Source organism: Metasolibacillus meyeri (assembly GCF_003049505.1).
GTDB lineage: Bacteria > Bacillota > Bacilli > Bacillales_A > Planococcaceae > Metasolibacillus > Metasolibacillus meyeri.
In genome coordinates, this window is the sequence record NZ_PYWN01000023.1 from 1 (window position 1) to 57,671 (window position 57,671).

Annotated in this window: 59 protein-coding genes and 1 riboswitch (1 of these 60 running past the window's edge); of the genes, 42 read left to right on the forward strand and 17 right to left on the reverse strand. The window is 38.5% G+C overall.

Features of this window, described 5'->3' with window-relative positions; genetic code table 11:
• Positions 1–414 precede the first annotated feature (414 nt).
• Positions 415–595, forward strand: a riboswitch (Lysine riboswitch).
• 79 nt (positions 596–674) lie between these two features.
• Positions 675–2,138 carry an amino acid permease gene (locus C9J34_RS03170; RefSeq protein ID WP_107838410.1) on the forward strand — a complete coding sequence of 488 codons (1,464 nt, stop codon included), beginning with the start codon at positions 675–677 and terminating at the stop codon, positions 2,136–2,138.
• Between the two features lie 150 nt (positions 2,139–2,288).
• On the opposite strand, the gene C9J34_RS03175 is transcribed toward C9J34_RS03170, so the two are convergent.
• Positions 2,289–4,154 (reverse strand): tetratricopeptide repeat protein, encoded by a 1,866-nt coding sequence (locus C9J34_RS03175; RefSeq protein ID WP_107838411.1) that lies wholly within the window; start codon positions 4,152–4,154, stop codon positions 2,289–2,291.
• 158 nt (positions 4,155–4,312) lie between these two features.
• Between C9J34_RS03175 and C9J34_RS03180 the strand changes: the two genes are divergently transcribed.
• Positions 4,313–4,705, forward strand: coding sequence for a YkvA family protein (locus C9J34_RS03180; protein WP_107838412.1), 393 nt, complete (start codon positions 4,313–4,315; stop codon positions 4,703–4,705).
• Between the two features lie 25 nt (positions 4,706–4,730).
• Here the strand turns inward: C9J34_RS03180 and C9J34_RS03185 are convergent, their stop codons facing one another.
• Both C9J34_RS03185 and C9J34_RS03190 read right to left on the reverse strand, forming a co-directional pair.
• Positions 4,731–5,633, reverse strand: coding sequence for an EamA family transporter (locus tag C9J34_RS03185; RefSeq protein ID WP_107838413.1), 903 nt, complete (start codon positions 5,631–5,633; stop codon positions 4,731–4,733).
• The gene (locus C9J34_RS03190; RefSeq protein WP_107838414.1) at positions 5,630–6,190 is read right to left on the reverse strand and encodes a GNAT family N-acetyltransferase; all 561 of its coding nucleotides are present in this window, start codon (positions 6,188–6,190) and stop codon (positions 5,630–5,632) included. The genes C9J34_RS03185 and C9J34_RS03190 overlap by 4 nt, the downstream gene beginning before the upstream one ends.
• A gap of 139 nt (positions 6,191–6,329) precedes the next feature.
• On the opposite strand from C9J34_RS03190, the gene C9J34_RS03195 reads away from it, so the two are divergent.
• From C9J34_RS03195 to C9J34_RS03210, 3 genes are all read left to right on the forward strand, one after another.
• On the forward strand, positions 6,330–7,268 hold the full coding sequence (locus tag C9J34_RS03195; protein WP_420799112.1) for a carbohydrate kinase family protein: 939 nt from the start codon (positions 6,330–6,332) through the stop codon (positions 7,266–7,268).
• A 12-nt stretch (positions 7,269–7,280) separates the two neighbouring features.
• Positions 7,281–7,694, forward strand: a complete 414-nt coding sequence (locus C9J34_RS03200; RefSeq protein ID WP_238600547.1) for a protein-tyrosine phosphatase family protein — start codon at positions 7,281–7,283, stop codon at positions 7,692–7,694.
• Positions 7,695–8,697: 1,003 nt separating this feature from the next.
• Positions 8,698–9,396 (forward strand): CBS domain-containing protein, encoded by a 699-nt coding sequence (locus tag C9J34_RS03210; protein WP_107838418.1) that lies wholly within the window; start codon positions 8,698–8,700, stop codon positions 9,394–9,396.
• Here the strand turns inward: C9J34_RS03210 and C9J34_RS03215 are convergent.
• Positions 9,393–10,094 carry a YetF domain-containing protein gene (locus tag C9J34_RS03215; protein ID WP_238600548.1) on the reverse strand — a complete coding sequence of 234 codons (702 nt, stop codon included), beginning with the start codon at positions 10,092–10,094 and terminating at the stop codon, positions 9,393–9,395. The two genes, C9J34_RS03210 and C9J34_RS03215, sit on opposite strands and share 4 nt — an antisense overlap.
• A gap of 71 nt (positions 10,095–10,165) precedes the next feature.
• On the opposite strand from C9J34_RS03215, the gene C9J34_RS03220 reads away from it, so the two are divergent.
• Positions 10,166–11,371: an MFS transporter gene (locus C9J34_RS03220; protein ID WP_107838477.1), complete on the forward strand. Its 1,206-nt coding sequence runs from the start codon at positions 10,166–10,168 to the stop codon at positions 11,369–11,371.
• Positions 11,372–11,632: 261 nt separating this feature from the next.
• On the opposite strand, the gene C9J34_RS03225 is transcribed toward C9J34_RS03220, so the two are convergent.
• Positions 11,633–12,319: an adenine nucleotide alpha hydrolase family protein gene (locus C9J34_RS03225; protein WP_107838419.1), complete on the reverse strand. Its 687-nt coding sequence runs from the start codon at positions 12,317–12,319 to the stop codon at positions 11,633–11,635.
• 603 nt (positions 12,320–12,922) lie between these two features.
• Here C9J34_RS03225 and C9J34_RS03230 point away from each other — a divergent pair.
• The 11 genes from C9J34_RS03230 to C9J34_RS03280 all read left to right on the forward strand — a co-directional run bounded on the left by C9J34_RS03230 (position 12,923) and on the right by C9J34_RS03280 (position 21,883).
• Entirely contained in the window at positions 12,923–15,325 is a 2,403-nt protein-coding gene (locus tag C9J34_RS03230) for a Na+/H+ antiporter subunit A (protein ID WP_107838420.1), read from the forward strand.
• A complete protein-coding gene (locus tag C9J34_RS03235; RefSeq protein ID WP_107838421.1) occupies positions 15,315–15,737 on the forward strand; it encodes a Na(+)/H(+) antiporter subunit B in 423 nt (140 codons plus the stop codon). The genes C9J34_RS03230 and C9J34_RS03235 overlap by 11 nt, the downstream gene beginning before the upstream one ends.
• Before the next feature lies 1 nt (position 15,738).
• A complete protein-coding gene (locus tag C9J34_RS03240) occupies positions 15,739–16,077 on the forward strand; it encodes a Na(+)/H(+) antiporter subunit C (RefSeq protein WP_107838422.1) in 339 nt (112 codons plus the stop codon).
• Positions 16,070–17,551, forward strand: coding sequence for a Na+/H+ antiporter subunit D (locus C9J34_RS03245; protein WP_107838423.1), 1,482 nt, complete (start codon positions 16,070–16,072; stop codon positions 17,549–17,551). Before C9J34_RS03240 ends, C9J34_RS03245 begins: the two co-directional genes overlap by 8 nt.
• A 14-nt stretch (positions 17,552–17,565) precedes the next feature.
• Positions 17,566–18,048 carry a Na+/H+ antiporter subunit E gene (locus tag C9J34_RS03250; RefSeq protein WP_107838424.1) on the forward strand — a complete coding sequence of 161 codons (483 nt, stop codon included), beginning with the start codon at positions 17,566–17,568 and terminating at the stop codon, positions 18,046–18,048.
• The gene (locus C9J34_RS03255) at positions 18,048–18,332 is read left to right on the forward strand and encodes a Na(+)/H(+) antiporter subunit F1 (RefSeq protein ID WP_107838425.1); all 285 of its coding nucleotides are present in this window, start codon (positions 18,048–18,050) and stop codon (positions 18,330–18,332) included. The genes C9J34_RS03250 and C9J34_RS03255 overlap by 1 nt, the downstream gene beginning before the upstream one ends.
• On the forward strand, positions 18,310–18,720 hold the full coding sequence (locus C9J34_RS03260) for a Na+/H+ antiporter subunit G (RefSeq protein WP_107838426.1): 411 nt from the start codon (positions 18,310–18,312) through the stop codon (positions 18,718–18,720). Before C9J34_RS03255 ends, C9J34_RS03260 begins: the two co-directional genes overlap by 23 nt.
• Before the next feature lie 161 nt (positions 18,721–18,881).
• Positions 18,882–19,772, forward strand: coding sequence for a nuclease-related domain-containing protein (locus C9J34_RS03265; protein WP_107838427.1), 891 nt, complete (start codon positions 18,882–18,884; stop codon positions 19,770–19,772).
• A gap of 163 nt (positions 19,773–19,935) precedes the next feature.
• Positions 19,936–20,226 carry a hypothetical protein gene (locus C9J34_RS03270; protein ID WP_107838428.1) on the forward strand — a complete coding sequence of 97 codons (291 nt, stop codon included), beginning with the start codon at positions 19,936–19,938 and terminating at the stop codon, positions 20,224–20,226.
• An 80-nt stretch (positions 20,227–20,306) separates the two neighbouring features.
• Positions 20,307–21,122 (forward strand): metallophosphoesterase, encoded by an 816-nt coding sequence (locus C9J34_RS03275; protein ID WP_107838429.1) that lies wholly within the window; start codon positions 20,307–20,309, stop codon positions 21,120–21,122.
• Between the two features lie 197 nt (positions 21,123–21,319).
• Complete coding sequence (locus C9J34_RS03280) at positions 21,320–21,883, forward strand: hypothetical protein (protein WP_107838430.1); 564 nt, start codon at positions 21,320–21,322, stop codon at positions 21,881–21,883.
• A gap of 176 nt (positions 21,884–22,059) precedes the next feature.
• Here C9J34_RS03280 and C9J34_RS03285 read toward each other — a convergent pair whose 3' ends face one another.
• A complete protein-coding gene (locus tag C9J34_RS03285; protein WP_107838431.1) occupies positions 22,060–22,419 on the reverse strand; it encodes a rhodanese-like domain-containing protein in 360 nt (119 codons plus the stop codon).
• Positions 22,420–22,536: 117 nt separating this feature from the next.
• On the opposite strand from C9J34_RS03285, the gene C9J34_RS03290 reads away from it, so the two are divergent.
• The 9 genes from C9J34_RS03290 to C9J34_RS03330 all read left to right on the forward strand — a co-directional run bounded on the left by C9J34_RS03290 (position 22,537) and on the right by C9J34_RS03330 (position 27,887).
• Positions 22,537–22,776: a metal-sensitive transcriptional regulator gene (locus C9J34_RS03290; RefSeq protein WP_420799113.1), complete on the forward strand. Its 240-nt coding sequence runs from the start codon at positions 22,537–22,539 to the stop codon at positions 22,774–22,776.
• A gap of 54 nt (positions 22,777–22,830) precedes the next feature.
• Positions 22,831–23,313: a DsrE/DsrF/DrsH-like family protein gene (locus tag C9J34_RS03295; protein WP_193768875.1), complete on the forward strand. Its 483-nt coding sequence runs from the start codon at positions 22,831–22,833 to the stop codon at positions 23,311–23,313.
• 11 nt (positions 23,314–23,324) lie between these two features.
• The gene (locus C9J34_RS03300; protein ID WP_107838434.1) at positions 23,325–23,672 is read left to right on the forward strand and encodes a rhodanese-like domain-containing protein; all 348 of its coding nucleotides are present in this window, start codon (positions 23,325–23,327) and stop codon (positions 23,670–23,672) included.
• Positions 23,673–23,677: 5 nt separating this feature from the next.
• Positions 23,678–23,989: a rhodanese-like domain-containing protein gene (locus tag C9J34_RS03305; protein WP_107838435.1), complete on the forward strand. Its 312-nt coding sequence runs from the start codon at positions 23,678–23,680 to the stop codon at positions 23,987–23,989.
• Positions 23,986–24,543, forward strand: a complete 558-nt coding sequence (locus C9J34_RS03310) for a sulfurtransferase TusA family protein (RefSeq protein WP_107838436.1) — start codon at positions 23,986–23,988, stop codon at positions 24,541–24,543. The genes C9J34_RS03305 and C9J34_RS03310 overlap by 4 nt, the downstream gene beginning before the upstream one ends.
• Positions 24,544–24,570: 27 nt before the next feature.
• Positions 24,571–25,692 carry an MBL fold metallo-hydrolase gene (locus tag C9J34_RS03315; RefSeq protein ID WP_107838437.1) on the forward strand — a complete coding sequence of 374 codons (1,122 nt, stop codon included), beginning with the start codon at positions 24,571–24,573 and terminating at the stop codon, positions 25,690–25,692.
• A 133-nt stretch (positions 25,693–25,825) separates the two neighbouring features.
• Positions 25,826–26,053 carry a sulfurtransferase TusA family protein gene (locus C9J34_RS03320; protein WP_107838438.1) on the forward strand — a complete coding sequence of 76 codons (228 nt, stop codon included), beginning with the start codon at positions 25,826–25,828 and terminating at the stop codon, positions 26,051–26,053.
• Between the two features lie 85 nt (positions 26,054–26,138).
• Complete coding sequence (locus tag C9J34_RS03325) at positions 26,139–26,903, forward strand: sulfite exporter TauE/SafE family protein (protein ID WP_107838439.1); 765 nt, start codon at positions 26,139–26,141, stop codon at positions 26,901–26,903.
• A gap of 54 nt (positions 26,904–26,957) precedes the next feature.
• Entirely contained in the window at positions 26,958–27,887 is a 930-nt protein-coding gene (locus C9J34_RS03330) for a dipeptidase (protein WP_107838440.1), read from the forward strand.
• Positions 27,888–28,499: 612 nt separating this feature from the next.
• Here C9J34_RS03330 and C9J34_RS03335 read toward each other — a convergent pair.
• Positions 28,500–28,970, reverse strand: coding sequence for a PCYCGC motif-containing (lipo)protein (locus tag C9J34_RS03335; RefSeq protein WP_107838441.1), 471 nt, complete (start codon positions 28,968–28,970; stop codon positions 28,500–28,502).
• A 267-nt stretch (positions 28,971–29,237) separates the two neighbouring features.
• Here C9J34_RS03335 and nhaC point away from each other — a divergent pair, with 267 nt between their 5' ends.
• Positions 29,238–30,668, forward strand: a complete 1,431-nt coding sequence (nhaC, locus tag C9J34_RS03340; RefSeq protein WP_107838442.1) for a Na+/H+ antiporter NhaC — start codon at positions 29,238–29,240, stop codon at positions 30,666–30,668.
• A gap of 42 nt (positions 30,669–30,710) precedes the next feature.
• On the opposite strand, the gene C9J34_RS03345 is transcribed toward nhaC, so the two are convergent.
• From C9J34_RS03345 to C9J34_RS03370, 6 genes are all read right to left on the reverse strand, one after another.
• The gene (locus tag C9J34_RS03345) at positions 30,711–33,116 is read right to left on the reverse strand and encodes a heavy metal translocating P-type ATPase (RefSeq protein ID WP_107838443.1); all 2,406 of its coding nucleotides are present in this window, start codon (positions 33,114–33,116) and stop codon (positions 30,711–30,713) included.
• 79 nt (positions 33,117–33,195) lie between these two features.
• Positions 33,196–33,402 carry a copper chaperone CopZ gene (gene copZ, locus C9J34_RS03350; RefSeq protein ID WP_107838444.1) on the reverse strand — a complete coding sequence of 69 codons (207 nt, stop codon included), beginning with the start codon at positions 33,400–33,402 and terminating at the stop codon, positions 33,196–33,198.
• A 14-nt stretch (positions 33,403–33,416) separates the two neighbouring features.
• The gene (locus C9J34_RS03355) at positions 33,417–33,728 is read right to left on the reverse strand and encodes a metal-sensitive transcriptional regulator (RefSeq protein ID WP_107838445.1); all 312 of its coding nucleotides are present in this window, start codon (positions 33,726–33,728) and stop codon (positions 33,417–33,419) included.
• 367 nt (positions 33,729–34,095) lie between these two features.
• Positions 34,096–34,608 carry a redoxin domain-containing protein gene (locus C9J34_RS03360; RefSeq protein ID WP_107838446.1) on the reverse strand — a complete coding sequence of 171 codons (513 nt, stop codon included), beginning with the start codon at positions 34,606–34,608 and terminating at the stop codon, positions 34,096–34,098.
• Positions 34,601–35,149, reverse strand: a complete 549-nt coding sequence (locus C9J34_RS03365; protein WP_107838447.1) for a hypothetical protein — start codon at positions 35,147–35,149, stop codon at positions 34,601–34,603. The genes C9J34_RS03360 and C9J34_RS03365 overlap by 8 nt, the downstream gene beginning before the upstream one ends.
• The gene (locus tag C9J34_RS03370) at positions 35,146–36,324 is read right to left on the reverse strand and encodes an alanyl-tRNA editing protein (protein WP_107838448.1); all 1,179 of its coding nucleotides are present in this window, start codon (positions 36,322–36,324) and stop codon (positions 35,146–35,148) included. Before C9J34_RS03370 ends, C9J34_RS03365 begins: the two co-directional genes overlap by 4 nt.
• A 124-nt stretch (positions 36,325–36,448) precedes the next feature.
• On the opposite strand from C9J34_RS03370, the gene C9J34_RS03375 reads away from it, so the two are divergent.
• From C9J34_RS03375 to C9J34_RS03385, 3 genes are all read left to right on the forward strand, one after another.
• Positions 36,449–36,739: a DUF6509 family protein gene (locus C9J34_RS03375; RefSeq protein WP_107838449.1), complete on the forward strand. Its 291-nt coding sequence runs from the start codon at positions 36,449–36,451 to the stop codon at positions 36,737–36,739.
• A gap of 229 nt (positions 36,740–36,968) precedes the next feature.
• Entirely contained in the window at positions 36,969–38,012 is a 1,044-nt protein-coding gene (locus C9J34_RS03380; RefSeq protein WP_107838450.1) for a DUF418 domain-containing protein, read from the forward strand.
• A gap of 50 nt (positions 38,013–38,062) precedes the next feature.
• Complete coding sequence (locus C9J34_RS03385) at positions 38,063–39,373, forward strand: FAD-dependent oxidoreductase (protein ID WP_107838451.1); 1,311 nt, start codon at positions 38,063–38,065, stop codon at positions 39,371–39,373.
• 528 nt (positions 39,374–39,901) lie between these two features.
• On the opposite strand, the gene C9J34_RS03395 is transcribed toward C9J34_RS03385, so the two are convergent.
• Complete coding sequence (locus C9J34_RS03395) at positions 39,902–40,660, reverse strand: hypothetical protein (protein WP_107838453.1); 759 nt, start codon at positions 40,658–40,660, stop codon at positions 39,902–39,904.
• 507 nt (positions 40,661–41,167) lie between these two features.
• On the opposite strand from C9J34_RS03395, the gene C9J34_RS03400 reads away from it, so the two are divergent.
• The 12 genes from C9J34_RS03400 to C9J34_RS03455 all read left to right on the forward strand — a co-directional run bounded on the left by C9J34_RS03400 (position 41,168) and on the right by C9J34_RS03455 (position 55,183).
• Positions 41,168–42,244, forward strand: a complete 1,077-nt coding sequence (locus tag C9J34_RS03400) for a sugar ABC transporter substrate-binding protein (RefSeq protein WP_107838454.1) — start codon at positions 41,168–41,170, stop codon at positions 42,242–42,244.
• Between the two features lie 63 nt (positions 42,245–42,307).
• Positions 42,308–43,831 carry a sugar ABC transporter ATP-binding protein gene (locus C9J34_RS03405; RefSeq protein ID WP_107838455.1) on the forward strand — a complete coding sequence of 508 codons (1,524 nt, stop codon included), beginning with the start codon at positions 42,308–42,310 and terminating at the stop codon, positions 43,829–43,831.
• Entirely contained in the window at positions 43,818–44,792 is a 975-nt protein-coding gene (locus tag C9J34_RS03410) for an ABC transporter permease (protein WP_238600549.1), read from the forward strand. The genes C9J34_RS03405 and C9J34_RS03410 overlap by 14 nt, the downstream gene beginning before the upstream one ends.
• Positions 44,793–44,804: 12 nt before the next feature.
• On the forward strand, positions 44,805–45,998 hold the full coding sequence (mtnK, locus tag C9J34_RS03415; RefSeq protein ID WP_107838457.1) for an S-methyl-5-thioribose kinase: 1,194 nt from the start codon (positions 44,805–44,807) through the stop codon (positions 45,996–45,998).
• Positions 45,998–47,032, forward strand: a complete 1,035-nt coding sequence (gene mtnA, locus C9J34_RS03420) for an S-methyl-5-thioribose-1-phosphate isomerase (RefSeq protein WP_107838458.1) — start codon at positions 45,998–46,000, stop codon at positions 47,030–47,032. The genes mtnK and mtnA overlap by 1 nt, the downstream gene beginning before the upstream one ends.
• Before the next feature lie 26 nt (positions 47,033–47,058).
• Positions 47,059–47,850, forward strand: a complete 792-nt coding sequence (locus C9J34_RS03425; RefSeq protein ID WP_107838459.1) for a DeoR/GlpR family DNA-binding transcription regulator — start codon at positions 47,059–47,061, stop codon at positions 47,848–47,850.
• A gap of 12 nt (positions 47,851–47,862) precedes the next feature.
• Positions 47,863–48,507 carry an L-fuculose-phosphate aldolase gene (locus tag C9J34_RS03430; RefSeq protein ID WP_107838460.1) on the forward strand — a complete coding sequence of 215 codons (645 nt, stop codon included), beginning with the start codon at positions 47,863–47,865 and terminating at the stop codon, positions 48,505–48,507.
• A gap of 486 nt (positions 48,508–48,993) precedes the next feature.
• A complete protein-coding gene (locus C9J34_RS03435) occupies positions 48,994–49,971 on the forward strand; it encodes a BMP family lipoprotein (protein WP_107838461.1) in 978 nt (325 codons plus the stop codon).
• A 92-nt stretch (positions 49,972–50,063) separates the two neighbouring features.
• Positions 50,064–51,635 (forward strand): methyl-accepting chemotaxis protein, encoded by a 1,572-nt coding sequence (locus C9J34_RS03440; protein WP_238600550.1) that lies wholly within the window; start codon positions 50,064–50,066, stop codon positions 51,633–51,635.
• A gap of 572 nt (positions 51,636–52,207) precedes the next feature.
• Positions 52,208–52,975 (forward strand): ABC transporter ATP-binding protein, encoded by a 768-nt coding sequence (locus tag C9J34_RS03445; RefSeq protein WP_107838463.1) that lies wholly within the window; start codon positions 52,208–52,210, stop codon positions 52,973–52,975.
• Positions 52,962–54,818 carry an ABC transporter permease gene (locus tag C9J34_RS03450; RefSeq protein WP_107838464.1) on the forward strand — a complete coding sequence of 619 codons (1,857 nt, stop codon included), beginning with the start codon at positions 52,962–52,964 and terminating at the stop codon, positions 54,816–54,818. Before C9J34_RS03445 ends, C9J34_RS03450 begins: the two co-directional genes overlap by 14 nt.
• Positions 54,815–55,183 carry a YxeA family protein gene (locus C9J34_RS03455; RefSeq protein ID WP_107838465.1) on the forward strand — a complete coding sequence of 123 codons (369 nt, stop codon included), beginning with the start codon at positions 54,815–54,817 and terminating at the stop codon, positions 55,181–55,183. Before C9J34_RS03450 ends, C9J34_RS03455 begins: the two co-directional genes overlap by 4 nt.
• 92 nt (positions 55,184–55,275) lie before the next feature.
• Here the strand turns inward: C9J34_RS03455 and C9J34_RS03460 are convergent, their stop codons facing one another.
• The 3 genes in view from C9J34_RS03460 to C9J34_RS03470 are tightly spaced (at most 33 nt apart) and all read right to left on the reverse strand, a layout consistent with a single transcriptional unit that may run on beyond the window.
• Entirely contained in the window at positions 55,276–56,649 is a 1,374-nt protein-coding gene (locus C9J34_RS03460; protein ID WP_107838466.1) for a sensor histidine kinase, read from the reverse strand.
• Between the two features lie 11 nt (positions 56,650–56,660).
• A complete protein-coding gene (locus C9J34_RS03465) occupies positions 56,661–57,362 on the reverse strand; it encodes a response regulator transcription factor (protein ID WP_107838467.1) in 702 nt (233 codons plus the stop codon).
• Positions 57,363–57,395: 33 nt separating this feature from the next.
• On the reverse strand, positions 57,396–57,671 hold the 3' portion of the coding sequence (locus tag C9J34_RS03470) for a S8 family peptidase (protein ID WP_107838468.1). The gene runs 1,725 nt beyond the window's last position; the window shows 276 of its 2,001 coding nt (coding positions 1,726–2,001); the start codon falls outside the window, past its right edge; its stop codon occupies positions 57,396–57,398.

The following is a 57,671-nucleotide window of genomic DNA, read 5'->3' on the forward strand; positions in this document are numbered from 1 at the left end:
TGTATGGTAAAAAGGAAGCCCCAACTACCAAAGACCGAAGGTCAGCTCGGCGCGCCATCGCAGATGAACAATCATGAACGCTTTCAATCGAATGAAACATGAAGCAGCACAGCTGAGCAAGGAGGTCGAGGCGCCAAGGCGTGCGGAGCAGAATGTACGGAGTACATGAGCACCGTAAGCGATGTGGGCAACAAAGAGATTCGCCGCTCAACTGTGCTGCGTTGGAGCATCGATGGTAGTTGAGGGTGCCTCCTGTGAAAGTAGAACGTTGCTTGGCAACAACGAACCGCTGCAACTTACTGATATAAATGTCAAAGTTACTAATACATTCTCAAGGTATAATTGAAGTTGCAAATGAATAATTGTTATGTTAAGATAGTATGCGTTATAAATTTAATAATAAACCTCAAGTTTGATTGGGGTAGAGGTCGCGATATTTAAAAGTACACTAATGGAAATGGCAAGCATTGATGAAATTAGTGGAAAGGAAATATTGCCGAAGTGTGAAGGAACTTGTAACCTTCATACTGGGGCTGCATTCGAAAGGAGCAGAACTGTCACGTTTGTTGAGGCAACGTGTTGAGCTATCAAAGAAAAAACTAAGGATGAATGTAGCCATCACAGTGTCTTGTGATGGTATTTTTTTGTCTTAAAATTAGGAAGGAAGCTATACAGTGAGTAATATTAAAATTAATCAGCTCGGTAATAAGCCACCGAAGCTACAAAAAGCATTAAAAAGTCGTCATATTACAATGATTTCTTTAGGAGGAACAATTGGTACAGGACTGTTTTTAGCCAGTGGAGGTGCAATTGCACAGGCTGGTCCTGGAGGTGCGTTGTTGGCCTATGCCTTGATTGGAATTATGGTGTATTTTTTAATGACGAGTTTAGGAGAAATGGCTGCTTATATGCCAACATCAGGCTCTTTTAGTACGTATGCAAGTAAATTTGTTGATCCAGCATTAGGGTTTGCACTAGGGTGGAATTATTGGTATAACTGGGCAATTACAATTGCAGCAGAAATTGCTGCTGTATCCTTGATTATGAAATATTGGTTCCCTAATAGTTCATCAGCTATTTGGACAGTATTATTCATCGTGATTGTACTCAGCTTTAATCTTTTATCTGTGAAAAGCTATGGAGAAAGTGAGTACTGGTTTGCGATGATTAAAGTGGCAACGGTTATTGTCTTTATTATCATCAGCTTCTTAATGATTTTTGGTATTTTAGGAGGGCAGGCACCTGTTGGTTTTACTAATTTTTTTATTAATGATGGACCGTTTCATGGTGGTTTCCTTGCTACTTTTGGTATTTTTCTTGCAGCAGGGTTCTCGTTCCAAGGTACAGAGTTACTTGGTGTAACAGCAGGTGAGACGGATAATCCAGGGAAAAATATTCCGAGGGCTGTTAAATCTGTGTTTTGGCGAATTATATTATTCTATATTTTAGCGATAGCAGCGATTGGGTTGTTGATTCCCTTTACGGATGAACGTTTATTGTCTGAGGATATTGCGGTATCGCCATTTACTTTAGTGTTTGACCGTTTAGGGATTGCTGTAGCGGCGTCTTTGATGAATGCGATTATTTTGACAGCGATGTTATCAGCGGGTAATTCAGGGCTTTATGCGGCATCTCGTATGCTTTGGCAGCTAGCTGTAGAAGGAAAAGCGCCGAAGGTTTTCATGAAGCTAAGTCGCAGAGGGATTCCAATTTATGCATTGATTGCAACATTAGCTGTTGGTAGTTTAGCCTTTTTAGCTTCCTTCTTTGGTGATGGAGTCGTATATATTTGGTTATTGAATGCTTCAGGGATGTCAGGATTTATTGCTTGGTTGGGCATTGCTTATAGCCATTATCGCTTCCGACGTGCATTCGTTGTACAAGGTATGGATTTATCCATACTGCCTTATAAGGCAAATTGGTACCCATTTGGTCCATTATTTGCACTGACAGTTTGTTTAATTGTTGTGCTTGGCCAAAATTACACAGCATTTATGGGGAACGAAATCGATTGGTATGGCATTCTTGTATCATATATTGGGATTCCGTTGTTTGTGTTATTATGGGCAGGGTATAAAATTAAATATAAAACAAAGCTTCTTCGGTTGGATGAGTGTGATTTAAAGGTGGAGAAATAGAAATGCTGGGCACAGGCCCAGCATTTTTCATAGAATTATTTTGAAATAGCTTTAGAGGTATCTTGTGTTATATAAGTAGTCATCTTTTCTATGGAGAGTTATTTTATCTGTATCGAAAGCGGAGCTATATCAGGAAGCCCCCATAATGCTTTATTGGATTGATTTTTTCAACCAATATGTTGCTTCAGTATAGTCTTGTGCGACGCCAAGTCCTTTTTTGTAAAGCATGCCTAGTTGGAATTGAGCTTTTATGTGACCGTTTAAAGCAGCTCGTCGATACCATTTGGCTGCTTCAGCATAGTCGTGTGTGACGCCCTCACCTTTCATATACATTTGTGCTAGCTGGTATTGTGCTTTCGGGTAGCCTTTAGAGGCAGAGAGTACAATCCATTTAGCAGCTTCTGTATAATCAATGTCAACCCCTAAGCCTTTGTCGAAAATATTGCCTAATTTATATTGGGCTAGCATATGACCTTGTTCAGCAGCTAAGCGATAGCAATGACGGGCTTCGTCATAGTTTTTCTCGACACCAAGTCCTTGTTCATATAGTAATCCTAGCTCATATTCTGCTTGAATATGGTGTTGCTCGGCTGCGGCTTGTAGCCAATTAAGTGCCTCTGTATAGGATTGATTATGCAAATTACGAATGCCTATTTCAAATTGTGCGTCAGCATTTCCGCGTACTGCGGCACGTTTTAACCATTTCATAATAAGTGGGTTTTCGCTATCGATTTTTTGGTAGAGCATAGCTAAGTCATAACAGGCACTAACATGCTCGTTAGCTGCTGCTTTTGAGAGCCAGTCAATTGCTTGCTTGTCGTTGTTTTGTAGCTTGTACATCAGCCCAAGTGTATACTGAGCATTTGTATGATTTGCGTTCGCTGCAAGTAGTAGCCAATTAAGTGCCTCATCAATGTTTTTTTCGACACCATTGCCTGTTCGGTATAACAATGCGAGTTGGAACTGTGCATTTGTATGGCTTTGTAGGGCTGCACTTAAAAACCATTTGGCCGCCTCTTTAAAGTTAGTAGCAACACCACGACCCTTGCTGTACATATAGCCTAAATTGTATTGGGCGCTTGCATCGCCTGCCATAGCAGCTTTGGAAAATAGGTTGACTGCCTGTTGGAAATTTTGCTCTACACCTGTGCCATTATGATATAAGAAGCCTAAATTATTGAGCGCGCTTGTATTGTCTTGATTTACAGCTAGCTGATACCATCTAGCAGCCTCGATATAATTTTGTTCGACGCCTTTTCCATGATTATAAAGTGATCCTAAGTTGTATTGTGCATCGGCATTCCCATTTTGAGCGGCTAGCTCATAAAGTTCTGCAGCACGTTGATAATTTTGCTGTATGCCGAGCCCTAATTCGTACAGTACGCCTAACGCATATTGTGCATCAGCTTCATTTTGTGCAGCTGCTAAGGAATACCACTTTACAGCCTCTTCATAGTTTTGAGTCACGCCTTTTCCATGATTATAAAGAACGCCCAGGTTGTATTGAGCGCTGGCATCACCAGCAGTAGCAGCTACTAAAAACCATCGAGTCATTGCTTCAAAGTTCTCGTTAGAATCTTCGCTATTTTGTTTAAGATGAACAGCGGAGAAGGCTAACCCTTCTCCTTCCTTTAGTTCGCTTAAATACCATCCACAAATATCTATTATATAATCCAAAACAATTTGAGCTGTTTTTGCATCAATTTTTGAATTTGCTTGTGTCGTTGTCATCTGATGGGCGAGATTCATTAATAAATAAATACGGCTCGGCTGAATTTTGGATATAAACGTTTTATTTTTTAATAAAGTGCGTAGTGCAATATGTGCAACTGGCTGCCGCATCTTTTTTTCGTACACATCCTTTACAATGATACTTAGCGCTTCATTTGAATGCTGTAAAGAGCGCGGTGGGTAATCATTCACATTTGTAGCAGCTTGCTGCAACGCTAATATGAGGGGCTGATGTGTGCTTGGAATGGCACTTAAAGTAGATGAAAGCTCTTCAAATTTATACACGCTAATCACTCCTTCTTTTATTTTTTATCGGGCAGAAAGCACAATAGTGTTGAAACTTTTTTTCAGGCGATTCGTAGATATAGACAAGTACTACATTTGGGCTACAAACTTGCAGGGGCTTTGTAGTACTTTTTCTTTTAAATATGAGGAGGCTAGCTATGAGTAAATTCCAATTAGAAGAAATGATTGCTGGTAAGGACAAGTATTTTTCTAATGATAAATTTTTAACAAAGGTAAAGGCAACGGGTTTGAAGCTAGGTATGTCAACAATGCATGCCGCGAGCACATTATTTTTTGCTGTGAAAAGCCCTGATATGTCAAAGGCGAATAAATTGATTATTTTAGGGGCACTTGGCTATTTTATTTTACCTTTTGATGTAATTGCAGATATTTTACCATTCGTTGGTTTGACAGATGATGTTTTTGTAATTACAGCCGCTTTAGCAAAGGTCTATTCATCCATTACGGATGATACGAAGCAAGAGGCACACCAGTTTTTGAAAAAGACATTTGGTGAACATTATGACTATTCAGCGGATGAATTAAAATAAAAGGAGCTGCAGGAAGGTTCGTATTTTACACGACCTTCTGAGCAGCTCCTTTTCTCATTGATAGGTAGGAAGGTAAGACCATCCCAATTAATACGAGAGCAATACCAACAAATTGCAGGATGGATAGCGCTTCTTTCAGTACAAACATGGAGGCTAAAATAGCTACAGGTAACTCCATAGCGCTTAAAATAGAAGCAAGACCACCGCCTACTTTTGGTACGGCAATGGAAAATAATAAAATTGGCAAAATAATGCCGAATATACCGAGGGCTAAGCCAAATTTCCAAAGACCCGCTCCGAATAATTGACCATTCCATAAAATTTCAGGTGTTAATGCAAAAATGATTACAATAAGTGCCACAAGTGATACAAGGAAAGTACGTGAAATCATTGTGACTCCTTCAACTTGACGTGAGTTTACTTGAATAAATAGTGCGAAGCTTAAAGCGGATAGTAAACCAAGCACCCATCCTTGCCAAGCAATCGTTGATAAATCGACGTCAACAACACCAGCTGCCAAAATAGTTCCGATGATTAAAAAAATAAGTGAAATCGCTTCAGCGCGGCTTGGTAGTCGCTTTTTTAAGGCGCAATCAATAAACAAACCTATCCATGTAAATTGGAATAGCATAACGACAGCGAGTGACGCTGGCAAATAGTTCAAGGATTGTCCATAAATAGAGCCGGTTATAGCAGTCAATATCCCAGCGAGTGTTAAGAAAATAACACCCGATTTATTGAGCTTCGGCAAAGAACGTTGTGTAGCGATAAACAGCACAAGTGCAAGGAAAAAGCCAACCATATATTGTGCTGTAACCGCCTCGGCCGCAGTGAAGCCATGCTGCATAGCTACTTTAATAATTGTCGATAAAACACCATAGCTACTTGATGCAATGACAATCATTAAAGGAAAAATTAAATTTCTCATAGAGCCTTAACCATATGGTGGAAGGGCTCATCGATAATTGTCCATGGCTCTGTAATAGTGAAGCCAAGTCGTTCATATAAAGCGCGTGCTTTGTCTTTTTCCAGTTCCACATTGAGGGAGAGCTTTGTATAACCTTTTGCAATTGCTTGCTCCTTCGCAAATTGTAATAGCTTTGTACCAATGCCTAAACCGCGTGCATGTGGTGTGACGCATACCGTATCGATGTAAAACTCATCATCATGTGCCTCAGCATCAATAATTGTAGAGGCATTTTTCGCTTGCAACCAAGCTGCTAAATTGGCATCCAGCTCTTTTGCTGTTAATCCATCGTATAAAACTGCAATGCCAAGAAGTGTATCCTCTTGTTTTGCAACATATGTGTATAAGTAGCTGTGACGGTTGTCTGTACGTTTAATAAGCTCTGTTAGTGTAGCTAATACGGCTTGTTCCTCCGTTTCTCCAGTTAAACGATGTGCAATATCACCAATTGCATCATAAATTAATGGTGCGATATGTGCAGCATCTTTTACCTGTGCTTGTTGAATTAAAATTTCCATTGTATTCGCTTCCTTTCTCATCTATATAGAAGTATATCAAAGTTACCTGTGATTTCTAGTTATCGAAATACTTTAACACTTTATGATAGCTATGTTTTCATGGTAATCTAAAGTAAGCAAAATGTCGGAGGTTAGAAGGTTGGCAAATAAAGATTTTATTCTTATTTATGGGGATTCGTTTGTTGATTACATTGCAGATGATACAACGAATACAACATTCACAAAATATTTAGGTGGCGCAACGATTAATGTGGCAGCAGGAATTAGCCGTATCGGTGCACCGTCCGCGTTAATTACGATTACAGGTGATGATGAAACATCTGAATTCGTTCGCAATGAAATTATAAATGAGGGTGTTAATTTGGATTATGCCGTATATGTGCCAGAAAAGCGTGTGAGTGGCGTGTATGTGCATTTAACATCTAATGGCGAGCGTATTTTTAAGGATTATATAGATGAAACACCCGATTTGCAAGTAACGGGAGAGCAGCTACAGCTAGAAGCATTTAAGCGTGCCTCTATTTTTAATGTTTGCTCAGGTACGATGTTTCACCCAACAGCACTGGCGACGACTGTGGCGGCCGTAGAGCTAGCAAAGGAGCATGGTGCAATTATTGCAATCGATGCAAATATTCGTCCATTGCGCTGGCAAAGTGAAGCAATTTGTCGCGCTACAGTGACCCGCTTTTTTGAGGATGCGGATATTTTAAAGCTGACGGATGAGGAGCTATTTTTCTTAACGGAAACAGAAACGATTGAGGATGGTATTGAAGCACTTGATTCTTTACTTGTGCCAATTATTTTAATTACAGTTGGGGCAGAGGGTTCTTATGCCATATTAAATGGTGAAACGATTCATGTGCCCGCAGAAAAGGTGACAGCAGTTGATACAACAGGTGCTGGTGATGCGTTTATGGCAGGAGTATTGCGCTATGTGCATTATTATGGTTTGCCTACAACCCTAGAGGAAATCACTGAATGTGTTGCTTTTGGTAATAAATTAGGTGCATTAGCAGCAACCAAACCAGGTGCATTAACAGCGTTACCACAATATGAGGAAATCAAAAATTTACTATAGTGGAGGCTGACAATGAGCTACGATGAATTAGTGAAAGGGCGTATTTTCTTTGGTGGTGTAGCAGATGCCAAGGGTGCTGTTGAAGCAGAAAATATTGATATCGTCTATGATGTTCGTATGAATGCTGTACAGGACGGAGAAGTGCCAACATGTCCAATTATGTGTTCTCCAATTGTTGAACAGGATTTAGCTGGAAGCATTAAGGCGGGCGCAACAGGTATTAAAGAAACGTATGAGGCTGGAAAAAATATTTATATTCATTGCGGTAGTGGCAATGGCAGAGCAAGCGTGATGGCGACAGCCGTACTAGTAGAGCTTGGGCTAGCGAATGATTTGGAGAGTGCAGAGCAGCTTGTAAAGGAAATGCGACAAACTGTAAATATTCGTCCAAATATGCGCGAGGCATTGGAGAAGTTGTATAAATAGTAAGAGAGACATACGTATGTCAAATTGCTAACTAAAACTGATAACTACTGTTCTGTTGGAATTTTTTAGTTAATATTTTAGCTAAGACGGCTCCTTTTCTTCAGAGGTAACTATGTAACATGACATACGGTATATTGAGCCAGTTAACCTTTGTTTTTAGTCTCTCTTGTATTGTTGAAGGAGTGGCGGAAAATTTCTTCTGAATGGGTTTTGGCTGTTTTTCATGGTCAATTTTAGAGCGCTGTATTTAAAAGGCACACATTATTTTTAGGTCTATACATGAAGAGTGGATAAATGTGTTAAATGGAGGCCGAGATAGTTCAATTGCTATCTCGGTCTTTCCTGTTCAAAAATTACTTATGACGGATTATTTGATTTTAATAAAACAATTATATTATTGAAAGAAAATAATATAAAGTAGATTAATGCTATGTTTATAGAAAAATAAAGTATATTGAAATCTATTTGAGTAATATTGCTTGAGTTAAATAAGGAAAATGCTGTAGGTAACTCTTTATCGCCTATATATCTCACAAATTGAAAGGGCGCTCCAAAGTTATTAGATTGAAAAGATACTAGAAATATTGAGACAAGAGTAATAAGAATACTCGCCCATAATAATTTTTTCTTATTTGTAAAATGCATTTCTTAACCTCCAATTTTAAAATTATATATATCATACCAAAAAAATGAAAAAATGTATTTGTGCATTACAGGTTTCGATGTAGTGTTATTCCAATTAAAGTGAATGTATTGTATGATGAGTAACTCTAAAGTTGAAATAGAGGACAAAGGTTTTTAGGTTTTAGAAGTATCTATAAATGGATTTACTATTGATACAAAGCTACCATGAACTCATAAAATTTATTCTAATTAAAGTGGAATACCAGACATTCATGTAAACAAGGGTGTCTGGTATTTTTGTATTTTCAATCACGATATTTCAAAATCCGAAAATGAAGACTATAATATATCATAATTATATAGAGTAAGGAGGAACTAAATGTCTACGAACTCGGATCGTTTTATAACTGCATTTAATCGGATTGATCATACATTGCGTGAAATTGCTGATGTAAAAGAGTTTATGCCCTTTTATCGTCTGCTTGACAGAGCACGTAGAAAAAATCCACTTGTACAAAAATATGAAGATGATTTACGTGCATATGCAGATTTGCGCAATGCCATTGTGCATCATCGGACATCAATTGAATTTGTTATAGCCGAGCCACATATACAGGTTGTTGAAGAAATCGAGGCAATTGACACGGCATTGGCGAAGCCGAAGCTGGTTGGACAACTATTTCGTAAACGTGTAACCATGTTTCAGACAACAGATTCACTTACATATATGCTGAAAATTATTCGTAAGCGCAAATATACGCAATTTCCTGTATATACAGGACAACAATTTCAAGGGTTGATTACGACGGTTGGTATAACGAATTGGCTTGCTACATCTATGGGAAAAGAAAATTGGTCAAAACATGTGACTTTGCAGGATATTTTATTTCATGAAAAAAAGCTTAAAAATTATAAGTTTATTAGCAAGTCCATGACGATTTATGAGGCGGAGGAAATCTTCAAAGAAGGGGTGGAGCGCGGGCAACGTTATGAAGCGCTCCTGATTACAGAGCATGGTCGCCCGCACCAAAAGCTAATTGGTATGGTGACGCCTATTGATATTATGAAAGTAGATTAAGCATTTTCTTTTAAGCTTACATAAAGAGAGTGGTCTTCTAATACTTGTGCAAAAAGAACATGCTCGACCGCATCAATCTTTTTATTGCGAAGCTTTCTTAGTAACCATTCTTCCGTTAAATCGAGCTGACGTAAGTTATGATGGATAATATGTCCGTTGGAAATAACCCCTGTTGGCATACAGAGTGGAGGGGTTAAATTAGCCTGTGTATCCTTTTTAGTCGCACCAGTAAAGGATGGCTTTTTCATGACACTGAGCTCCCCATTTGTTTCAAAAATGGCGTAGGCAACTTCATTGATGGAAAAAATACTTTGTTCACGTAACAACATCATTAATTCATCTAAATGAAGTCGGGCTTTTTTTAATTCTTTTTCAGAAATCACACCATTTTGGATAAGGATAATAGGCTTATCATCAACAATTACACGTACCTTTGAGGATCTTAAAGCAATAGCGCTCAGTAAAATGGTTAAAATGGACCACCAAATAAGGGAAATCATACCGTCCCAAAAAGGAGTCTCTTTTTGAGAGGATATTTCACCTGCGATAGAGCCAAAGGTGATGCCTGTTGTATAGTGGAAAAACGTTAATTGGCTCAATTGCTTTTTGCCGATAATTCTAGCTAAAATGAGCAGGGCAATAAAAGTAACCGTTGTGCGGAACATCATTTCCCAAAAATTAATCTCGCCTAAGTCCATGTGTATCACTCCTTAGTACATAGCATGAGCGAAAAGTATGTATGCTATACAAGCATAGAAAGCGTGAATTTATGAATACAACTGAAAAATATAACCAACCTATTTATGCAATGATGGTTGCAATTGGTGTTTGCCATTTAATTAACGATACAATGCAGTCTGTTGTACCTGCGATGTTTCCACTTTTAGTGGATGGTTTAGGGTTAACGTTTACACAATTAGGGTTGATTTCCTTTGTGTTGAATATGTTTGCTTCCGTTTTACAGCCTGTTGTCGGGTTTATTACAGATAAAAAGCCGATGCCATACGCTTTACCAATCGGTATGATTAGCTCCTTTATCGGTGTAGCGATGCTTATTTTAGCGCATAGCTACTGGGTGATTTTAGTAGCTGTTTTGTTTTTAGGACTTGGTTCAGCCATCTTCCACCCTGAAGGTTCACGTGTGTCTTATATGACTGCTGGAACGAAGCGCGGCTTGGCACAGTCAATTTATCAAGTAGGAGGCAACTCTGGGCAAGCATTAGCACCATTGATTAGCGCTTTTATTCTGTTACCATTTGGTATGAAGGGGGCTTCCATTGTGTTAGCCTTATCTGCAATTGGTATTGCGATGCTGACAAAAATTGCAGGCTGGTATAAGGCACAGCTAGAGGAAGAGAAGTTATCAAAGGTCAAGCGTCAGTTGATTTCATCTCTACCACCATTGACGAAGAAGCAAGTCACAATGGCGTTGGCATTATTGCTTATTATTATTTTTGCGCGCTCCTTTTATACGACAAATATGACGAGCTTTTATATATTTTACTTAGTGGAAGAGTATGGATTAACGATTCCAGTTGGACAAGTTTTTATTTTTATCTTTATGGCTTGCGGTGTTGTCGGGACATTTTTAGGAGGTCCTTTGTCCGATCGAATTGGACGTAAAAATGTGATTGTGCTATCAGTTGTCGTACCAATACCATTTTGCTTAGTGCTACCATATGTACCATTATGGCTTGTGCTTGTGTTGTTAATCGTGATTGGTACGCTGCTTATGATTAGCTTCTCTGTAATGGTTGTTTATGCACAGGAGCTTGTGCCAACTAAAATTGGCACGATGGCAGGACTAACGGTAGGTCTATCATTTGGCATGGGGGCAATTGGTGCGGTTGCAACAGGTAAGCTAATGGATTTATACGGCATTGCACCGACAATTATAGCTGTCTCTTGCTTATCTGTCTTGTTGCTTGTGGCGTTTTTCTTGCCGAAGGATAAAGCGATGAATGTTGCTATATAAATCGTTTTCAATATAGGAAAAATACTGTTCGTTAATGCGGGGATAAATAGAGGAGATATTAATATATTGGATAAACATCTTCAAAGTGTTAAGGAGAAAGAAAACACTAAGAGGCTACCTAAAAAGTTAAAATCACTTCTGAACAATAAGGAATTGAGTTTGAAAATTGAAACGAAGGCTTTAAAGTACTTAATAACAAAACAACAAATGGCTGTCTGAAAAGAGGCGCGCTAGCCTGCTTTTTAGACAGCCCTATTGTGTTTAACGAGTTAATGATGGTCTGCATTCTAATGGAATGACATGAGGGTTTGTTACTACCCCTTCGACGATGTCCAATTCATTCATTTTGCGCTCATAAGTGAATTTGAAAATGCCATTGTCGAAATCAGTGCCAATCTCCTTGAAGAAAATTCCTTCAATAGAGGCGAATTTTGGACAAGTGAAGGCTACTTTATATTCTTCGTTGTCACGAATTAAGTAAGCGCGAACACCCTTTTCGTAAATATCAAATGATTCATCCTCTGTTGGACGTTTTACAGCGACGATATGGAAATCAACAAATGGAATCTCACGCAATAAGACGTTTAAGAAGGAACCTTTTGTGATTTCCTCCCAGCGGCTTTGCGCGCTTTGCCCTACAATAATTTGTGTAATATTGTGTTGCATAGCTACTTCGGTAATAACTTTGTGGATTGGTAGTCTTTCGTTATCACGGATAATAAATTCTTCAACTTCTAATTCATTCGTCAATTGCTGCCAATGCTCAATGTAACCTGATTTTTCTGCATCGAAGGCGTCGATTGGCTTGGCATCAACTGTTAAAACATATAGAGGACAGTCAAGTAATGTCGCGAGCTTATGTCCTCGACGGATTAGACGTTCACCATTAAGTCCGTAATACACACAAACTAAAATACTTTCGTCCATTCTGCTTTTAACATGCTTCATGATGATTTTGCACCTCTTTATTATATTTGTAAACACGACACTCAAGTCATCCATTTTGAAAAACCTAGTATCCATTACGCCCTGGCTAACTTTAGTCAAGATTTTTTCGGATTCACGATTTCAAAATATGTGACATCCGCTAGAGGCTTTGAGCCAAAACGGTGTGGGTCACTCAGTCGTCGTACTCTTAAACTGAGTACCGCTTTATCAGCAAGTGGCTAAGCACCTGCTGAATGAAATACTAATTTAGCATTTATATTGCCACTTAATTTTCTACTGAATCTAGATAAATGAGCGAATATCGAAGCCATTACAGTGCATTCTGTCATATTCTATTGTATACTTTTCTTATATGATGCATTTTTGACTTGTTAAGGGCACTGTGTATTAAAATATCATTTTGACTGAAATAATTGTGTTCTTTATGACACACTATTATGCTATGAGTTGTACCGTTAGTCAAGTGAATTGGTAACAAATTGCTTTAAGTTATAATTGTCAAAATATTAATGGATAAAAAATATGTTTTTTAGCAAAGCTTTTGTTAAAGATTATGTAGCCATTATTATAGTGCATTAGTTTGAATTTGGGAGGTTTTGGCGTATGATTGTTGAACTTGCAATACTTTTACCGTTTATAATGGCGGCTGCTATTCCGTTTATATATAAGCATCTAAAAAAAGTACATATCGGCTGGCTTGTACTAACTATACCAGTCGTTTTATTTAGTATATTAACTACATATATCCCTCGTATAGCGGATGGACAAACATTTACAAAAACTTATGAGTGGATCCCCTCTTTTAACATAAGCTTTACAACCTATTTAGATGGGCTAAGCATGATTTTAAGCTTGCTTATTACTGGTGTTGGTAGCTTAGTCATTTTGTACTCAATTTTTTATTTATCAACGAAGGAATCACTTCACCACTTTTATTGCTATTTATTGCTTTTCATGGGAGCAATGTTAGGCGTTGTTTTTTCAGATCATTTAATGGTGCTCTATGCATTTTGGGAGCTGACAAGCGTATCGTCATTTTTACTTATTGCCTTCTGGCACCATCGTAAAGCTTCACGTGCTGGTGCACGCAAAGCGATGACGATTACTGTAACAGGTGGCGTTGCCATGCTTGCAGGCTTTTTAACTTTATATACGATTGCAGGAACATTTAGCATACGCGAATTAATTGCTAATGTAGACATGATTCAAGAGCATGCGTTATTTATTCCAGCCATGCTATTAGTCCTTTTAGGCGCTTTTACAAAATCAGCGCAATTCCCATTCCATATTTGGCTGCCAGATGCAATGGAAGCACCAACACCTGTTAGTGCTTATTTGCACTCAGCTACGATGGTAAAGGCAGGTATTTATTTAGTTGCCCGTATGTCACCTGTTTTTGGCGGGCATGAAGTGTGGTTTTGGACGGTGGCTGGCGTTGGTATCATCACACTGTTCTGGGGCTCATTTAATGCGGTACGTCAATTCGATTTAAAGGCACTTCTAGCGTACTCTACAGTTAGTCAGCTTGGTTTGATTATGTCGCTGTTTGGTCTTGGCTCTGCTGCACATGCACTTGGCTACAGCCAAGAATCATTAATTTATACGCAGGCAACTTTTGCTGCGCTCTTCCACTTAATTAATCATTCAACATTTAAAGGAGCGCTCTTTATGATGGTCGGTATTGTTGACCATGAGGTAGGGACGCGCGATATTCGCCGACTTGGTGGACTGATGGCCTTAATGCCGTTTACATTTACAATTGCTGTTATCGGAAGTATGTCGATGGCAGGTTTACCACCGTTCAATGGTTTCTTAAGTAAAGAGATGTTCTTTAAAGCAACAGTGGATATTTTGCAGTTAAATATTTTTTCTGTTGAGAGCTTTGGCTTTATATTCCCAGTTGTTGCATGGACGGCAAGTGTCTTCACGTTCGTTTATTGTGTCATTATCGTGGGTCGAACATTTTTCGGCAAGCTTCAACCAGATCGCTTGGAAAAGCCACCACATGAAGCACCAATCGGCATGTTGATTTCGCCGTTTGTGTTAGTGGCTTTTGTTATTGGAATTTTCTTCTTCCCAAATATTTTAGGGCACTATATTTTAGCGCCAGCAATGCAAAGTATTTACCCTACCTTCCCAGCAGATGAGCTGACGATGAAGATTAGCGCGTTACACGGTTTGAGTACGGAGCTATTGATGACAATCGGTGTCATCATTATTGGCGTTTTGTTATATCGCTCATTACCAAAATGGCGTGCGGTGTATCAGCTATTCTCGCAAAAGTATACATTAAATGCTTACTATGAGCGCATCATTGGCTTTAGTGAGTCGAAATCTGGCTGGTTTACTCGTTTATATATGAATGGCAATTTAACATACTATTTCATTTATATTTACGTTATATTCGTTTCCATTGTGGCAGGCTATTTTGTATTGAGTGATGCATTTGTTTGGAGTCCAGCAAATGATTCCGCTGTGGAGTATTATGAGCTTATTTTACTGTTCATTATGGTGTTTGCTGCTGTCGCGCTGTTATTTGCAAAAGGACGTATTACCACTGTGCTATTAAACGGTGTACTTGGTTACTCTGTTGCCTTTTTCTTTGTTGTCTTTCGTGCACCAGATTTAGCGTTGACACAGCTTGTTGTAGAGTCTGTAACAACAGCATTATTCCTATTGTGCTTTAAGTTTTTACCTGATTTAACGAAGGAAAATGTGTCGCGTGCAGTGAAATTTTCGAAAGCTACGATTTCGATTTTTGTCGGAGCAACAGTGACACTTGTCGGACTAACTGTTTTACATTACGAAAAATTTGAGCCAATTTCGGCTTATTTTGAGGATTCCTACAATTTGGCTGGCGGGAAAAATATCGTCAATACGATTTTAGGTGATTTTCGAGCATTCGATACGATGCTTGAGGTTGTTGTGTTATTTATCGCTGGTTTAGGTATTTATTCGTTGATTAAGTTAAAAGCCAAGAAGGGAGAGTCGGACATTGAAAATTAATGATGTTATTTTGCGCACCGTCGTGAAAGCGGTCGTGTTCATTATTTTAACGCTCGGTGTGTATCTCTTCTTTGCAGGGCATAATGCGCCGGGTGGAGGCTTTATTGGTGGCCTTGTACTCGGCTCGGCTGTCGTTTTACTTTATTTAACATATGATATTGAAACGGTGCATAAGGGTATGCCGTTTGATTTTAAAAAAGTGGCGGCATTTGGTGTCTTGTTAGCCACAGGAACTGCGGTTGTTTCAATTTTTTTCGATGTACCATTTTTAACGCAAGCGGACCGTTACTTCAACTTTCCACTGTTAGGTGAAACGCATTTATCTACAGTGATGATTTTTGAAGCTGGTGTGGCATTAACAGTTATTGGTACGCTTGTGACGATTATTTTAAGTATAAGTGAGGATGAATAGTATGGAGTCTTTAATTGTTATATTAGTAGGAATTCTCGTTGCAGTAGCGACCTATTTAATCCTCTCACGTACTGTTATTCGAGTTATTTTAGGCACTGCTGTTTTATCCCATGCAGTTCATTTGCTTATTTTGTCAGTAGGTGGCTTGAAAAAGGGAGCCGTGCCGCTGTTAAGTCAATCAGATGGACCATATACAGATGCGCTTCCACAAGCTTTAATTTTAACAGCCATTGTTATTAGCTTTGCTGTTACAGCGTTTGTATTAGTCTTGGCATACCGTATGTACAGCACGAATGGAACAGATGATTTCAGCAAGCTAGGGGGATCATCTGATGAATAATATTATTGTATTACCACTTATTATCCCTATCGTTACAGCGATTTTCCTTGTTTTTTTACGGCATCATATTCGTTTACAGCGCATTGTTAGCTTAGTAACAGTTATTGCGATTAGTATAATAGCATTTATTTTGCTTCTTGAAGTACAGGCAAATGGCATTATGAAAATCGACTTCAGTGGATGGCTGCCACCATTTGGTATTTTATTCGTAGCAGATTCATTTTCCATAATTCTTGTTTTGACAGCGAATATTATTACAGCAATTTGTTTAATTTATGCCTTTTCAACAATTGGTGAACGTCATGAACGAATGTATTTTTATCCATTCGTATTGTTCCTTATCGCAGGGGTAAACGGCTCGTTTTTAACAGGTGATATTTTCAATTTATTCGTCTGCTTTGAAGTAATGCTGTTAGCCTCTTATGTGCTGGTTGCGTTAGGTGGGGAGAAGTTTCAACTGCGTGAATCATTGAAATATGTACTGATTAATGTAGTGGCTTCATGGATGTTCTTAGTGGCCTTAGCTTATTTATACGGTACCTTAAAAACATTAAACATGGCACATATTGCCGTGCGTGTTGCAGAAGTAGGGCAAGATCCTGTCTTAACGACGGTTGCGATTTTATTTTTAATCGTCTTTAGTTTAAAAGCTGGTTTGCTCCTATTTTTCTGGCTACCAGGCTCTTACAGTGCGCCGCCAACAGTTGTCCAAGCTTTGTTTGCAGCACTTTTAACAAAAGTCGGGATTTACGCATTGTTCCGCACATTCACGCTAATGTTCCCATTGAATACAGATGTAACGCATACGTTAATCGGTGTGATGGCAGGTATTACAATTGTGCTTGGCTGTTTAGGTGCATTATCAGGTCACGATGTGCGTACAATAGCTGCTTATAATGTCATTATCGGTGTTGGTTTTATTATGATTGGACTAGCCGTTGGGACAGAGCAAGCTTTTGCAGGGGCAATTTATTATTTAATTCATGATATGTTTGCCAAAGCATTACTGTTTTTAATTGTCGGAACGATGGTTTATTTAACGGGCGAAATTATTATAAAAAATATGAATGGGTTAATTCGAAACTATCCTTTATTCGGTTGGATTTACTTTATTGTGATGTGTGCATTAGCAGGAATTCCACCGCTTAGTGGCTTTATCGGGAAAGTATTAATTGGTCAGCAGGCAGTGGAAGGTGGCTTTTATGTTTTATTAGCAATAGGGTTTGGTTCAAGTGTGATTGTACTATACTCTTTACTTCGTATTTTCCTAGCAGCATTTTTCGGGGAAACGTCTGTCAGTGAAGAAGACAAAAAGCCTATTCCAAAAGCAGCGATGGCATCGTTTGTGATGTTGGCGCTTTGTATTGTAGCACTTGGCTTAGGGGCAGAGGGAATTGCGATATATGTAGAGGATGCGGCACGTACTTTAGCAAATCCAGCTATTTATATTGAAGCAATTCTAGGAGCTAAGTAGAAGGAGGGCGTACTATGTTCGGTCAGTTTATTTTAAATTTATTTATCGCAACGCTATGGTTTTTATTAAAGGACGATCCTACTGCAGGCTTTCCTACATTTGTAGCTGGTTTTCTAGTCGGAATCTTTATTCTATATGCGATGCATCGCTTTTTCGGTACACAGTTTTATTTGCGTCGTGTCATTAAAGTATTTAAGCTAATGATGCTGTTTATTCGTGAGCTTACTTTATCGAGCTTCGCCGTTATTCATCAAGTGATGACACCGAAATTAAAAATTACCCCTGGTATTATTACATATCGCACAGAGCTTCGCGGAGATTGGGAAATTACAGTGCTAGCAATACTATTAACGCTAACCCCTGGCTCTGTTGTGATGGAAGTGACAGAAAATGGCGATATGTTTTACATCCATGCAATGGATATAGAGGAATCAAAAGAAACATTACTGCGCTCAATTGGTAAATTTGAGAGGGCAATTATGGAGGTGACACGTTAATGATTGAGAAAATTTTACTTATTTCGCTCGTTTTATTTATGATTGCGATAGCACTTCTCCTTTACCGTGTAATTGTAGGACCATCTATGCCAGACCGTGCGATTGGGCTTGATACAATAGGTGTCAATTTGGTTTCCTCTATCGCCATTGTTTCAATTTTATTGAATACGAAAGCTTTTTTAGAGGCGATTTTAATTTTGGGTATTTTAGCATTTATCGGTACGATAGCATTTTCTAAATATATTGAGAGGGGTGTTATCGTTGAACGTAAGTCAAATCGTTGAGTGGGTGGCGGTGTTGATGATTTTGTTTGGTGCTATTATTAGCGTCGTCAGTGCATTTGGGATGATTCGTTTGCCAGACGTCTATACACGCTCACATGCCGCAACGAAAAGCGCCACTTTATCAGTATTAGCCTGCCTTTCAGGAGCCTTTATTTACTTTTGGAGCCATGATGGCTATGTCAGTATTCGTTTGATTTTAGGAATTATTTTCGTGTTCATTACAGCGCCAGTTGCAGGGCATCTTGTTTGTCGTGCCGCATACCGTTCACGTGTGCCACTCGCTGAAGGATCTGGTGAAGATTTATTGAAGCCTGTGCTTTTCGGCGATGAGACGACTGTATCTGAACATAGCGAGGAACTATCGATCAAACTTGAGAAAAAAGAATAGTTATCCACAATCAAGCGCCTACTTTTTTGCGAAGTAGGTGTTTTTTTGTAGAATGATGTCGTAAAATTTTAATTGTGGATAATTATTTATGAATCTACTATTTTTTATGTGAATAACTTTTGTATTTGAGGATAACTTTGTGGAAAAGAGGAGGAGAATATATGTTAAATCGTTTCATTGTGGATAACTTAGAATTTGTAGAAATGAAATGGAGGGCAATTCAAGCTGGACATGCAGGAGAAGCGCGACTTCGGCGGTTATTCGACAATTACCGCTTAGCGAAGGATATATTATTTGATATTTCACTACAGGCAGTTAGCAAATTTCAAATAGATTGCCTCATTGTGACAGAACGTTTTCTATTCATACTTGAAAGCAAAAATATTACGGGTGAATTATCCTTCGAAGAAAATCCCGCGAGGCTAGTGCGAGTGCGTGATGGCATAACGTCTACTTTCGAAAGCCCCGAAGTGCAGCTCGAACGCAATATGTATCTACTCAAGCAGTGGCTTATGCAGTACGGTATTGAAATACCTATAATCGGTGCGGTCGTCTGGACAACATCAAGTTACCCTTTAATTGTGAAATCCCCAAAGCGTTTACCTCTATTATTTTTATCAATGGTCCCTACATTTTATGCGCAACAACAGGCGCGTTTTCCTAAAATTTTAACGAAAGATGATTGTGAAAGGCTTGTGGCGTTGCTCCAAGCTGAAAGCGAGCGCTATAAGTTTGTACGTTACCCATTATTTCCAAGATGGCAAGTGAAAGTACACGAAGTAAAGTCAGGCGTACGCTGTGTTTGCGGATCCTTTGCGATGCGGTATCAAAGGGCTAGCTGGCACTGTTCGAGATGTGGGCATCAGGATAAGCAAGCACATATTGCCACATTGAAGGAGTGGTTTATGTTTGTAAAGGAAACCATCTCTAATCGTGAGGCGTGTGAGTTGATTAGGGTGAAAGATCGGCATATAGCGAAGCGGTTGTTGCAATCAGCGAATTTGGTTGCAGTAGGTACAAAGCGAGCAACTGTTTATAAATGGCGCTGGTGAAAATGGAAGATTGCTCATAATAGGCAAAAAAGTGATCATAACTAGAAGGAAAGTGATCATAAACAGTCGAAAATCGCTCATAACTCTCAGAAAGCTAGAAATCGTTAGCTAAAGATGAGGAATTATTAGCACTCATTCAAAAGATGCAGAGGGGGGAATAGCTTTGATTCAATGTGAAAACATCATGAAAAAATATAGAGGCAAAGAAGTGTTAAAAGATATTTCATGTCAAATTAGCTTTGCAAATAATGTACTATCGATTGTTGAAATAGAAAATAGAGTGACTTATAACCTTGTCATGTTAGACATATGGCAATTAGAAGAGTATTATGAAAGCAGTCGAGGATCCTATAGCCGAAATGACGGACCACAAATATTATATTTAAATATACCAAAACATATAAATATCATTAATAAAAGTGGTATGATTTATCTGGATTCAGCGATTTATTGAATCCAGATAGAGTCCTCAGCGAACGGACAAGTTTTGAAAGTGAGCTGTTGCATAATTAATAATGAATTGAGCGGTGAAGGTTGAAAAAGTTAGCAAAATTAATCGTATTAATTGTTGTCGTTTATATTTTTTTGCAGGTGAATAACAAATGGCTTGTTGTGACAGAGCACGTTTATGAATCAGAGCGTGTGCCAGCAAGTTTTGATGGCTACCGTATTACGCAGGTAACGGATTTGCATGATGCGATTTTTGGTAAGGGACAAGAGCGACTGATTGAAAAAGTACGGGCTACCAATCCAGATGCTATTTTCATTACTGGAGATTTAATTGATAGCAATCGCTATCATTTAGAAAATAGTTTGGATGCTGTAAGAGGTTTTGTGGAAATTGCGGATGTGTATTATGTGTTAGGCAATCATGAAGTAGCAACGAGGAAGATGCAGGAAATTTATACGGTGTTGACAGAGCTAGGGGTACAAGTGTTGCCGAACAGCGCTGTGATGCTAGAGCGAAGCGGAGAGCAAATCATCATTGCAGGAATTGAAGACCCACTGATGGGCTATACAACGCAGGAGATGTTGGATGAAGCCCTTACTAATATGCCAGAGGATTTGCTGACATTACTGTTATCACATCGTCCAGAGCGTTTTGACACATATGTCAACAATGCTATTGATCTTGTTTTTACGGGGCATGCACATGGTGGACAAATTCGTCTACCGTTTATTGGCGGCCTAGTTGCTCCAGGGCAGGGGTATTTCCCTAAATATACGGCTGGAACGTATGAGAGTGAAGAGACAACAATGGTTGTTGGCCGCGGGTTGGGGAATAGTATTGTGCCGTATCGTATTTTTAATTTGCCAGAGATTGTAACAGTAGAGCTAAAGGAACTGTAGGGAGGGTTTTCCCTACGGTTTTTTTACTGTTTGGGGCCATATATATGTTTAAGTAATGCTTGGCAAATAGTTAGACAGCAATTGTTCTACATTAGTCCATAATTTTTCCTTTCACTCCATATATTTTAATATTCTGAAACTTTTGTGTCTTTAATTCGTATATGAACTATACAATGAATTGAGATGGAGTGATTAGGATGGTACACCGAGAAAAAAGAACAATTTATGTAATATTTGCGATTGCACTTGCATTGATTGCGCCAATTATTGTAATTTTTACACCACTTGTTATTGCAATAACATTTTATGATAATGTACATAAAATTGTTTTTGTGCCACTACCAGGGAGCTTAACTGTATATGCTTCGGCATTTGCGGTTGTTGTTGCGAGCTTAGTAGCAATGTATTTTTTGAAAAAACGAGCTTTTAAAATAGGCTTAGGCGTTTTTGCTATTATTGCGTTTTTATTTTTATTTATTAGTGGAACAAAACATTATATTTATATCGAAACAGATATGATTGAAAGCTCGCATTGGCTAAAAGGGAAAAAGCAATATGAATGGAATGAAATTGTCCAAGTTGATTATACAAAAAAAACAACTGATCGTGAGCGTGAGGACACGATTATGCTCATCTTTAATGATGAATCTACCATAACGCTTTTACAAGCAGGGTTAGTAGATTATCCGACTGTGCAAGAAATCGTTAATCGAGCGCAGAAGCATGGTGCGCTAGTGAATGAAATCATTGTGAATGAATAATATATCTTGTACAAATGTTGCAGACGTCTTTTTAGGTATTTGCTTGTATGAAGCAGCGAGAGCCGATTGTGACAGCGTATAACTTTAAGTAGAGGGTCAAAAAGATTTTAATCATGAGTAAAATAGTGAAAGCTGTATGAGAAGTAGTATTTTTTACTTTTCATACAGCTTTTTCTTCAGTATTCTACTTCACCTGTCCAAGAAGACATTCCTTCAGATACATTGACGATGGAATATCCTGCTTCATGTAAAATATCACTTGCAACCTGTGAACGATTGCCACTACGACAAATAATAATATATTTTTGTCCCTGCTCCAATGGGGAAAGCTGACCTTGCTGTAATGAAGATAGTGGCAGGTTGATCGCATTAGGAATATGCCCCTCCCCGTATTCAATAGGCTCACGAACATCTACAACCTCATAACCTTGCTCTATATAGGAAGCAATAGCATCCAATGAAATCGTTTCATAGCTAGCACTAGAACAAGCGCTTAAAATCAATAATAGAACAAGCCCTAGCAAAAATTTTTTCATCAAAATCCTCCTCTTAAGTTTTTTGTTGACAATATACCTTATGGGGTATATTATAGGTGACATCAACAATAAGTCAATGGCTGGAGGTGCTGTATAGTGACATATGATCAAAAAGTAATGAATCGCATCAAACGCATGGAGGGACAGTTGCGTGGTATTCTACGTATGATGGAGGAAGGGAAAGATTGCCGAGATGTCATTACACAGTTGTCAGCGGTACGCTCTGGTGTAGATCGGGCAATCGGTGTCATAGTGAGTGAAAACCTCGTTGAATGTGTGCAAAAGGCTGGCGATAATACAGAGGAAGTCAATGCATCCATTCAAGAGGCAGTTAGTTTATTAGTAAAAAGCCGTTAGTTTCACGCGGCTTTCTATTTTATAAAAAATAATACCTATAGGGGTATGTGGAGGGTGACAATGGAAAAGAAAAGGACGACGATTGTCTTGTTTAGTGGAGATTATGATAAGGCGATGGCGGCGTATATTATTGCCAATGGGGCAGCTGCCTATGACCATGAAGTAACGATTTTTCATACGTTTTGGGGTATTAATGCCTTGCGTAAGCAACAGTCTGTCGAAGTGCAGAAAGGCTTTTTAGAAAAAATGTTTGGACGTATGATGCCCCGTGGTGCTGAAAAGCTTGGTTTATCGAAAATGCAAATGCTCGGCATGGGGCCAAAAATGATTAAGCATGTAATGAAAAAGCATAATGCTTTAACATTGACCCAGCTTATTGATATGGCGCAGGAGCAGGATATTAAGCTTGTATCTTGTACGATGACGATGGATTTATTAGGGCTTCAAAAAGAGGAGCTTTTAGATGGTGTGCACTATGCAGGTGTAGCTGCTTATTTGGCGGATGCTGAGCAAGGGCATGTCAATTTGTTTATATAGGGGGTATCAACATGACGGGTTTTATTATTTTCGCAGTGATTGTCGCCTTTTTAGTATGGCGGATGATGCCTGCAAAAGGTGTAAAAACGATTTCTACAGAAGAGCTTGCGACAATTGTCAACGACCGTGACAAATTATTTATTGATGTGCGTACACCTGCTGAATATAAAGGGCGACATATTCAGCAATTTAAAAATATGCCGCTCGGTACAGATTTTTCTAAGTTGCCAAAGGATCAGAGGATTTTCGTTATTTGTCAAAGTGGTATGCGTAGTGCCCAGGCATGTAAGCAATTAAAAAAATTAGGCTATCAAGATATTACAAATATTCGTGGTGGCATGAATGTGTGGAGAGGGTGATTAAAATGAAGAGAATTTTAGCAGAGCAAGTAGAGCAACGTATGGAGGCTGGTGAAGCATTGCATTTGCTTGATGTAAGAGAGGTTACTGAAGTGCATGAGGGACATATTCCAGGAATACACCATATTCCATTAGGATTGTTAGAGTTCCGTATGCAGGAGCTAAATAAAAATACGCCCTATATTGTAGTGTGTCGCTCTGGTGGACGTAGTGGGCAGGCTACAGCATTTTTACAAGAACAAGGCTACGATGTAACGAATATGGCAGATGGGATGCAAGCATGGCAAGGAATTGTTAAGAGGGGGCAGACAATATGACGATAAAGGCAGATGTACAAATTGATGCAAAGGGATTGGCATGCCCTATGCCGATTGTACGCACGAAAAAAGCGATGGTGGATTTAGTCGATGGGCAAATTTTAGAGGTGCAGGCAACGGATCGAGGTTCAATAGCTGATTTAGCAGCATGGGCACAATCGATTGGACACCAATATATTGGAACGATAGAGCAAGAAGATGTTCTCTATCATTATTTACGCAAATGCTCCAATGAGGAAATTGCTGAAACGCCATTTGCACAAACGATTACAAATGAACAATTGCTTAGCTTAACAGAGGGCATTGTTTTAGATGTGCGTGAGGAAGTGGAGTATGCATTTGGACATATTGTAGGAGCAAAAACAATTCCATTAGGCGAGTTAGATACACGTATGCATGAGCTAAAGAAGGAACAGCCGATTTATGTTATTTGTCGTACAGGGAAACGTAGTGATTTAGCAGCCAAAAAATTAGCAAGTGCAGGATTCGACAAGGTTTACAATGTGTTACCCGGGATGGTGGAGTGGCAAGGCGAGTTAGAGAAAAAATTTTAATAAAAATAATACCTGTGGGGGTAATTGATGATGGTAAAAGCATGGACAGCGGCGCAAGTTGCACGAAAGGTTATTGATAATGAGAACGTATTTATTTTAGATGTACGCAACAAAGAGGCATTTGAGGATTGGAAAATTGAAGGCAAGCAAATTGCTTATTTAAATAGGCCTTATTTTGAGCTGCTAGATGGAGTGGAGGAGATCTTACCACAGATTCCAACAGACCGAGAGCTCTTAGTCGTATGTGCGAAGGAAGGCTCATCAATTATGATTGCTCAAATGCTAGAGGAAGCGGGACATGAAGTTGCTTATTTAGAAGGCGGGATGAAATCTTGGAGCATGCATATTGAGCCAATCAAAGTAGGAGATTTAACAGGTGGTGGCGAGCTTTATCAATTTGTGCGTTTAGGCAAAGGCTGCTTATCTTATATGATGCTAGCGGATGGAGAGGCTGCTGTGATTGATGCAGTACGCTTTACAGATATATTTGTGGATTTTGCTAAGGAGAAAAATGTGAAAATTACGCATGTCTTTGATACGCATTTGCATGCTGACCATATTTCAGGTGGACGACAAATTGCCATGATGACAGGGGCTACGTATTATTTACCTCCAAAGGATGCTGAGGAAGTGGTTTTTGATTTTGAGGATTTGATGGATGGGCTGAAGGTACAAATTGGCTCAGTAGCTATTGAGGCATTATACTCGCCAGGGCATACGATTGGTTCCACATCATTTGTTATAGATGATGGCTACTTATTAACAGGCGATATTTTATTTATTGATTCGATTGGTCGTCCTGATTTGGCAGGATTGGCAGAGGATTGGGTGGGTGATTTGCGCACGACATTGTATGAGCGTTATCGAGAGCTGCTTGATGAGCTAGTCGTATTACCTGCACATTTTATGATTGTAGATGAGTTAAATGTAGATGGCTCTGTAGCGAAGCGTTTAGGGGATTTATTTGCAGAAAATCACGGTTTGAATATTGAAGATACAGCTGAATTCCGTACCACGGTGACGGATAACTTACCGCCACAGCCGAATGCGTATAAGCAAATCCGTCAAGTGAATATGGGCAAATTGAAGCCTAATGCTGATGAGCAAACGGAGATGGAAATTGGGCCAAACCGCTGTGCGGTGAGATAAAGGTGTCTAGGTCGAAGGTAATGATTCGCCCGCAAGATACCCGAATTCGCTCATTAAACAGTGAAATTCGCCCGCAAGACACTCAAATTCGCCCACAAGAAACGTGGATGCCCAAATAAAGGAGGAAATAAGGATGGAAAATATAAAGATTTTAGATGCAAAGGGTTTAGCTTGCCCGATGCCGATTGTGCGCACAAAAAAAGCGATGGATGCACTCACAGCAGGAGATATTTTAGAGGTACATGTAACGGATAAAGGAGCATTAGCAGATATCCCAGCGTGGACAAGTGCTGGAGGGCATGAAATAGTCGAGCAAACAGAAGAGGCTGATGTGCTGATATTCCGTATAAAAAAGGTGTAGAAAATAGTGGAGGCAGTTTCTAAGATGACATAGTAGTCATGAGAAATAACCGCCTCCTTTTTTCAAACAGAAGGAAGGAATCCTCATGTTTATTATCGTATTGTTTGCGATAGGATTTATCGGTTCATTTATTTCTGGTATGCTTGGCGTTGGTGGTTCGATTATTAAATATCCGATGCTCCTGTACATACCGTCATTATTTGGCTTGGCAACTTTTACAGCACATGAAGTATCGGGTATTAGTGCGGTACAAGTGTTTTTTGCTTCCATTGCGGGGGTGTGGGCATATCGCAAAGGCGGTTATTTAAATAAATCGCTGATTATAACGATGGGGAGTGCGATTTTAGTAGGAAGCTTCGTTGGTAGTTTTGGCTCATCTAGTTTGTCTGAGGGAAGTGTAAATATCGTTTATGGTATACTGGCGACAATTGCAGCTGCTATGATGTTTGTACCGAAAAGACAGTTAGATGATAAGCCGTTAGAGCAAGTAACTTTTCATAAACCGCTGGCTGCCATACTTGCATTCATTGTAGGGATAGGATCAGGCATTGTTGGTGCTGCGGGCGGATTTTTACTTGTGCCAATTTTGCTCGTTGTACTAAAGATTCCAACGCGCATGACCATTGCAACAAGTCTCGCGATTACATTTATTTCATCGATTGGAGGCAGTATCGGCAAGCTCATCACAGGACAAGTGGATTATGCGGCAGCTACGATTATGGTTATCGCCAGTATTATTGCAGCTCCTTTAGGTGCAAAAGTAGGCAAAACATTGAATACGAAGGCTTTACAAATGATATTGGCACTGCTGATTTTAACAACAGCGATTAAAATTTGGATAGATATGTGAAAATAGCAATCCTCTTTCATGTACGGCATAATGTATATGAAGGGGGATTGTTTGATGTTATTACCGATTATTGATTTACATTGCGATGTGCTTTATAAATATGAGAAGAAGGAATTTGATTTCTTAAATGCGCCGTTCGATGTGAATTTACAAAACCTAAGACAAGGCAATGTAAAAGTGCAGGCATTTGCGATTTTTATTCATCCTACTGTACCAAAAGCAGAAAAAATAAAATCTGCATTGCACCAAATTTATTATTTTAAAACGCATGTTGTACGACCAGAAAATAAAGTAGTACATATTAAAAATTGGTCAGATATTGAGCAACTTCAGGATGATGAAATTGGGGCAATCCTTACGATTGAAGGCGTCGATTTCTTTGAAGGTGATATTAAAATGTGGCATTTATTCAGAGAGTTTGGCGTGTTGAGCATTGGGCTAACGTGGAATAATGCCAATGAAGCAGCCGATGGTGTGCAGGAGGATACGAAGCAAGGTGTCAAGGCATTCGGTCGTGAAATTATTCAGCTGAATAATGCACATCAAATATTTACGGACGTTTCACATTTAAGTGAGAAGAGTTTTTGGGATACGCTTGAGCTTGCGGATTATGTGATTGCCTCACATTCCAATGCGAAGACACTATGCGCACATCCTAGAAATTTAAGCGATGCGCAAATAAAAGCAATGGTAGAAAAAAATGCACCGATTCATATCGTATATTGTCCTATGTTTATTGTTGAGCAAGGAGAGGCGATAATTGCAGATTTAATTAAGCATATTGATCATATTTGTGCACTAGGTGGTCAACACTTGATTGGCTTAGGTTCTGATTTTGATGGCATTGATCAAAAGGTTCAGCAGTTAGAAAACGCTAGCCAGCACTCCAATTTATTGAATGAGTTATTAAAGTATTATTCAGAGGATGCAGTGCGTGGCTTTGCAGGACAAAACTTTTTAAATCACTTACCAAAGCAGTTGTAAAAGTTATCTGAATGGTAGTCTAGCGCAGAGGGTACTAAAAAAATCAATGTATAGCAAAAATCTTAGTATAAATCGGCTTTTTATATCTATCAGAGTAGATAAATCACAAATAATTATGGTGTTTTTCTGCTGCGATAGATACCCTCTCTATCGTAGCATTTTTCAGACTACTGTTGGCCGTTTTATGCCATATTAACACCCCGCGTCAAAATAGTGAGTGAAAACGAAAGGGGAATCAACAGCCTGTAAAAAACCGATTGATAGTTTCACTTTATTGACATGTGGTTGCTGCTGCTACGCTTTCGCACAAATCTATTTAGAAAATTGCTTGTATTCATTGAAAAATTGAAAATGCTGGATTCAACGTTTTTGTTCAAAATTTAAGGTGAGTAAGTGAAGTAACTTTCATTAGGTTCTAAAGCTTTATAGGATATAAGCGCCCACTTTGGTTTACCATCAACAATGATATATTTCTTTCTCTAGTTGAAATAAGGGAACGTGTACATCTATATTGCCAGTTGGTAATATTTTGATATGTAATTCATTCGAATTTCCCGTTTTTTAATATAGTAAAAAAGCTTTTCGAGTTTGTTCGAAAAGCTGTAAGTGTCATTATGCTGGAAATGGTGTGTCTGTTGGCTTTGCATAGCCTTCCTTATACATTTCGTCAATCGTTTCGCGAATTTCTTTTAGCTCCATCCCGTCTTTATACATTTTGGCTGATTGTAAGGCGATTTCTAAGCATGCAATACAGCGTGTGCCATGGTCATCCCAAACGACAGCTCCATCCTCTTTGACTTCTTGTATAAAGCAATTTAAATTGTTGCGATGTCCTGCAGATTCGCCACAGCCACAATAACAAGGAATCCATTCTAATAGCTCTGTTGCTTGCCCTGCAATTTGATAGGTTAAACGAATATTCTCAGGTTGTTCATCTAAAAAAGATGGCAGTATTTCAGCACTTGCTGTTTCCTCTTGAATATCTCCATTACTATGTGCATGACCATCATGTGCCTCTTCTTTCGAGCTGCATGCAGCCAAAAGTAAAACAATGGCTACTAAACTAAGTCGTAGTTTTTTCATATCGATTGCCTCCTTATTTTAATAAAATTATAGCATAGGGGGGTATGGTATTTATTGAATAATTCATGACAATCTCATAATGAATCATTCAACCTAGCGAATTATAATAATTTTTTTAAATAGTGAGCCCTATAGAAGCTACTTGAAAACGCTTTTTCACTGCTAAAATAAGGAGAAGTTCTTAGAGGTGTAAAAATTTTTTGCGTTGATTTTCGTTTTTTTAAACATTAAGCTGAGAAATAGCTTAGATGTAAAGGGGTTATTTTGATGAAAAAGGAAATAAACGCATGGTGGGCAGTGCTTACTTTTGTGATTATGATTACTGCGATGGTTATTACGATTGTAAAGCTTGACCAAGGACCACATGTACCATTAATTATCGGAACAATTACAGCTGCAATTGTAGCTAAAATGCATGGCTTCAAATGGAATGAAATTGAGGGGATGATGTATAAAGGGATACGCCTTGCATTACCAGCAATTGTCATCATTATATTAGTAGGGTTAGTTATTGGCGCATGGATCGGTGGCGGTGTAGTTGCGACGATGATTTATTACGGTTTAAAGCTTATTTCGCCTGCATGGTTTTTAGTAACGATTATGCTATTATGTGCAATCGTATCGTTAGCAATTGGTAGTTCTTGGTCAACGATGGCAACGATTGGTGTTGCAGGCATGGGGATTGGCTTGAGCATGGGGATTCCAGCAGCAATGATTGCTGGTGCAGTTATTTCAGGTTCTTATTTTGGTGATAAGATGTCGCCATTATCAGATACGACAAACTTAGCAGCTGGCTTAACAGGAACAGATTTATTTGAGCATATTAAACATATGCTTTATACAACGATTCCAGCTTTAACTATTGCATTCATCGTATTTGGTATTATGGGACGTAGCTTTGCGGATATTTCGATGAAGTCAGAGGAAATTTTGACAACGCTTACAGTGATAGAAGAAAGCTTTGTTATTTCTCCCTGGTTGCTTCTTGTGCCAATAGGAGTTATCGTGCTTGTCGCAGTTAAAGTACCTGCGATTCCGGCGTTAGTTGCAGGGATTATATCAGGCTTCTTATTGCAAATTTTTGTGCAAGGTGGAACAACAGCAGAGGCAGTTGCGGCATTGCAAGAAGGATTTGTTATTGCAACAGGTAATGAAATGGTGGACGAGCTGTTTAATCGTGGTGGTTTAGATTCTATGATGTATACGGTTTCAATGACGATTGTAGCGATGACATTCGGTGGGGTTTTAGAGTATTCAGGTATGTTAAAAGCCTTGATGAATGTCATTATAAAAATGGCGAAATCTACAGGTAGCTTAATTGCATCGACGATTGCGGCGTGTATTACGACAAATGCGACATGTTCAGAGCAATATATTTCAATTGTTGTACCTTCACGTATGTTCGCAGAAGCGTACGAAAAGCGCGGCTTGCATTCTAAAAACCTGTCACGTGCTTTAGAGGATGGAGGGACATTAACATCTGTGTTCTTCCCATGGAATACTTGTGGTGTATTCATTTTAGCAACATTAGGTGTAGGCGCAATGGAATACGCACCATACGCTATTTTAAACTTCCTTGTCCCAATTATTTCGATTATTTATGCTTATGTAGGCTTCGCGATTGTTAAAATGACGCCTGAAGAAATAGCTGCGGCAGAGCAACGCAGAAAGAAAGAGGAGCAGGAAGTCACGGTTTAAAATAAAAAATCTGCCCGGCATTTGAATGCTAGGCAGATTTTTTTAATGCAATTTCACACGCTGTAATCTGAGTGCATTGAGCACAACAGACACAGAGCTAAATGCCATGGCAGCACCAGCCACCCAAGGCGCTAAAAGACCGATTGCTGCAATTGGAATACCTAAAGTGTTGTAGGCAAATGCCCAAAATAGGTTTTGCTTAATATTACGCATCGTTTTGCGGCTCATTAAAATGGCGTCAGCAATGCCGTTCAAATCACCACGAATTAATGTAATATCAGCTGCCTCCATCGCAATATCTGTACCTGTTCCGATAGCCATACCAATATCGGCTGTCACTAGGGCAGGAGCATCGTTAATGCCATCACCAACCATCGCGACTTTCTTGCCCATTGCTTGTAGTTTTTTCACTTCATCTGCTTTTCCTTCTGGAAGCACTTCCGCAATGACTTTGTTAACGCCTACTTCTGTGCCGATTGCTTGCGCGGTGCGCTTATTATCACCTGTCATCATAATGACTTCGATGCCCATTGCTTGAAGGCGTTCAACTGCATCTTTCGATGTTTCCTTCACAGTATCCGCAACAGCAACAAGTCCGGCATATTGTCCATTTATTGCGACAAGCATCGCTGTTTTGCCGCTTTCCTCTAATGTTTCCATGGAGGATAAAACATTTGTGATATCAATATTGTACTGTGCCATTAATTTGCGTGTACCGATGACAACCGCTTGCCCTGAAACAGTCGCTTGCACACCATAGCCGGGAATTGCTTCGAAATATTGTACATCCCCTAATGTGATGTTACGCTCTTCAATTCCTTGCACAATAGCTTGTGCTAATGGATGCTCAGATTGCTTTTCAGCAGCACCAACTAACGATAAAACAGTTTTTTCATCTGTGCCATTAGCTAATAGCACATCTGTTAAGACGGGTTTACCATGTGTGACAGTGCCTGTTTTATCAACAACGACCGTATTAATATGACCCGTTTGCTCTAAATGCTCGCCACCTTTAAATAAAATACCGAATTCCGCTGCACGCCCAGAGCCTGCCATAATGGATGTCGGTGTTGCTAAGCCTAGCGCACAAGGACAGGCGATAACGAGAATAGTAATGAAAACTTCAAGGGCTGGTGTGAATTCACCTGGCTGCACCCAGACAAGCCAAACGATAAAGGCTAACACGGCGATTGCGACAACGATTGGCACGAAAACACCTGAAATTTTATCGGCAAGTCGTTGGATTGGCGCTTTAGAGCCTTGTGCATCTTCCACGACTTTAATAATTTGGGCAAGTGCTGTGTCGCGTCCAACCTTCGTTGCCTTCATGCGAATAAAGCCGTTATTATTGACAGTCGCACCGAATAGTAAATCGCCAACTTTTTTATCGACAGGTAAACTTTCGCCTGTAAGCATGGATTCATCTACAGCTGTGTTACCTTCCATCACTTCGCCATCAACGGGAATTTTTTCTCCTGGCTTTACTAAAATAATATCGCCAATAATTACTTCCTCTAGTGGAATTTCCTTTTCAATGCCATCACGTACGACTAAAGCTGTTTTCGCTTGTAGCCCCATTAATTTTTTGATTGCCTCAGACGAGCGACCTTTCGCTTTTGCCTCAAATAATTTCCCTAATAAGATTAATGTAATTAATACAGCGCTCGTTTCAAAGTAGAGGTGTGCATGGTGTGAATTGCCGTGTAAAATGGCTTGATATACGCTGTAAAAATAAGCAGCAGATGTGCCCATTGCAACGAGTACATCCATATTGGCACTACCATTACGTAATGCTTTATAAGCACTCACATAAAACTGCCAGCCAATAATAAATTGCACAGGTGTTGCGAGTGCCATTTGCACCCACGGGTTCATTAAGAAGTCAGGTACATATAAAAACGATGTAAAAGAGAAATGTCCAACCATCGTCCAAAGTAGTGGTAGTGCAAAAATTGCAGCTGCGATAAATTTACGTGTTTGCTTTTGAATCGCTTGCTGGCGATGGTCTGTTGCTTCTTGCACCAAAGGCTGTGCTGCGCCATAGCCGAGCTTTTCGACGCGTGCAATCATATCTGCTACCGCAATTTCAGCAGGGTTAAATTCGATTGTCGCTCTTTCCAAAGCTAAGTTGACATTGGCTGTTGTCACACCATCTAATTTATTTAGGCCTTTTTCAATGCGTGTTGCACAGGCAGCGCAAGTCATGCCAGTAATATTAAGCTCAGCTTTTTCCTTCACTGTACCATAGCCAAGTGCTTCGATTTTCTTTTCTAAATCAGCGATATTAACTTTATCCGCATCATATTTGATTGCCGATTTTTCAAGTGCTAAATTGACGGTTGCTTCCTCTACACCGTCCATTTTATTTAAAACTTTTTCGATACGTGCCGAGCAGGCGGCACAGGTCATCCCAGTAATTTGTAATGTCGTTTCCTTTGTTGTTGCCATTTTGCTCACCTCACATACTATATAGGGGTATATATTTTTGTAAAGAAGAGAGCGCTTCTGAGAAGCACTCTACTTGATTTTACTTAACGTCGTAGCCTTGGTCGTCGATTGTTTCTTTAATTTTTTCAACAGTTACTTGTGCTTCATCAAAAGCGACAGCTACTGTTGCTGCCTCTAGATTTACTGTTACTTGTTCAACACCTGTAAGCTCACCAACGCTTCCTTCTACAGCTTTCACACAATGACCACATGACATACCTTGTACATTTAATGTTACATTTTGCATAAATAATCCGCTCCTTATTTTTTCATTAATTTATGGATGGTTACAACTAATTCATCAATCACTGCATCATCGCCATCTGATAAGCGATCTACGACACAGCCTTTTAAATGCCCTTCAAGTAAAATTTTGGCAACGCTATTGAGGGCAGATTGAGTTGCTGCTAATTGTGTAATGACATCATCACAGTAGACATCCTTTTCAATCATGCCTTTAATGCCACGAATTTGACCTTCAATGCGGTTCAGGCGCGTCGTCATATCTTTTTTTACCGACTCAGGGTGATGACTTTTTCGACAAGCAGTAGTGTCGTCAACAGTATGCTCCATTATGCTCGCCTCCAATCTTTGAATTTAATTTACCATACCTATGTAGGGTATGTCAATGAAGAGGATCTTCGAGAAGCATCACTGATAATATCGAGTAATCGCTCATAGCGGGAAGAAAAGTGATCATAAGTAGGGCAGAATCGCTCATAGTAGAGCTAAAAGTGATCATAAACAGCCAAAAGTCGTAGAGATATTGGTGAATCCACAGATACAATTTAAAGTTACTGCGTCACTCTTTAATTGAGCCATTTCCACCGCTGATTTAATCATTTTTCTCTATTATTGATTAAGAAAGGCGCAGATATATTTCAAATTTCGTCGATAAATTGAGAAAACCCGCCGATTTCTCAGCGGGTTTGTCATGTTGTTAATAAGAATCAAGAATATTTTCAATCATTTCTTCATCTAAAGTACCGATGAATTTTTCCATGATATTGCCTTCTTCATCAAGGAAATAAGTTGTTGGGATAGGGATGATTTCATACAGCTCTCCCACCTCGCCATCAACATCAAGTAAAACAGGGAATGTGAGTCCGTAACCATCGATAAAATTTTCTACATCGCGTATTGAATCAGAGGTTGTCAAATTCACAGCGAGCAATGCAACATCGCTATCCTCATGCTTTTCGTGGAAGTTTTGCATATGCGGCATCTCAGCTTTACATGGTGGACACCATGTCGTCCAAAAGTTTAAAATGACTTTTTTCCCTTTATAATCAGATAAAGAAACATTTGTGCCATCAAGTGTTTCAAGTGTGAAGTCAGCCGCTTGATCTGCATTTTCACGTTTTTCCTTTTTGTTCATCGCATTTACTACACTGAACACAATGACAACGATGGCGGCTGCAATAATAGCGATAGATAGTATTTTTTTACCCATTTTTTCTCTCCTTTATTATAAAAAGAATAAAAAGCAGTGTACTGAATGTGAAAAGCTTCGTTAATGTTAACGTATGCTGTAGCGACAAAGTTAGTAGCTCTATTGTGAAAAATAGTAAAATCCATTGCCAAGTCAGCTTTTTACGCAGTGATAAAATGAGACAGGCAATCGCCCCTTGGATGGCTGCAAATAGAAAATCAAGCTGCAATACATTGAAAATGGCTTCAAACGTATACATATAGAGCAATATGGAGAGACTGACTTGCTCTTTGATCGATGGATATTTTTTAGCAGCAAATAAAATCATATAAATGCCTGCGCTGATAAGCCCAAGCCAATGCCCTTTTATGCCACCATTAAAATACAGCAACCCCCATATGCTTTCCCAGCGGAAAATATAGCTAAACTTCCAAACAATAATATAGATGAATAGAGCATTGCTAAACCAATCATCTAGTTTGATTGATAATAAAAAAGCGGTTGCTAAAATAGCAATCCAAAGAGTTGGAATGGAAACGCCAAACAATTGTAAATAGGTCATTGTTGCAATGCGTGGGCCATATGTGTTAGTAGTTCTGAAGCAGTGATTGCCTGCTCGCCACCACCTTGTACAAGCGCATCACTGCCGCCACCTTTGCCATTTATAATAGGTAAAACGGCCGCTGCTACGTGTTTCATGCTAACTGTAACGTTTTCTCCCCGTGCTGCGACAAATTGCAATTTGTCATCGTTACTCGCAGCGAGTAGGGCGATAGCTTCGGCATCTTGTTTTGTAATAAAGCGCCCAAGCTTTTGCAAATCTTGAATAGGGCGGTTTTCGAAATGTGCGCTCACGATATGCTGCTGTGCATTTGCTAATAATTCTTGTGCCTCGTATTGTAATAATGCTTCTTGTACCTCAGCTAAGTTTTTATCTGTAGCTTTTGCAGTATCCATTACTTTTTTCAAAGCTGTAGCAGCTTGCTCCTCTGGTACACTTAGTTGTCTTGCTACGTCTGTTAACACGGTTTTACGCATAGCTAGCTCCTGTAAAACACGCTGACCACAAACAAAATGGACACGAATTTGCTTTTTCATTTTTTCCGTTGCCATAATTTTTAGGAGGCTTACTTGTCCTGTTGATGTTGGGTGTGTACCACCACAGCCGTTATAATCATAGTCTGGAATAATAACGAGGCGAATATCTTCATCAACGGCTACATCTTTTCGCAAATTGTACGCAGCTAGTTCGTCTTTCGTTAGCCATTTTGTTTCGATTGGACGGTTTTCTAAAATAATTTCATTGGCACGTGTCTCTGCTTGTTGTAGCTGTTCTTCCGATATGTCCTCTATGTTCAAATCAATTGACACAAAGCCTGTGCCTAAATGGAAGCTTGTCGTTGCGTAATCGAATAATTCGACGAAGGCAGCCGTTAAAATATGCTGACCTGTATGCTGCTGCATATGATCAAAGCGGCGCTGCCAATTGAGCTTGCCTGTTACCTTACCTAGAGTTAATTCCCCATTTATATAGTGACGAATTTCCCCGTCAATTTTTTCGACATCGACTACCTCGACATCATTCAGCCATCCTGTATCGTGCGGTTGTCCACCACCTGTTGGGTAAAAGGCTGTATTTGCTAAGACGACATAATCACGCCCGTCATTGCCAATATGTAAAAGTTGTGTTGAAAATTCTTGGATTGTTGAATCGATATAATAGAGTAAATCTTTCATTTGCTCATCTCCTTTATCCTCTATTTTGGCATATGACTTCCATGCTGTCATCTAGTTGACGCATAGCGATTTTGCGTTATCATTAAAGTAAGACGATATATCTTTCGCAAAGGGAGCGAGCAATTTGAATATTACACAATTTTCGATTGAAGAAATTAAAGACCCGACAAATATTATTGAAGGCAAGCGCTATGAATTTTTATTAGACGTAGCAATTGATGAGGAAGATGAATTATATTCCGAAGCGGGCATTGAAGTACGCGTATTAATTGGTCATCATAATGAAGAAGTGCGCATTTTAAACTATTTCATTATCGACAAGGCAGAGAATGAATATTTAGATTTTGCATTAGAAGATGAAGAGGAAGAAATGATTTTGGCGTTTTGTAAGGAGCAGTTGACAGTAGAGGAATAAAACGTAATAAGGTTAGCGCTTTTTAGAGTAGTGTTTGTAAAAAAAACATACATTTTTCTAAACGGCTCATATTTCAATAAAGAATCAAGAGGTGTATGAAAAGTGGTGCGTCAGGCTGCTTTCATACACCTTTTATTATTTAAGGTTTTTGTAAGGTTATCATCAAGCACATGTAAGATAGAAAACTTATAGTAAGTGTAACATCATGTGAAAAGGGAGTTGCTTATAGATGAGTACATCTGTTACACCGAAAGAAAGGATTCAATCGCTCGATATTATTCGAGGCTTTGCCTTGTTTGGTATTTTATTTATTAATATTGCAGGTTATCAAGTATTAATTGAAGGGGGGCCAATGCCTGATTTTACAGGCATAAATAAAACGATTAATTCCTTAATCAATGTTTTTGTAGAAAAGAAATTTTTCTCTATGTTTTCATTCTTATTTGGGGTAGGTTTTTATATTTTTGCATCACGTGCTGAGGCGCGTGGAGATAAGCCGAGATGGCGCTTTGTTCGACGTTTAGTCGCATTATTGTTAATTGGCATTGTGCATATTTTTATTTTCTGGGGATCTATTTTAGTTTTTTATGCAGTGATTGGCTTTTTGTTATTACCATTTTATAAAGCAAGCTTAAAGACCATTCGTAATTGGTTAATAGGGATCATAGCTGTACATTTAATCGCAACAGCATTACCACTTTTTGTACCTGCTACAGATTCGTTTGTCACAAGCATTTTTAGCAATGATTCAATGCTAGTATTCATTATGTTTTTATCAGGTTTTTATGTGTCAAAGGCAGGCTGGATTCAAAATATAAAAGAAGTGAAGCACTTAAAGCTACTATTTATTGGGTTACTACCATTTGCAGTAGGAAGCATGCTATGGATTTGGTTTGCATCTGAGGCCAATAACGGACAAGTAATGAAAATTATGACGTTAGGGACAGTACCAGTTACATACTGCTACTTAATAATAGCATTTTGGATTTTCTCAAATCCAATAGCTGTGAAGTTATGTCAGCCTGTCGCAAAGGTTGGACGCATGGCGTTGACGAATTATATTGCACAAAGCTTTATTGCTTTAGCTATTATGAAGGCGATGAGTATAGAAGTTGTCAATGCGAAAGATGTTATCGTTATTGCACCAATGATTTTCGTTATTCAAATTGTCTTTAGCGTAATTTATTTCAAGTTCTTTAAGATGGGACCGATGGAAAAATTGTGGCGCTGGATGACAGGAAAACCAAAAGTGTCAGGCACACAAACAATTTAGGCACAATTTCGTCGCAATTCAGGTAATATGAAGTAAAAGGAGTGATTGCGATGAAGTATGTCATTATTGGCGGAGATGCCGCTGGGATGAGTGCAGCAATGGAAATTTTACGCAATGTAGATAATGCAGAAATTACGACACTTGAACGTGGTGAAATTTATTCATATGGGCAATGCGGGCTACCATATGTAATCGACGGGCGTATTTCTTCCCCAGATCATTTAATTGCACGCTCTGCACTAGAGTTTCGCAAGCGTGGTATTGATGCGCGTATCCACCATGAAGTGCAGAAGGTTGATTTTGAGGCACAGGTTGTGAAGGGACGTTATCGAGCTGAGCCTTTTACAGTATCATATGATAAATTGCTGATCGCAACAGGTGCTAGCCCAACGATGCCTGATTGGGAAGGGGCACATTTAGCAAATATCCATACAGTGAAAACCATTCCCCAGATGAATGAATTGCTGGAAAGCTTACAAGATACGCGTCATGTCACAGTATTAGGGGCGGGCTATATTGCGCTCGAAGTAGTAGAAGCATTGAAGTCACGCAATTTGCAAGTGCGCTTAATTCATCGCGGTAAACAGCTTATGTCACTTATTGATGAGCAATTGGCTGAGCATGTGCTAGCTGAGGCACAAAAGCATGGTGTAGAGGTACTGTTGAATGAACAGGTGACAGGGTTTTCGGGAGCAACACGAGTAGAAGCTGTTATAACAGAGCAAGGTAGCTATCCAACAGACCTTGTCATTGTCGCAACAGGTATCAAGCCAAATACAGCATTTGCAGATAAGTTAGAGCAATGGGGAAATGGGGCAATTATTGTCGATGAGCATATGCAAACTTCCATTCCGAATGTTTATGCAGCAGGGGATTGTGTGGCACATTTTAATTATGTAAAGGGCGAATATGATTATGTTGCGCTTGGAACAACAGCAAATAAGCAAGGGCGTATTGCAGGGCTTAACATGGCTGGTAAAACGGCACATTTTAAAGGTGTGGCAGGTACAGCCATTTTAAAATTTTTCGATTTAGCAATTGGGATGACGGGCATTACATCAAATGATGCGGACAAGCTTGGGCTAGCCTATGATGTTTATACACATAAGGCAAATCATATTGCAGGTTATTATCCAGATGTACAACCTATTTATTTACGTATGGTTGTGGAAAAGAATACACAAAAGCTATTAGGGTTGCAGGCAGTTGGTGCAGGTGTTGATAAGCGTATCGATGTTTTTGCAACAGCATTAGCAGCAGAGATGACATTGCCTGAGTTATTGGATATTGATTTGTCTTATTCGCCACCTTTTAACGGCGTATGGGACCCATTGCTTCAAATTGCGAAGCGTTATAGTTAGCATTTTATTTTATGTGTGTTTTAGTTAAAAGAGCTGTTTCTCATGAGGGAGGAGACTGGAACAAAAGTATTTTAACCAATCGAAAGCCGAACTATTAAGAAGTGTTCCTTAATAGTTCGGCTTTGTGGTTTACAAAACATTCTTCGGCTTTTCAAAGCTGCTATTTAGTTATGTTTCAGCCTCAAATGCGGATTTTATCGAAAAAGTTTATAAATTAAATAAATAATTGCAAACGTGAAACTAGATATGAAAGTAACTTTTAATATCTTAACAATATATTCTAGAGAGCTTATTTTTGTAGTGAGAAGTGTACCATCACTTAAATGTTCTTGGTGATTGAGGGATACAAAAAGAACTCCTAAACCAATTCCTATTATCATACCAATTACAAGTACATAGAGAAAATTTTTAATGAATTTTTCCTCAGTAGATGAAGTCATACTTATCAGCTCCTTTATTTAAAAAGTAACAATGAAGCAAAGACCTTTTGTTCCTAAAGGCCTTTACTTGTAGTATTAGCCCATATTCCTATTTGTAAATTTGGGACCAGTTTATATATTTTGTAGTTGCATCAGTTGGTTCTCTATAAGAACCTGATTGATAGACTGTATGACCAGAGATTTTGTTTATTTTGGTTACTTCCCAATCTCCATAGTCAACATATTTTGTGTGATAATAAATTTTCGTAATGTAGCCTTTAGGTGGTCCATCTAAAGTTCTACTTTTAGCATATGTGTAACTTACACTTGTATTCATTGCTGCTCCTAGTTTAGCTCCTGCTCCAGAGTCGTACTCACCACTTAGAGAAAAGCTGTTAGTGTAAGTTCTTGACTCACTTAAAACTACAGTTTCTCCATAAGCTACAGATTCAACTTGTATTGCGGGCATAGGCGTATTATAAATTGTATCTTTTTTCTTTGTAAGTTGGTAATCATGTAACAATGAATAGGGAGCTAATTCGTTTATTCCAACAGAATTACTAAAGTCTTGATTTAATACATAAGGAGTCAAGTTGTTACCATCTTCATCACCAATCTCGTGAATAGTAATATCTCCATTGCCATTTGACTCATTTAATATATCTTTAATAATATTATCCGTAATTTTGTTGTAAACTTCGGAATTATCAAAATTTAAATTTATTACTTGATCATTATATTCTACAACAGTTTCATTAAAATCTCTTTTTAAAATAGAAATACTCTCGCTTTCGGCACTTGTAAATGGAACATTAGATAATAAAAGAGAACCACATAATAGTGACGTTACTCCTAGCTTTTTCAACATTATTTAACACCTCTATAAGTTTATTTATATCACATAATATACATTTCTATAAAATATAAAAAATATCTAGATATAGCAATAATTCACTCGAGTTAAACCGAGTCTAACACTGCAACTTCCGACATTGCAACTGACAAATTTACGTCGGTATCCGACATATTCATGTCGGTATAACATGCATAATAGAGCCTTTTAACGGCGTATGGGACTCATTGGTTCAAATTGCGAAGCGTTATAGTTAGTGTGTCAGTTTAAAAGCTTATTTTAGGAAGCTAGGAGAGGTTTTTCTTTCCTAGTTTCTTTTTTGTTAATTTATGAACAAAAAATCTTCCTTTTATGTTGTTTGAATTAACATGTAAGCTTATTTTATGATAAAAAATAACGTTTTTAAGAAAAAAAATAACACTTTAGGATTGACTTTCGAATATTCAGATAATATTATTGCTATAAGCTTAAACCTTGCAAAAGGAATTTATCATACTAATTGGGAGATTAAGGGGGATTCGAATGAAAAGGCTTACAATATTTCTGATGCTTATGTTGGCGGTGGTAGCATTAACTGCGTGTGGTAGTGATAAAACGGAAGAAAATACAGTGATTGAAGGGGTGCCAGAAGGGGTACAAGGGGTGAAAATTGCTGTGTTACGGAATTTAGCTTCTGATGATCATACAAAGCAATTTTTAGATGGAGCTCGTAAAGAGGGCGAATCTTTGGGCTTTAAAGTTGATACGCATATCGTGGAAAACAATGATGCAAAATTCCAAGAGCTAGTGGCACAAATTACAATGCAAGACTATGACGGCATTATTATTTCACATGGTAAAGAGGATTACTCCTACGACATGATTCAGCCGGCTGTAGAAAAAGGAATAAAAGTAACGTTATTTGACACGGTTGCGTTAAAGGATGGTAAAGGCCATGAAGGAGTAACCGCAACATTCCAAGATGATTATGAGCTAGCTCGATTGTCGTTACAAGAAATTGCTGATCTTAAAAAGGAGCCTGTAAAAGTTATTAAATTATGGTTTGGTGGTCTGTCACCTTTAGATCGTCGCCAAGAAATTTATAAGGAATTTGAAGATAATAATGAAATTGTGACACTGGAAACAATTGGACCAACAAATTTCCAGGATGTACAGGGAGATATTGCAGCAAAAGTAAACGCAATTTTAGCAAAATACCCACCAGGAGCAGTTGATGCTATTTGGGGTTCTTGGGATGAGTTAGCTAAAGGAGCATACAAATCCTTGGTAGATAATAAACGTAGTGATATTAAATTAATTTCAATTGATGTATCGAATCAAGATATTAATTTGATGAAAGAAGAAGGCAGTCAATGGCTATCAACAGCCGCAGTAGACCCTGCATTAATCGGCAAAATGAATATGCGTATTATGGCGAAAAAGTTAGCGGGTGAAGAAACGCCTACAGAATATAATTTAGCTGCCAATCTTATTAAGCAAAGTGAATTAAAAGATGAGACGACAATGTTTAATTTGGCAGACATTATTGATGGATGGGGCGAGTCCTCTGATTTTGATGAAAGCTGGATGAAAACATTACGTGAGCATTACGCTAAGTAAGTCGGCATAAGGGGGTGTCGCTAAATGACACCCCCCTTCTTTGAACAAGAAAGGAGGGCATTCATGAGCAAGCAAACGATTATAGAAATGAAAGGGATATCTATCGAGTTTCCTGGAGTAAAGGCGTTAAACAATGTTGATTTCACTTTACAATCAGGGACGATTCATGCGGTGATAGGGGCGAATGGGGCAGGTAAATCCACATTAATGAAAATATTATCTGGCGCTTATCCACATTACACAGGTGAAATTTACATCGATAATCAGTATGTAACGATTGAAGATACAAAAAAATCGAAGGAATTGGGCATAGATATTGTTTATCAAGAAGTAGATACGGCATTAATTCCGTATTTAACAGTAGCGGAAAATATTATGCTTGACCATCTGGTTTTTAGTAAAAAATCCATTATCAAATGGCAATCGATTAAATCACATGCTAAAGAAGTGTTGAAGCGAATGGGTATTAACATGGATGTTGATAAAAAGGTGCAGGATATTTCGTTAGCAGAGAAGCAAATGATACTGATTGCAAGAGCGCTCATACATGAAAGAAAGTTTTTAATATTGGATGAACCAACTGCGCCATTAAGTCAGACTGAAACGGATAAATTATTTTCCATTGTGCGTGATCTAGTGAAAAATCACGAGTTAGGTGTTGTGTTTATTTCACATCGTATTCCGGAACTTTTTAGTATTTGTGAAAAAATCACAATTATGAAAGATGGAGAAATCGTTAATGAGAGTCGGATTGAGGATATCACGCCAGCGAAGGTTATTGAATCCATGCTTGGAAAGACTTTCTATTTAGTCCATCATAAGCAATTAAAAAATAAAGGCGATGTCATATTGAAGGTAACGAATTTAGTGGATGATTCAGGTTTAGTCAATGATGTCACATTTACTGTTGATAAACATGAAATCGTTGGAGTTGCAGGGCTTGTTGGTGCAGGGAAAACAGAGCTTTGCAAGGCAATTTTCGGAATGTCACACTTAAAATCGGGAACGATTGAGTTATTTGGGGAACAGGTTAAAAATAAGTCCCCATACTACGCAGTGAAAAATAAGTTTGGGCTTATTCCAGAGGAAAGGAGAAAGGAAGGCATCTTTGTAGAGGAGCCTATTTATAAAAATTTATCGATGGCGAACTTAGAATTTTTCGCAGGCTTTGCTAAATTTATTCAACGCAAAAAGGAACGGAATGCTGCGCAAGAAATGATTAAAAAAATCGGTGCTAAAACACCGAATGAATATCAAAAAGTAGCTAATTTATCTGGAGGGAATCAACAGAAAATTGCGATTGGTAAATGGTTGATGACAGATGCTGAAATCCTGATGTTCGATGAGCCTACAAAAGGGGTTGATGTTGGGGCGAAAGGAGATATTTTCAAACTCATTGATGAGCTTGCAACGGCAGGTAAAGGGATTATTTATGCTACAAGTGAGTTGAATGAGGCGTTATTAATAACAGACCGCATCTATGTGATGTATGATGGCAAAATTGTGAAAGAGCTTATGACGAGCGAAACATCCGAGGATGAGATTATGTATTATGCTACCGGGGGTGATAGTTATGCAAGGGGTTAAAAATTTTCAATCTATGAAGTTTATGAAAGATTGGGCAATTGTCATTGCTGTTATATTGTTAATCATTATTTTTACAATATCGATTCCAACGTTTATGCAAACCGCTAATATCCTTAATATATTGAGAAGTATTTCGATTGTTACGATTATTGCGATAGGATTAACGATTTCACTGTCCGTAAATGGTTTCGATTTATCGATTGGCTCTACGGCAACATTAGCAAGTTCCGTAGTAGTTTCGATGTTTGTATGGTTCAGCATGCCGACAGGTGTATCCATTTTAGCCGCATTATTAGCCGTTTTAGGCGTTGCTTTATTTAATGCTTTTTTAATTGTAAAAATAAAAATTCCTGATTTATTTGCAACGCTCGCAACGATGTTTATTGTGGAAGGGGTGGCAATGACGTATACGGGCGGCGGTTCGATTTCTGTCGGGATGCCTCGCTTAGATGGTACGCCAACAGAGGGCAGTATTTCGCCATTTTTCTTAACTCTCAGTAAAACGCCATGGATTATCCTAATTATGCTATTTGTCGTGATTACAGTGCATCTATTTTTAACGTATACGAAGCATGGCCGCTTTTTATATGCGGTTGGAGGAAATGAAGAAGCCGCTAAATTAACAGGAATTCCTGTTAATCGCTATAAAATGATTGCATATATTTTTTCTGCGTTGTTAGCGGGTATAGGAGGCCTATTACTAGCGTCACAAATCGGTTCTTCTCAAATTAATGCAGGAGCAGGTTATTTAATGCCAGCAGTTGCAGCCGCATTTATTGGTCAATCTTTTGCGGGACATGGTAAACCAAATGCGATTGGTACTTTATTTGGTGCAGCACTTGTAGGGATTTTGGAAAACGGGCTAGTTATGTTATCGGTACCGTATTATTCATTAAATATTATTAAGGGGCTTGTACTAGCGTTAGCTCTAGCATCCACATATTACAGTAGAAAAAAATAAGGGGTGACTGTGATGTATTCTAATTATTTTTTAATGAACAATGAAGATGTGAAAAAATATGTGCAAGCAAAAATAGAAGGTTTTTCAGGGGAAGTGCAATGTCAGGAAATTGGTGATGGTAATTTAAACTATGTTTTCAGAGTAACAAATGCGTCAGGTGCATCCATTATTGTCAAGCAAGCAGGACCACAAGCAAGAATCTCTGAAAGCTTTGTTCTGTCAACGGACCGAAATCGTATTGAAACAGAGGCGTTGCTGCTAGAGGCTGAATATACGCCAGATTTAGTCCCGAAGATTATATTATTCGACCAAGCGATGAGCTGCTGTGTGATGGAGGATTTAAGGGATTTCGAAATTATGCGAAAAGATTTGATGACATTTAAAACATTTGATCATTTTGCTGACAATATTTCAACATTTATGGCTGAAAATTTAATTCGTACAACAGATTTTTTAATGAATCCTATCAAGAAGAAACAGCTACAAAAGCAATTTATCAATCCAGAGCTTTGCGAAATTACGGAGCACCTTGTTTATACAGAGCCGTATATTGATTTTAAAAAGCAAAATATATTAACAAAGGGAAATGAAGAATTTATTCATAACTTTGTGTATAACGATAAAGAACTACATATCAAGGTTGCCAAGTTAAAACAGCAATTTTTAACGCAAGGTCAGGCATTGTTGCATGGAGATTTACATACAGGTTCCATATTCATTAATGAAAAAGCACTAAAGGTCATTGATCCAGAGTTCGCCTTTTACGGTCCAATCGGCTACGATGTCGGAAATTTAGTGGCAAACTTAACATTTTCATGGCTAAGAGCATTGGCGTTTAATGAATCCGCGTATGTTCATTGGATAGAGGAAGCATTAGTTGAGACAATGGAAAAGTTTGAATTCAAATCTAGAGCAATCTTAAAGGAGTCTAGCGAGCAATTTACGGTGTATGAAGAAGTTGTAGAGGAATTTTTAGCTTCTGTTTTGCGTGACACATTTGCAATTGCAGGTTTGGAAATGAATCGACGAATCATTGGCTTAGCAAAGGTAGCAGATATTACAACAATTAATCACAAGGAAGCACGCATTTTAGCTGAGCGCAGAGGTTTATCAATTGCGAAAGAATGTATAAAAAATGAGGCAATTACTAGCATTTCTCGATATATGCAATTGCTACTTAAATATAAGGGTGAGGTGTTGGTATAATGGAACTTAATACAATAGAATGGAAAGGCAATAAATTAGTCCTCTTAGATCAGACGGCATTGCCAAACAAGGTAAGCTATATAGATATTACAACGGTTGAAGAAGTTTGGCATGCTATTCATTCCATGATTGTGCGTGGTGCACCAGCAATTGGTGTAACGGCTGCCTACGGTGCATATATTGCGGTTCAGTATTTTGATGGCTCTGTAGAGGAAGCGAAGTATGAGTTGAAAAAACAGCTTGATTATTTAGCGACATCCAGACCAACGGCGGTCAATTTATTTTGGGCACTTGAACGCATGGGTGGGGTAGCCGAATTATTTGCGGGCAATGATTTAGTGGAGTTTCAAGAGAGGCTGTTGAATGAAGCGATAGTTATTCATATGGAAGATATTAAAATCAATCGTAATATCGGAGAACATTTATTAACTTTACTAGAGGATGGTCAAGGTGTGTTAACACATTGCAATGCAGGTGCATTAGCGACAACGAAATATGGAACAGCTACATCCCCATTTTATTTGGCAAAAGAAAAGGGCATGAGCTTAAAGGTATTTGCAGATGAAACACGTCCTCGATTTCAAGGGGCTATGCTTACTTCCTTTGAGCTTTACCATGCGGGAATTGATGTTACATTAATTACAGACAATATGGCGGCAACTGTGATGTCACAAAATAAAGTGCAAGCCGTTATTGTCGGCTGTGATCGTGTTGCAGCAAATGGAGATGTTGCAAATAAAATCGGCACGTTGGGGGTCGCTATTTTAGCTAAACATTATGGTATCCCATTTTATGTTGCGACACCCACGCCTACAATTGATTTAAATTGTGCAACAGGAATGGGCATTCCAATCGAAGAACGCAGTAAAGATGAGGTGCTAAAGCCAACAGGGCAATATATTGCACCGCCGGAAGTAAAAGTTTACAATCCTGCTTTTGATGTGACGCCAGCTCATTTAATTACAGCGATTGTAACGGAAAAAGGAATTATTCACAGCCCAAATGAAGAAAAGCTAAGGGCGGTATTTAAATAATATTAGTAAGGAATAGGGTGACACGCATGGTAAGTTCAATACAACATCGACGAAATGAGATTAGCAAGTTGGTCAATCAAAAAAACTATGTAGAAATATCAGATTTAAGTAATCGCTTTAATGTTTCTGAGATGACTATAAGAAGAGACCTAGAAAAGATGGAGAATGAGGGGCTACTAATACGCGTCTTAGGTGGTGCAAAGCCCATTCAGAAATCATTTGTAGAAGATAATTTGAATTTGCGTGCATCCGAAAACCTTTTATCAAAGCAAGTAATGGCACGAGAAGCTATCAAACTCATTCAGGATGGGGATGTTATTGGCTTTGATGCCAGTACATCTGCTGCTGAAGTAGCGAAGTTGGTCAAGGATTTGAAAAATATCACTGTAGTGACAAATAACATTACGATTGCATTAGATTTGATTAGTAGTGAAATCACCACGATTTTACTTGGAGGATATGTGCGACCAAATTCCATTTCCACAATGGGGACATCATTAAAAAAATATATGGAATCCATTAATATAGATAAAATGTTTATTTCTGCTCGCGGCTTAACATTGCAGGAAGGTTTAACGGATTCTACGATTGATGAAGGAGAAGCGAAACAGGCGATGATCCACAAGTCAAATCACATTATCGCTTTAGTAGACCATAGTAAAATAGGTGTCAAAAAATTGTTTCAAGTCATACCATCAGATGAAATTAATACGATTATTGTCAATGAATATGACAGCTTTACGGAGGAGCAAAAGGAAGTAATAAGTGAATTTAAAAGAAATCATCTAGATTTCCGACTTATAAAAAATGATGAATAAGGGGTTGTTCATTTGAAGTTGCTTGAAGAGCGAAAAAAAGTTGTTCAGTATTGCCAACTACTATTAAAAAGCGGTTTGACAAAAGGGACTGGTGGAAATATTAGTATTTATGCTCCGACTGAAAACTGTGTAGCCATTAGCCCAAGCGGCGTACCGTACGATTCTCTAAAGCCTGAGGATATTGTACTCATAGATATTGATGGCAATAAAATAGAGGGCAATTATAAGCCATCGAGTGAATGGGCGATGCATACAGAGGTTTATAAACAAAAACCTCGGATGAAGTCAGTAGTCCATACGCACTCGGTCTTCGCCAAAACATTATCTTGTTTACGCGAAGATTTACCTGCAATATCTTATCTAGTTGCGGTTGCAGGGAAGAAGGTAGCCTGTGCACAATATGCTAGCTTTGGTACACAGGAACTCGCAAATAATGCCCTAGCTGCAATGACTGATTCGAAGGCGGTATTATTGGCGAACCATGGGTTACTAGCAGCTGGAGAAACAGTTGAAGAAGCATTCAACATCGCAGAAGAAATTGAGTTATGTGCTGAAGTGTACATTCGAGCTAGAGGGGTAGGTAATCCAGTTATTTTAGATGATGCCGAAATGGATTATATGCTAGAACGCTTTAAATCATATGGGAAACCTAGTTAGAGTGCCAGGCACACAAACAATTCTCATACAATTTAATAGAAAAAGGATTGCCGTGCACATGGCAATCCTTTTTCGTTTTTGTCAGTGTCTTCTTAATCACTTTTGTTATCTACGATAAGTACTTCACAATTGTATGCTATAAAAGTTATTTTCTATTTATTGGATAAAAGATATGCTAGAACGTTGCGTTTCACTAACAAAAAGAATGTCGTATGTCATTTGGAAAACAATAAATTTTATATTAAGAGTTTGTACTGCTCACTTTTTTCTTATTAAATGCAGTATAATTACTTTGAACCTCAAAATATATGGAAGTATGGGTAATATGCACTTTTTTTTATATCACTTTTGGTGATATATTGGTATAAAAGCAAGTAAATAACCTATCTCAATCACTTTAATTTGTATTGTAGAATAGGATGATTTTTCGAATGTTTTATATGGAATTAACAGTTAAAAATATAAATAATTAGGAGTGATTTTATAATGAAACGATATATGGTTGTATGTACCTGTATTTTATATATGTTTGTACTTTCAGCTTGTTCAAGTGCAGATGAAAACACAGAAATTGACCGAATGAAGATTGGCATTATGTTATCAGATGCGGGCTTAGGGGATCAATCGTTTTCGGATTTAGGTTTTTTAGGTCTTGAAAAAGCGCGTGATGAATTAGGAGTTTCATTTGATTATCGCGAACTGCAAGATACAGGGACCTATGAACAAGGTTTTGAAGAATTAATCGAACAAGGAAATGATTTGATTATTGGGCTTGGATTTGCTATTAAAGGTGCTATGGAAGCGATGGCTGAAAAATACCCAGATACATCATTTTTAATAATTGATTCACAATCCGATCTCCCAAACATATATAACATTACATTTAAAGAAGAAGAAGGCTCTTTTTTAATCGGTGTAATAGCAGGGCTGAAAACACAAAGTAATATTATTGGCTTTATTGGAGGAGAAGATGTACCCATTATACATAAATTTGAACAAGGATTTATGAAAGGTGTAAAGGCTAGTAACCCTGATGCACAAATAATATCCAAATATGCAGGTACCTTTGGCGATGATAAGCTTGGTGAAAGAATTGCTAAAGAGATGATAGCCGCTGGTGTCGATTATATTTATCCTGCTGCTGGTTTTACAGGAGTAGGGGTATTACTAGAATCCCAACGTGCTGGCACTTATTCATTCGGAATTGACAGTGATCAATTTTATTTAGCGGAGAAATCAGTTGTATCGTCTATGGTAAAGCAGGTGGATGTAGCTATTTATGATACGGTAAAAGAGCTGGTTGAAACAGGGGAAATTTCCGAAAAAAATAAGGTGCTTGGCTTTAAAGAAAAAGGTGTAACAATCGCACCTATTCGGGTGATTAGACTATCAGATGCTGAACAAAAAAATTTAGATCAGTTGACAGAAAAAATGTCAAACGGATCCATCAAAATACTAGACTAAGAGGCGGAGAGTAAATGAAATTAAAATATAGAATATTACTTTTATCCATTGTTCCTCTGTTGCTTTCTGCGTGTATTATAGGGTTTAATATCATGCAATTAATCACATTAAAATCCTCAACAGAGGAAATTGTAGATGCACTTGTGACAGTTGAAGAGTTAAATAGTGCATCTAAAAGTTTGCAAAAATCTTTGAGTGCATATGCTTTAAATATAAGTGAAGGTAATAAAAGTGATATTGAACAGGATTTACATGCCATTCAAACAATACATGAGCAATTGACGCCTACTTTAACTACTGATCAACAGCTAATATACGCTGAAAATATATCGCATAAGTATAAAGAAATCGTAACTATTTCGACTCAAGCGGTTAATGAAAGCGATCAGGCAGAAATAAAAAGGCAATCTCTAAGGACAAAGGGATTAATTAATGATGTTATCGAGTTGAAAAGAAGTGTGTCTTCTCAATATGCAAATAAACAAGTTGAGCTACAAAAGAATATTGATGGAATCGCCTTTATTTCGATTTTATTAGTTATCATCCTTTTAGTAGGAAGCATTATCTTTGTATATATTCTCACAAATCGTATTTCTAAAAGAATAGGTAAGGTAAGTGAAAATGCGAAGGAAATTGCCGATGGAAACTTAGCAATTCACCTTGAAGGAGCTTCGTCAAAAGATGAAATTGGCTCTTTACAAGATTCTTTTAAGCATATGGCAGGAAATTTACAAGAAATTTTATCACATGTACATGATAGTTCAAGTCAAGTGGCCGCTTCAGCAGAGCAATTAATGGCAAGTGCTGACATGACGATGAAGGGTGCAGAAGTAATAACAGAATCGATGCAACATGTATCAAATGGTGCTGAAAAACAGGCGATTATGTCGGAGGAATCTGCTAACTCAACCCAAAGAAGTATACTTGCTGTAAATGAAATAACGAAAAATGCTAGTCTAGCACAAAAGCTTTCCATTTCTACAAGTGACAAAACTAGACAAGGGTCAAATTATGTGCAAGAAACCGTATCGCAAATGCAAAGAATTAATGAGTCGGTGAGAGAAACAGATACGGCTTTGATTAAATTAAACAATCAAACAAAAGAAATAGTACAAGTTCTACATCAAATTACAGCAGTAGCAGATCAAACAAATTTACTTGCACTAAATGCAGCGATTGAAGCTGCGAGAGCTGGAGAAGCAGGAAAAGGCTTCGCAGTTGTAGCGGATGAGGTACGAAAATTAGCAGAGCAAACAAGAAATTTAGTTTCGGATATTACGGAAGTCGCTACTCAAATCGAAATTGATACAGAAGAGACAGTACACTCTATTAATGATGTAAAAGAACGCGTAGATACAGGTTTAGTCATTGCCTCTGATACGCAAACTACATTTGAAGAAATACTTGCAGCAGTGGAACAAGTAAATACTGAAGTAAGTAATATTACAACAGTTTCAACTAATATTGAAAATGAAGTAACACAAGTATCTACACATGCAAATGAGATGTTGAACTTATCAAAAGCGACGTCTGATAACTCCAATTCTGTTGCAGCAACTTCAGAAGAGCAACTTGCCTCAATGGAGGAAATAGCGAGCGCAGCCAATTCCTTAGCGAATCTTGCAGAAGAATTGCAAGCAAGGGTATCTAAATTTACTTTTTAATTTGACCCAGCAGAGGTCCACCACTTATAGAAGTGGTGGGAGGAATGCAAAAGTAATTAAATCAGGTGGAGTCCCAAATATCTGCCGCTATGCTTTCGCAATAAAAAACATTACCGATTCAAGTTAAGCCTATGGCGGAGGCCTGCACGATGCAGGTCAGTTGACCGTGGGTGCGTGTCATGACGCTTTTAAGTTGGAGCAAGCTCGGGAAAGTCGCTGAGGTGTAATGGATTAATTTAACGAAAAAAGGATTGCCGTGCGCACGGCAATCCTTTTTTCGTTTTTCTGTTTCTATCTAATGAGAGGTGTTTTTCAATGTCCAAATGGTTGATTGCAATTGTATTTATAAATAGCGAGGCGTGCTATTTTGCGGAATGTAAATACAATGCGGATGATTGGAACAGTTCTAGCATAGCGCATTTTTATGCAAAATAGCGGTTTTTCATCAAACCTTAAATGAAATGTAACGTTTTTGTAGCATTGTTACAAAATTAAGGTTGCTGTAAGCTTTGCACAATTTTCATGTAAGGCACACGCGTTAAAGTAAAGGTATCAAAACGGAGGTGCGAATGATGAAACCAGTTTTACAAGTTGAAAATATAACAAAGGCATATGGTAAAGGTGCCAATTTATATAAAGCATTAAACGGTGTAAGCTTTGAGGTGCATAAAGGCGAATTTGTGGGTGTAATGGGACCATCTGGTGCGGGAAAATCGACGCTGCTAAATGTGATTGCAACGATTGATAGCGCTACAACGGGTTCAATTATTATTGATGATACAAATATTGCGAAGATGAAAGATGAGCAGCTCGCAGATTTTAGGCGAGATCATCTAGGGTTCATTTTCCAAGATTATAATTTGCTCGATTCATTAACGGTACGTGAAAATATTGTGTTGCCATTAGCGATTGCCAAAAGACCAGCAACAGAAATTAACGAGCGTGTTAAAAAGATTGCTATGCTTTTTGGTATTGAAGACTTGCTTGATAAATATCCATACCAAATTTCAGGTGGACAAAAGCAGCGTACGGCTTCATCGCGAGCGCTTGTGACAGAGCCAAAACTATTGTTTGCGGATGAGCCAACAGGGGCGTTAGATTCGAAATCGGCAACAGATTTACTAGAAAGCTTGAGCGATTTGAATGCAAAGCAACAATCAACGATTTTAATGGTAACGCATGATGCCTATGCAGCAAGCTTCTGTCAGCGTATTTTATTCATTCAAGATGGGCAGCTATCAAAGGAAATTTTCCGTGGTGAACAGACACGGAAGCAATTTTTCCAAACAATTTTACAGGAGCTTACGGTGATAGGCGGTGACGTAAATGACATTGTTTGATTTAGCATTGAAAAATATGCGCCGCAATATGAAGAGTTATGCGCTATATTTCGGTTCGGTATTATTTAGCATTGTCATTTATTTTACGTTCGTCACATTGAAATATAGCGATGATATTAGCGCGTTAGCAGATTCATCGATGAAGGTACAAGGTATTATGAGTGCATCATCTGTCGTACTATTGATTTTTGTTGCACTATTTATTGTTTATGCGAATTCGTTTTTTATTAAAAAGCGCAAAAAGGAAGTAGGCTTATATTCACTGTTAGGTGTGCGTAAAAAGCAAATAGGCTTCCTCTTATTTTTTGAAAATATTGTGCTCGGCATTTTATCGTTAGCTATGGGTATTGTGCTTGGCTTCCTATTATCAAAGGGCTTACTGACAATATTAGTACGCTTAATGGGGCTCGATGCAGTAGCAAGCTTCACGTTATCAGGTGAAGCCGTGATGAATACGACGATTGTGTTTATGATTGTATTTTTATTTACATCATTACAAGGCTACCGTGTTATTTATCAATTTAAGCTAATCGAATTATTCCATGCGGATAAAAAAGGGGAAAACTTACCACGAGCGAAATGGTTGGCAACAATTGCAGGGATTGCTTTACTAATATTCGGCTACTGGTTGGCATTACAAGATTTAATGACATCGAAAATGTGGGCTATGCTCGGTATATCAACACCGATTGTCATTATTATCGCAACGGTTACTGGAACGTATTTATTATTCCACAGTGTATTAGTATTTGTGTTAACAAAGCTAAAAAATAACGAGCGCTGGGCATGGCGAGGGTTAAATTTATTAAGCGTTTCACAAATTTTATACCGCATTCGTGGCAATGCGAAAACATTGACGACAATCGCCGTCTTAAGTGCAACGACAATCACAGCGGGTGGTGCAGTGTATGGGCTGTATTACAATGCTGGTGCGCAAACACATCATTATTTGCCAAACACGTTCATGTGGAAGGGCGAGCCAGCTACTATTCCATCACAAGATGTTTTATACAATGAAGCAATTCATGTAAAACAGGCGGAGCTAGACATCGATGGACGCATTTACAGCTATACATTTATTGATAACGATACGTACAACAAGCTTGCAGAGCTACAAAAGCGTGAACAATTAACAGTACAAAATAGTGAAGCAATCATGCTAGACCCATATTATGATGAACGCTTTTCATTAGACTATACAGGGCAACAATTGAGTATTAGCAATACAGTGTTAAACGTAAAAGATTTTCAAGCGGAAAGTATTTTTAATGCAGATATTGTAGGACAAGTCATCATTGTTTCTGAAGCAGATTATCAAGCATTAGAAGCTGAAGCAAGTGTCTATCAATTAGTAGGCATGGACAATGATAAAAAGCAAGTAGCGGTTTCTGACAGATTACAGCAAGAGCTAGGGGATACGCATTTATCAAGCTTCCCAGCAAGCTATAAATCATCTATTGAAGGCCTAGGCTCATTATTATTTGTCGGTAGCTTTTTAGGCTTAGTATTTTTAGTCGCAACAGGCAGTATTATTTACTTCAAAATTATGACGGAAGCTGAGGAAGATCGAGGGAAATATGAGATTTTGCATAAAATCGGTGTAGGTCAAAAGGAAATGAAAAAAACAGTTCGCCTGCAAATCGGCTTTATTTTTGCAGCACCGTTAGTCATGGGCATTATGCATAGCGCCTTCGCACTAAGCGCATTTTCTGGCTTGATTGGCGCAAATATTACAGTACCTGTCATCATATGGATGGGGGTTTATGTAGGGGTTTACGCAATCATTGGGTGCCTGGCACTCAAACAATTCTCACACAATTTACAATGGAGGCATACAAAATGAAGAAAGTATTTATTGGGTTGACATCGCTAGTCGTGCTAGTAATTGCAGCACTTGTTATTGTTGCAACAGTTGATTTTAATCGTTTAGGAAAAGATTCCGTATATGTACAAATTACAGCGGATGGGGAAGTGGAGAAGTTCACAACATCAAATGGCGAAGTAATAGCATCGTATTGGTACAAACAGCCTGCTTATAAGGAAAATGGCGAGGCAATTGATGTGGAGTTTTCAGCGAGTAAAAACTTGCGTCATGATGCATATTTGAAACTTTATGTGAAAAACGGCAATGAAGTGACGTCGTATGATGAAGTGTCCTCTGATGAGTTGCCTGAGAAAGTGAAAGAGCAATTGGGCGTTCAAAAGTAATGGTTAGCAGGTAAATCCACCCGATTTATTGTCGGCTTCACCTGCAAATATGAAAAGCGCAAGAAATCACCCAAGATTTCTTGCGCCTTCTTTTATAGTCGAACAATGATAGTTGTACCAACACCAATCTCGCTCACTAATTCTACCTCACCACCATGCGCTTGAATGACATCGCGAGCAATGGCCATTCCGAGACCTGTTCCTTTAATATTTCTGGTATTTGTCCCGCGATAATAGCGCTCAAAAACTTGTGGCAAGTCAGCCTCTGCGATCCCCTTACCGTTATCGCTTATAGTAATCACAGTAACTTCGTTCATTTCCTCAATAGAAATGTCCAGTGTCACATTTCCCTCATTATGCACAAGTGCGTTATAGATGAAATTGAGCAATGCTCGTTTCATTAAATGTGTATCGATGCTTTTTGTTAACTTGTCGAATTGGCTATTAAACGTAATCTCGCTTCCGCTAAATGTAGTGTCATTTAGGACATCGATGACAAGCTCACGAACAAATGAAACGATATTTGTATCTACCAGTTGCAAAGGCATCTCCTGTTGGCGCAGGCGCATCGTTAATGTAAAATCATCAAGCAGTTCCCGCATATAAACTGATTTTTTCTCAATAATTTCTGCATAATCGCTCTGCTCCTGTGTGGAAACATCCCCTTGCAATAGCTCTGCATAGCCTTGAATCGCAGCAAGTGGCGTTTTCATATCATGGGAAACATTGCTGATCCATTCATTGCGCATTTGCTCAAGCTTATGTCGCTCTTCCTCCTGCAATTTTAAGCTTTCCGCTACATCGTCTAAATTGTGAAAAATGGAACGATAAAGTCCTTTGCTACGTTTAGAATCAACCGCAAAGTTGCGATTTTTCAACATGCGAATACGCTCAATCATACGGTAAATCGGCTTCGCCAAAAAGGAGCTGAAAATAAAGCCAATAATGATTGCAATAACAATATCGACAATGATTATAATAAGCGCAAACTGTGCAATAAATTGTGTGATTGAGCTAGTATTCGAAGTGATAATAATTTTGGATAAACTGGCATCTTGAATCCCGACTAAATATGTAACGCCATTATGTTCTGCCACTAAAGTAGTTGTCTGGTTTTTATCTCGGTATTTATAGGCCTGAATCAACTCGATCGGTGTGTAATGTTGTGGTGCAGCTGCTGGTGCAAGTGCATGCCCAATTACATTTCCATTATCATCTAAAAATTGCAGCCAAGCATTGCGCTCTTGTAATGCTGCAATTCCTTCATCCGAAATCTGGGGCTCCTCATCTATTTTTGCTATATAGCGTGCGAGCGAGCGGGTAAAATCTGTCGCGGAAGTAGGTCGATCCTCGTTAGATATATGATACACATAAAGTACAATGGAAATAATCCCATTAACTAAAATCACACAAAATACCGTGCAAATAATGGCCATTAAAAAGCGACCGGTTAGCTTCCATCTCATAGCGCCTCTCCTTATTTCGCCGTAAAGCGATAACCTAAGCCTTTAACTGTCGTAATATAAACAGGGCTAGAAGGGTTATCCTCAATTTTTTCGCGTAGACGGCGAATATGCACCATTAACGTATTATCCGCACCGAAAAAATCCTCCCCCCATACTTGTTGAAACAATGTTTCTTTACTTAAAATGCGGTTCGGATTGCGTAAAAAGCAAGCCATTAAGCCAACTTCCTTTGCTGTTAAATCAAGTGCTGTGCCAGCTTTATATACTTCTGTTTCATCCTCGTTAATCGCAAAAGTGCCCGACTGTGTCAAAGAAGTTGTAGGTGCGTCAGTCTGTGTTTGATAGCCAGCACGACGCAGCTGTGCTTTGACGCGATAGGCAACCTCCTTTGGGCTAAATGGCTTTGTAATATAATCGTCTCCTCCAATTGCCAGCCCAAGTAATTTATCAATTTCATCGGATTTCGCTGATAAAAATAAAATAGGTATATGCGACACTTCGCGTATTTTTTTACACAAATCATAGCCTTCTCCATCTGGTAGCATAATGTCGACTAATGCGATATTTGGTGAATGCTGTTGAAATACTTTCCAACCCTCCGCCACAGAGCCAGCGCTCACAATATTTGAAAATCCCTCTTTTTGCAAAGTAGTTGTTAGTAAATTTCGTAAATCCGTCTCATCATCTATAATTAAAATACACGGCTGTTCCATACAAGCACCTCTCTCATCAATAACGATTACCTTTTACTTTAATCTTTTCAGTAATTGCTCTTTATCTTTTCCATTCGGTAATTCCTGTACAAGCTTCATTGCTAGTTCGCGATTTGCCTGCGTTTTATTCTTTTCGTAATTCGTGACACGCGTTGTTGCCTTTGCTACATTATTATTGACTGTTTTTTGAATTCTTTTTTCTAGCTGTTCACGCTGTTTCTCATCGAATACGGCTTGAATTGCTTGCGCTGCATGATTGTAGTTTTTCAACGTTTGAGCTTTTTCATAGGTCACAATGTTTGCTGTAGC

Excerpts from the sequence above, each read along its gene's own strand:
- C9J34_RS03345 (WP_107838443.1), bottom strand. The coding sequence starts at position 33,116 with ATGGCAACAACAAAGGAAACGACATTACAAATTACTGGGATGACCTGT.
- C9J34_RS03240 (WP_107838422.1), top strand. The coding sequence starts at position 15,739 with ATGGAGTCTTTAATTGTTATATTAGTAGGAATTCTCGTTGCAGTAGCG.
- C9J34_RS03285 (WP_107838431.1), bottom strand. The coding sequence starts at position 22,419 with ATGAAAAAATTTTTGCTAGGGCTTGTTCTATTATTGATTTTAAGCGCT.
- C9J34_RS03220 (WP_107838477.1), top strand. The coding sequence starts at position 10,166 with ATGAATACAACTGAAAAATATAACCAACCTATTTATGCAATGATGGTT.
- C9J34_RS03400 (WP_107838454.1), top strand. The coding sequence starts at position 41,168 with ATGAAAAGGCTTACAATATTTCTGATGCTTATGTTGGCGGTGGTAGCA.
- C9J34_RS03320 (WP_107838438.1), top strand. The coding sequence starts at position 25,826 with ATGGAAAATATAAAGATTTTAGATGCAAAGGGTTTAGCTTGCCCGATG.
- C9J34_RS03300 (WP_107838434.1), top strand. The coding sequence starts at position 23,325 with ATGACGGGTTTTATTATTTTCGCAGTGATTGTCGCCTTTTTAGTATGG.
- C9J34_RS03380 (WP_107838450.1), top strand. The coding sequence starts at position 36,969 with ATGAGTACATCTGTTACACCGAAAGAAAGGATTCAATCGCTCGATATT.
- C9J34_RS03190 (WP_107838414.1), bottom strand. The coding sequence starts at position 6,190 with ATGGAAATTTTAATTCAACAAGCACAGGTAAAAGATGCTGCACATATC.
- C9J34_RS03440 (WP_238600550.1), top strand. The coding sequence starts at position 50,064 with ATGCAATTAATCACATTAAAATCCTCAACAGAGGAAATTGTAGATGCA.
- C9J34_RS03305 (WP_107838435.1), top strand. The coding sequence starts at position 23,678 with ATGAAGAGAATTTTAGCAGAGCAAGTAGAGCAACGTATGGAGGCTGGT.
- C9J34_RS03360 (WP_107838446.1), bottom strand. The coding sequence starts at position 34,608 with ATGGGTAAAAAAATACTATCTATCGCTATTATTGCAGCCGCCATCGTT.
- mtnK (WP_107838457.1), top strand. The coding sequence starts at position 44,805 with ATGTATTCTAATTATTTTTTAATGAACAATGAAGATGTGAAAAAATAT.
- C9J34_RS03310 (WP_107838436.1), top strand. The coding sequence starts at position 23,986 with ATGACGATAAAGGCAGATGTACAAATTGATGCAAAGGGATTGGCATGC.
- C9J34_RS03460 (WP_107838466.1), bottom strand. The coding sequence starts at position 56,649 with ATGAGATGGAAGCTAACCGGTCGCTTTTTAATGGCCATTATTTGCACG.
- C9J34_RS03185 (WP_107838413.1), bottom strand. The coding sequence starts at position 5,633 with ATGAGAAATTTAATTTTTCCTTTAATGATTGTCATTGCATCAAGTAGC.
- C9J34_RS03410 (WP_238600549.1), top strand. The coding sequence starts at position 43,818 with ATGCAAGGGGTTAAAAATTTTCAATCTATGAAGTTTATGAAAGATTGG.
- C9J34_RS03405 (WP_107838455.1), top strand. The coding sequence starts at position 42,308 with ATGAGCAAGCAAACGATTATAGAAATGAAAGGGATATCTATCGAGTTT.
- C9J34_RS03395 (WP_107838453.1), bottom strand. The coding sequence starts at position 40,660 with ATGTTGAAAAAGCTAGGAGTAACGTCACTATTATGTGGTTCTCTTTTA.
- C9J34_RS03250 (WP_107838424.1), top strand. The coding sequence starts at position 17,566 with ATGTTCGGTCAGTTTATTTTAAATTTATTTATCGCAACGCTATGGTTT.
- C9J34_RS03370 (WP_107838448.1), bottom strand. The coding sequence starts at position 36,324 with ATGAAAGATTTACTCTATTATATCGATTCAACAATCCAAGAATTTTCA.
- C9J34_RS03325 (WP_107838439.1), top strand. The coding sequence starts at position 26,139 with ATGTTTATTATCGTATTGTTTGCGATAGGATTTATCGGTTCATTTATT.
- C9J34_RS03210 (WP_107838418.1), top strand. The coding sequence starts at position 8,698 with ATGTCTACGAACTCGGATCGTTTTATAACTGCATTTAATCGGATTGAT.
- C9J34_RS03465 (WP_107838467.1), bottom strand. The coding sequence starts at position 57,362 with ATGGAACAGCCGTGTATTTTAATTATAGATGATGAGACGGATTTACGA.
- C9J34_RS03290 (WP_420799113.1), top strand. The coding sequence starts at position 22,537 with ATGAATCGCATCAAACGCATGGAGGGACAGTTGCGTGGTATTCTACGT.
- C9J34_RS03315 (WP_107838437.1), top strand. The coding sequence starts at position 24,571 with ATGATGGTAAAAGCATGGACAGCGGCGCAAGTTGCACGAAAGGTTATT.
- C9J34_RS03265 (WP_107838427.1), top strand. The coding sequence starts at position 18,882 with ATGTTAAATCGTTTCATTGTGGATAACTTAGAATTTGTAGAAATGAAA.
- C9J34_RS03445 (WP_107838463.1), top strand. The coding sequence starts at position 52,208 with ATGAAACCAGTTTTACAAGTTGAAAATATAACAAAGGCATATGGTAAA.
- C9J34_RS03330 (WP_107838440.1), top strand. The coding sequence starts at position 26,958 with ATGTTATTACCGATTATTGATTTACATTGCGATGTGCTTTATAAATAT.
- nhaC (WP_107838442.1), top strand. The coding sequence starts at position 29,238 with ATGAAAAAGGAAATAAACGCATGGTGGGCAGTGCTTACTTTTGTGATT.
- C9J34_RS03180 (WP_107838412.1), top strand. The coding sequence starts at position 4,313 with ATGAGTAAATTCCAATTAGAAGAAATGATTGCTGGTAAGGACAAGTAT.
- C9J34_RS03280 (WP_107838430.1), top strand. The coding sequence starts at position 21,320 with ATGGTACACCGAGAAAAAAGAACAATTTATGTAATATTTGCGATTGCA.
- C9J34_RS03365 (WP_107838447.1), bottom strand. The coding sequence starts at position 35,149 with ATGACCTATTTACAATTGTTTGGCGTTTCCATTCCAACTCTTTGGATT.
- C9J34_RS03225 (WP_107838419.1), bottom strand. The coding sequence starts at position 12,319 with ATGAAGCATGTTAAAAGCAGAATGGACGAAAGTATTTTAGTTTGTGTG.
- C9J34_RS03450 (WP_107838464.1), top strand. The coding sequence starts at position 52,962 with ATGACATTGTTTGATTTAGCATTGAAAAATATGCGCCGCAATATGAAG.
- C9J34_RS03230 (WP_107838420.1), top strand. The coding sequence starts at position 12,923 with ATGATTGTTGAACTTGCAATACTTTTACCGTTTATAATGGCGGCTGCT.
- C9J34_RS03355 (WP_107838445.1), bottom strand. The coding sequence starts at position 33,728 with ATGGAGCATACTGTTGACGACACTACTGCTTGTCGAAAAAGTCATCAC.
- C9J34_RS03245 (WP_107838423.1), top strand. The coding sequence starts at position 16,070 with ATGAATAATATTATTGTATTACCACTTATTATCCCTATCGTTACAGCG.
- C9J34_RS03200 (WP_238600547.1), top strand. The coding sequence starts at position 7,281 with ATGAGCTACGATGAATTAGTGAAAGGGCGTATTTTCTTTGGTGGTGTA.
- C9J34_RS03385 (WP_107838451.1), top strand. The coding sequence starts at position 38,063 with ATGAAGTATGTCATTATTGGCGGAGATGCCGCTGGGATGAGTGCAGCA.
- C9J34_RS03255 (WP_107838425.1), top strand. The coding sequence starts at position 18,048 with ATGATTGAGAAAATTTTACTTATTTCGCTCGTTTTATTTATGATTGCG.
- C9J34_RS03425 (WP_107838459.1), top strand. The coding sequence starts at position 47,059 with ATGGTAAGTTCAATACAACATCGACGAAATGAGATTAGCAAGTTGGTC.
- copZ (WP_107838444.1), bottom strand. The coding sequence starts at position 33,402 with ATGCAAAATGTAACATTAAATGTACAAGGTATGTCATGTGGTCATTGT.
- C9J34_RS03455 (WP_107838465.1), top strand. The coding sequence starts at position 54,815 with ATGAAGAAAGTATTTATTGGGTTGACATCGCTAGTCGTGCTAGTAATT.
- C9J34_RS03335 (WP_107838441.1), bottom strand. The coding sequence starts at position 28,970 with ATGAAAAAACTACGACTTAGTTTAGTAGCCATTGTTTTACTTTTGGCT.
- C9J34_RS03435 (WP_107838461.1), top strand. The coding sequence starts at position 48,994 with ATGAAACGATATATGGTTGTATGTACCTGTATTTTATATATGTTTGTA.
- mtnA (WP_107838458.1), top strand. The coding sequence starts at position 45,998 with ATGGAACTTAATACAATAGAATGGAAAGGCAATAAATTAGTCCTCTTA.
- C9J34_RS03215 (WP_238600548.1), bottom strand. The coding sequence starts at position 10,094 with ATGGACTTAGGCGAGATTAATTTTTGGGAAATGATGTTCCGCACAACG.